Source organism: Acinetobacter gerneri DSM 14967 = CIP 107464 = MTCC 9824 (genome assembly GCF_000368565.1).
Classification (GTDB): domain Bacteria; phylum Pseudomonadota; class Gammaproteobacteria; order Pseudomonadales; family Moraxellaceae; genus Acinetobacter; species Acinetobacter gerneri.
In genome coordinates, this window is record NZ_KB849543.1 from 1 (window position 1) to 57,671 (window position 57,671).

Annotated in this window: 48 protein-coding genes, 2 tRNA genes and 3 rRNA genes (1 of these 53 running past the window's edge); 39 read left to right on the forward strand and 14 right to left on the reverse strand. The window is 39.4% G+C overall.

From position 1 onward, the window contains the following. Positions 1 to 171 precede the first annotated feature (171 nt). The 6 genes from F960_RS08400 (at position 172) to F960_RS21515 (ending at position 6,530) form a co-directional block, all read left to right on the forward strand. Positions 172 to 1,709 (forward strand): 16S ribosomal RNA (locus F960_RS08400). A gap of 60 nt (positions 1,710 to 1,769) precedes the next feature. Then, positions 1,770 to 1,846 (forward strand) — tRNA-Ile (locus F960_RS08405). 55 nt (positions 1,847 to 1,901) lie between these two features. Then, positions 1,902 to 1,977: transfer RNA gene (locus F960_RS08410), tRNA-Ala, on the forward strand. Positions 1,978 to 2,369: 392 nt separating this feature from the next. Then, positions 2,370 to 5,260: ribosomal RNA gene (locus F960_RS08415) — 23S ribosomal RNA — on the forward strand. Positions 5,261 to 5,430: 170 nt separating this feature from the next. Next, a 5S ribosomal RNA gene (gene rrf, locus F960_RS08420) occupies positions 5,431 to 5,545 on the forward strand. The 16S, 23S and 5S rRNA genes sit together here with 2 tRNA genes alongside, the layout of an rRNA operon. Positions 5,546 to 5,588: 43 nt before the next feature. Further along, positions 5,589 to 6,530 carry a DUF1444 domain-containing protein gene (locus tag F960_RS21515; protein ID WP_004862617.1) on the forward strand — a complete coding sequence of 314 codons (942 nt, stop codon included), beginning with the start codon at positions 5,589 to 5,591 and terminating at the stop codon, positions 6,528 to 6,530. Between the two features lie 136 nt (positions 6,531 to 6,666). Here the strand turns inward: F960_RS21515 and F960_RS08430 are convergent, their stop codons facing one another. The 4 genes from F960_RS08430 to F960_RS08445 all read right to left on the reverse strand — a co-directional run bounded on the left by F960_RS08430 (position 6,667) and on the right by F960_RS08445 (position 9,933). Further along, the gene (locus tag F960_RS08430) at positions 6,667 to 7,410 is read right to left on the reverse strand and encodes an amino acid ABC transporter ATP-binding protein (protein WP_004862620.1); all 744 of its coding nucleotides are present in this window, start codon (positions 7,408 to 7,410) and stop codon (positions 6,667 to 6,669) included. 13 nt (positions 7,411 to 7,423) lie between these two features. Next, on the reverse strand, positions 7,424 to 8,101 hold the full coding sequence (locus F960_RS08435) for an amino acid ABC transporter permease (RefSeq protein ID WP_004862625.1): 678 nt from the start codon (positions 8,099 to 8,101) through the stop codon (positions 7,424 to 7,426). A gap of 2 nt (positions 8,102 to 8,103) precedes the next feature. Then, positions 8,104 to 8,946: an amino acid ABC transporter permease gene (locus tag F960_RS08440; RefSeq protein WP_004862628.1), complete on the reverse strand. Its 843-nt coding sequence runs from the start codon at positions 8,944 to 8,946 to the stop codon at positions 8,104 to 8,106. Between the two features lie 87 nt (positions 8,947 to 9,033). Beyond that, positions 9,034 to 9,933: an amino acid ABC transporter substrate-binding protein gene (locus F960_RS08445; RefSeq protein ID WP_004862629.1), complete on the reverse strand. Its 900-nt coding sequence runs from the start codon at positions 9,931 to 9,933 to the stop codon at positions 9,034 to 9,036. Positions 9,934 to 10,582: 649 nt separating this feature from the next. Here F960_RS08445 and F960_RS08450 point away from each other — a divergent pair. The 7 genes from F960_RS08450 (at position 10,583) to hisC (ending at position 17,856) form a co-directional block, all read left to right on the forward strand. Then, positions 10,583 to 12,031, forward strand: coding sequence for an RNA polymerase factor sigma-54 (locus tag F960_RS08450; protein WP_004862633.1), 1,449 nt, complete (start codon positions 10,583 to 10,585; stop codon positions 12,029 to 12,031). 188 nt (positions 12,032 to 12,219) lie between these two features. Continuing rightward, on the forward strand, positions 12,220 to 12,561 hold the full coding sequence (hpf, locus tag F960_RS08455) for a ribosome hibernation-promoting factor, HPF/YfiA family (RefSeq protein WP_004862634.1): 342 nt from the start codon (positions 12,220 to 12,222) through the stop codon (positions 12,559 to 12,561). Between the two features lie 192 nt (positions 12,562 to 12,753). Further along, positions 12,754 to 13,005, forward strand: a complete 252-nt coding sequence (ibaG, locus tag F960_RS08460) for a BolA family iron metabolism protein IbaG (RefSeq protein ID WP_004862636.1) — start codon at positions 12,754 to 12,756, stop codon at positions 13,003 to 13,005. Positions 13,006 to 13,011: 6 nt separating this feature from the next. After that, positions 13,012 to 14,271, forward strand: a complete 1,260-nt coding sequence (murA, locus tag F960_RS08465) for a UDP-N-acetylglucosamine 1-carboxyvinyltransferase (protein ID WP_004862638.1) — start codon at positions 13,012 to 13,014, stop codon at positions 14,269 to 14,271. Then, positions 14,268 to 14,963, forward strand: coding sequence for an ATP phosphoribosyltransferase (gene hisG, locus F960_RS08470; protein ID WP_004862643.1), 696 nt, complete (start codon positions 14,268 to 14,270; stop codon positions 14,961 to 14,963). Before murA ends, hisG begins: the two co-directional genes overlap by 4 nt. A 183-nt stretch (positions 14,964 to 15,146) precedes the next feature. Further along, positions 15,147 to 16,448, forward strand: coding sequence for a histidinol dehydrogenase (gene hisD, locus F960_RS08475; RefSeq protein WP_169333011.1), 1,302 nt, complete (start codon positions 15,147 to 15,149; stop codon positions 16,446 to 16,448). A gap of 316 nt (positions 16,449 to 16,764) precedes the next feature. Next, positions 16,765 to 17,856, forward strand: a complete 1,092-nt coding sequence (hisC, locus tag F960_RS08480; protein WP_004862648.1) for a histidinol-phosphate transaminase — start codon at positions 16,765 to 16,767, stop codon at positions 17,854 to 17,856. A 109-nt stretch (positions 17,857 to 17,965) separates the two neighbouring features. Here hisC and F960_RS08485 read toward each other — a convergent pair whose 3' ends face one another. Continuing rightward, on the reverse strand, positions 17,966 to 19,324 hold the full coding sequence (locus tag F960_RS08485) for an anthranilate synthase component I family protein (RefSeq protein WP_004862652.1): 1,359 nt from the start codon (positions 19,322 to 19,324) through the stop codon (positions 17,966 to 17,968). Positions 19,325 to 19,585: 261 nt separating this feature from the next. Between F960_RS08485 and filA the strand changes: the two genes are divergently transcribed. From filA to filF, 6 genes are all read left to right on the forward strand, one after another. Further along, positions 19,586 to 20,473: a putative pilus system protein FilA gene (filA, locus tag F960_RS08490; RefSeq protein WP_004862654.1), complete on the forward strand. Its 888-nt coding sequence runs from the start codon at positions 19,586 to 19,588 to the stop codon at positions 20,471 to 20,473. A 307-nt stretch (positions 20,474 to 20,780) separates the two neighbouring features. Next, positions 20,781 to 21,617 carry a putative pilus system C39 family peptidase FilB gene (gene filB / locus F960_RS08495; RefSeq protein WP_004862658.1) on the forward strand — a complete coding sequence of 279 codons (837 nt, stop codon included), beginning with the start codon at positions 20,781 to 20,783 and terminating at the stop codon, positions 21,615 to 21,617. A 53-nt stretch (positions 21,618 to 21,670) separates the two neighbouring features. Continuing rightward, positions 21,671 to 22,912: a putative pilus system protein FilC gene (gene filC / locus F960_RS08500; protein WP_004862660.1), complete on the forward strand. Its 1,242-nt coding sequence runs from the start codon at positions 21,671 to 21,673 to the stop codon at positions 22,910 to 22,912. A 16-nt stretch (positions 22,913 to 22,928) separates the two neighbouring features. Then, positions 22,929 to 24,593, forward strand: coding sequence for a putative pilus system OmpP1/FadL family transporter FilD (gene filD / locus F960_RS08505; protein ID WP_004862662.1), 1,665 nt, complete (start codon positions 22,929 to 22,931; stop codon positions 24,591 to 24,593). Between the two features lie 5 nt (positions 24,594 to 24,598). After that, positions 24,599 to 25,924 carry a putative pilus assembly protein FilE gene (filE, locus tag F960_RS08510; protein WP_020846612.1) on the forward strand — a complete coding sequence of 442 codons (1,326 nt, stop codon included), beginning with the start codon at positions 24,599 to 24,601 and terminating at the stop codon, positions 25,922 to 25,924. Positions 25,925 to 25,939: 15 nt separating this feature from the next. Continuing rightward, positions 25,940 to 27,829: a putative pilus system protein FilF gene (gene filF, locus F960_RS08515; protein WP_004862669.1), complete on the forward strand. Its 1,890-nt coding sequence runs from the start codon at positions 25,940 to 25,942 to the stop codon at positions 27,827 to 27,829. 92 nt (positions 27,830 to 27,921) lie between these two features. Here filF and F960_RS08520 read toward each other — a convergent pair whose 3' ends face one another. Beyond that, positions 27,922 to 28,470, reverse strand: coding sequence for an NUDIX hydrolase (locus F960_RS08520; protein WP_004862675.1), 549 nt, complete (start codon positions 28,468 to 28,470; stop codon positions 27,922 to 27,924). Between the two features lie 138 nt (positions 28,471 to 28,608). Here F960_RS08520 and F960_RS08525 point away from each other — a divergent pair, with 138 nt between their 5' ends. From F960_RS08525 to F960_RS08560, 8 genes are all read left to right on the forward strand, one after another. Continuing rightward, positions 28,609 to 29,223: a CoA pyrophosphatase gene (locus F960_RS08525; RefSeq protein WP_035373074.1), complete on the forward strand. Its 615-nt coding sequence runs from the start codon at positions 28,609 to 28,611 to the stop codon at positions 29,221 to 29,223. A 15-nt stretch (positions 29,224 to 29,238) separates the two neighbouring features. Further along, positions 29,239 to 29,769 carry a gamma carbonic anhydrase family protein gene (locus F960_RS08530; RefSeq protein WP_004862681.1) on the forward strand — a complete coding sequence of 177 codons (531 nt, stop codon included), beginning with the start codon at positions 29,239 to 29,241 and terminating at the stop codon, positions 29,767 to 29,769. A gap of 419 nt (positions 29,770 to 30,188) precedes the next feature. Then, entirely contained in the window at positions 30,189 to 30,857 is a 669-nt protein-coding gene (tsaB, locus tag F960_RS08535) for a tRNA (adenosine(37)-N6)-threonylcarbamoyltransferase complex dimerization subunit type 1 TsaB (protein WP_004862685.1), read from the forward strand. Between the two features lie 12 nt (positions 30,858 to 30,869). Further along, positions 30,870 to 31,694, forward strand: coding sequence for an undecaprenyl-diphosphate phosphatase (locus F960_RS08540; RefSeq protein ID WP_004862688.1), 825 nt, complete (start codon positions 30,870 to 30,872; stop codon positions 31,692 to 31,694). Beyond that, the gene (locus tag F960_RS08545; RefSeq protein ID WP_004862691.1) at positions 31,688 to 32,497 is read left to right on the forward strand and encodes a class I SAM-dependent methyltransferase; all 810 of its coding nucleotides are present in this window, start codon (positions 31,688 to 31,690) and stop codon (positions 32,495 to 32,497) included. The genes F960_RS08540 and F960_RS08545 overlap by 7 nt, the downstream gene beginning before the upstream one ends. 133 nt (positions 32,498 to 32,630) lie before the next feature. Beyond that, complete coding sequence (locus F960_RS08550; protein WP_004862694.1) at positions 32,631 to 34,082, forward strand: C13 family peptidase; 1,452 nt, start codon at positions 32,631 to 32,633, stop codon at positions 34,080 to 34,082. A gap of 50 nt (positions 34,083 to 34,132) precedes the next feature. Beyond that, positions 34,133 to 34,972 carry an S-formylglutathione hydrolase gene (gene fghA, locus F960_RS08555; protein ID WP_004862697.1) on the forward strand — a complete coding sequence of 280 codons (840 nt, stop codon included), beginning with the start codon at positions 34,133 to 34,135 and terminating at the stop codon, positions 34,970 to 34,972. 237 nt (positions 34,973 to 35,209) lie between these two features. After that, entirely contained in the window at positions 35,210 to 35,974 is a 765-nt protein-coding gene (locus F960_RS08560) for a M48 family metallopeptidase (RefSeq protein WP_004862701.1), read from the forward strand. Between the two features lie 7 nt (positions 35,975 to 35,981). Here F960_RS08560 and F960_RS08565 read toward each other — a convergent pair whose 3' ends face one another. After that, the gene (locus tag F960_RS08565) at positions 35,982 to 36,260 is read right to left on the reverse strand and encodes a DUF2218 domain-containing protein (protein ID WP_004862704.1); all 279 of its coding nucleotides are present in this window, start codon (positions 36,258 to 36,260) and stop codon (positions 35,982 to 35,984) included. Positions 36,261 to 36,754: 494 nt separating this feature from the next. On the opposite strand from F960_RS08565, the gene rpe reads away from it, so the two are divergent. The 7 genes from rpe to F960_RS08600 all read left to right on the forward strand — a co-directional run bounded on the left by rpe (position 36,755) and on the right by F960_RS08600 (position 42,682). Further along, complete coding sequence (rpe, locus tag F960_RS08570) at positions 36,755 to 37,441, forward strand: ribulose-phosphate 3-epimerase (RefSeq protein ID WP_004862707.1); 687 nt, start codon at positions 36,755 to 36,757, stop codon at positions 37,439 to 37,441. A gap of 494 nt (positions 37,442 to 37,935) precedes the next feature. Beyond that, complete coding sequence (locus F960_RS21520) at positions 37,936 to 38,424, forward strand: hypothetical protein (protein WP_004862711.1); 489 nt, start codon at positions 37,936 to 37,938, stop codon at positions 38,422 to 38,424. A 48-nt stretch (positions 38,425 to 38,472) separates the two neighbouring features. After that, a complete protein-coding gene (locus tag F960_RS08580; RefSeq protein WP_004862714.1) occupies positions 38,473 to 40,296 on the forward strand; it encodes a copper resistance system multicopper oxidase in 1,824 nt (607 codons plus the stop codon). Beyond that, positions 40,283 to 41,164 carry a copper resistance protein B gene (locus tag F960_RS08585; protein ID WP_004862719.1) on the forward strand — a complete coding sequence of 294 codons (882 nt, stop codon included), beginning with the start codon at positions 40,283 to 40,285 and terminating at the stop codon, positions 41,162 to 41,164. Before F960_RS08580 ends, F960_RS08585 begins: the two co-directional genes overlap by 14 nt. A gap of 260 nt (positions 41,165 to 41,424) precedes the next feature. Further along, positions 41,425 to 41,742, forward strand: coding sequence for a DMT family transporter (locus tag F960_RS08590; RefSeq protein ID WP_004862721.1), 318 nt, complete (start codon positions 41,425 to 41,427; stop codon positions 41,740 to 41,742). A gap of 103 nt (positions 41,743 to 41,845) precedes the next feature. Further along, on the forward strand, positions 41,846 to 42,160 hold the full coding sequence (gene sugE, locus F960_RS08595; protein ID WP_004862723.1) for a quaternary ammonium compound efflux SMR transporter SugE: 315 nt from the start codon (positions 41,846 to 41,848) through the stop codon (positions 42,158 to 42,160). 24 nt (positions 42,161 to 42,184) lie between these two features. Continuing rightward, entirely contained in the window at positions 42,185 to 42,682 is a 498-nt protein-coding gene (locus F960_RS08600; RefSeq protein WP_004862726.1) for a methylated-DNA--[protein]-cysteine S-methyltransferase, read from the forward strand. 94 nt (positions 42,683 to 42,776) lie between these two features. Here the strand turns inward: F960_RS08600 and F960_RS08605 are convergent, their stop codons facing one another. Further along, positions 42,777 to 43,871 (reverse strand): NAD(P)-dependent alcohol dehydrogenase, encoded by a 1,095-nt coding sequence (locus tag F960_RS08605; protein ID WP_004862729.1) that lies wholly within the window; start codon positions 43,869 to 43,871, stop codon positions 42,777 to 42,779. A gap of 325 nt (positions 43,872 to 44,196) precedes the next feature. Between F960_RS08605 and F960_RS08610 the strand changes: the two genes are divergently transcribed. Next, positions 44,197 to 45,918 (forward strand): ubiquinone-dependent pyruvate dehydrogenase, encoded by a 1,722-nt coding sequence (locus tag F960_RS08610; RefSeq protein ID WP_004862732.1) that lies wholly within the window; start codon positions 44,197 to 44,199, stop codon positions 45,916 to 45,918. Positions 45,919 to 46,007: 89 nt separating this feature from the next. Here F960_RS08610 and F960_RS08615 read toward each other — a convergent pair whose 3' ends face one another. Further along, positions 46,008 to 46,775, reverse strand: coding sequence for a hydroxymethylpyrimidine/phosphomethylpyrimidine kinase (locus F960_RS08615; protein ID WP_004862735.1), 768 nt, complete (start codon positions 46,773 to 46,775; stop codon positions 46,008 to 46,010). A gap of 89 nt (positions 46,776 to 46,864) precedes the next feature. Between F960_RS08615 and F960_RS08620 the strand changes: the two genes are divergently transcribed. Further along, a complete protein-coding gene (locus F960_RS08620) occupies positions 46,865 to 47,509 on the forward strand; it encodes an HAD-IA family hydrolase (protein ID WP_004862738.1) in 645 nt (214 codons plus the stop codon). 143 nt (positions 47,510 to 47,652) lie between these two features. Beyond that, complete coding sequence (locus F960_RS08625; protein WP_004862739.1) at positions 47,653 to 48,756, forward strand: acyltransferase family protein; 1,104 nt, start codon at positions 47,653 to 47,655, stop codon at positions 48,754 to 48,756. 98 nt (positions 48,757 to 48,854) lie between these two features. Here F960_RS08625 and tuf read toward each other — a convergent pair whose 3' ends face one another. The 5 genes from tuf to F960_RS08650 all read right to left on the reverse strand — a co-directional run bounded on the left by tuf (position 48,855) and on the right by F960_RS08650 (position 55,210). After that, positions 48,855 to 50,045: an elongation factor Tu gene (gene tuf, locus F960_RS08630; RefSeq protein WP_004862742.1), complete on the reverse strand. Its 1,191-nt coding sequence runs from the start codon at positions 50,043 to 50,045 to the stop codon at positions 48,855 to 48,857. A gap of 91 nt (positions 50,046 to 50,136) precedes the next feature. Continuing rightward, on the reverse strand, positions 50,137 to 52,275 hold the full coding sequence (fusA, locus tag F960_RS08635) for an elongation factor G (protein WP_004862747.1): 2,139 nt from the start codon (positions 52,273 to 52,275) through the stop codon (positions 50,137 to 50,139). A gap of 191 nt (positions 52,276 to 52,466) precedes the next feature. After that, complete coding sequence (gene rpsG / locus F960_RS08640) at positions 52,467 to 52,937, reverse strand: 30S ribosomal protein S7 (protein WP_004862749.1); 471 nt, start codon at positions 52,935 to 52,937, stop codon at positions 52,467 to 52,469. Positions 52,938 to 53,101: 164 nt separating this feature from the next. Further along, positions 53,102 to 53,476 (reverse strand): 30S ribosomal protein S12, encoded by a 375-nt coding sequence (gene rpsL, locus F960_RS08645; RefSeq protein WP_000246374.1) that lies wholly within the window; start codon positions 53,474 to 53,476, stop codon positions 53,102 to 53,104. 225 nt (positions 53,477 to 53,701) lie between these two features. Next, the gene (locus F960_RS08650; RefSeq protein WP_004862753.1) at positions 53,702 to 55,210 is read right to left on the reverse strand and encodes an EcsC family protein; all 1,509 of its coding nucleotides are present in this window, start codon (positions 55,208 to 55,210) and stop codon (positions 53,702 to 53,704) included. 184 nt (positions 55,211 to 55,394) lie between these two features. Between F960_RS08650 and F960_RS08655 the strand changes: the two genes are divergently transcribed. Beyond that, positions 55,395 to 56,141 carry an IS5 family transposase gene (locus tag F960_RS08655; RefSeq protein ID WP_004855273.1) on the forward strand — a complete coding sequence of 249 codons (747 nt, stop codon included), beginning with the start codon at positions 55,395 to 55,397 and terminating at the stop codon, positions 56,139 to 56,141. A gap of 768 nt (positions 56,142 to 56,909) precedes the next feature. Next, positions 56,910 to 57,671, forward strand: partial view of a beta-ketoacyl synthase N-terminal-like domain-containing protein gene (locus F960_RS08660; RefSeq protein WP_004862755.1) — the 5' portion only. Its footprint extends 471 nt past the window's final position; 762 of the gene's 1,233 nt are visible here — the first part of the coding sequence; its start codon is at positions 56,910 to 56,912; the stop codon falls past the right edge of the window.

The window sequence follows — 57,671 nt, forward strand, 5'->3', positions numbered from 1 at the left end:
GATCATTAAGAGATTATGAAGAACAACTTGTGTGGATTTTTGCTAGTTGATCATTGAAAAAAATTATCATTGATTGATTGGTAGAAATTACTCGAAGTTTATTTGAGAAATATTTGTCAGAAAATTGATGAGCCAAGTTTAAGAGCTTTACTTATAAAGTTCGAATGATTTTAACTGAAGAGTTTGATCATGGCTCAGATTGAACGCTGGCGGCAGGCTTAACACATGCAAGTCGAGCGGGGATAGGGTGCTTGCACCTGATTCCTAGCGGCGGACGGGTGAGTAATACTTAGGAATCTGCCTATTAGTGGGGGATAACGGCTCGAAAGGGTCGCTAATACCGCATACGTCCTACGGGAGAAAGCAGGGGATCGTAAGACCTTGCGCTAATAGATGAGCCTAAGTCGGATTAGCTAGTTGGTGGGGTAAAGGCCTACCAAGGCGACGATCTGTAGCGGGTCTGAGAGGATGATCCGCCACACTGGGACTGAGACACGGCCCAGACTCCTACGGGAGGCAGCAGTGGGGAATATTGGACAATGGGGGGAACCCTGATCCAGCCATGCCGCGTGTGTGAAGAAGGCCTTATGGTTGTAAAGCACTTTAAGCGAGGAGGAGGCTCCCGTAGCTAATATCTACGGAGAGTGGACGTTACTCGCAGAATAAGCACCGGCTAACTCTGTGCCAGCAGCCGCGGTAATACAGAGGGTGCGAGCGTTAATCGGATTTACTGGGCGTAAAGCGTGCGTAGGCGGCTTTTTAAGTCGGATGTGAAATCCCCGAGCTTAACTTGGGAATTGCATTCGATACTGGGAAGCTAGAGTATGGGAGAGGATGGTAGAATTCCAGGTGTAGCGGTGAAATGCGTAGAGATCTGGAGGAATACCGATGGCGAAGGCAGCCATCTGGCCTAATACTGACGCTGAGGTACGAAAGCATGGGGAGCAAACAGGATTAGATACCCTGGTAGTCCATGCTGTAAACGATGTCTACTAGCCGTTGGGGCCTTTGAGGCTTTAGTGGCGCAGCTAACGCGATAAGTAGACCGCCTGGGGAGTACGGTCGCAAGACTAAAACTCAAATGAATTGACGGGGGCCCGCACAAGCGGTGGAGCATGTGGTTTAATTCGATGCAACGCGAAGAACCTTACCTGGCCTTGACATACTAAGAACTTTCTAGAGATAGATTGGTGCCTTCGGGAACTTAGATACAGGTGCTGCATGGCTGTCGTCAGCTCGTGTCGTGAGATGTTGGGTTAAGTCCCGCAACGAGCGCAACCCTTTTCCTTACTTGCCAGCATTTCGGATGGGAACTTTAAGGATACTGCCAGTGACAAACTGGAGGAAGGCGGGGACGACGTCAAGTCATCATGGCCCTTACGGCCAGGGCTACACACGTGCTACAATGGTCGGTACAAAGGGTTGCTACACAGCGATGTGATGCTAATCTCAAAAAGCCGATCGTAGTCCGGATTGGAGTCTGCAACTCGACTCCATGAAGTCGGAATCGCTAGTAATCGCGGATCAGAATGCCGCGGTGAATACGTTCCCGGGCCTTGTACACACCGCCCGTCACACCATGGGAGTTTGTTGCACCAGAAGTAGCTAGCCTAACTGCAAAGAAGGCGGTTACCACGGTGTGGCCGATGACTGGGGTGAAGTCGTAACAAGGTAGCCGTAGGGGAACCTGCGGCTGGATCACCTCCTTAACGAAAAGATGATTGGCTGGCAAGAATCCACAACAAGTTGTTCTTCATTGATGTATCTGAGGGTCTGTAGCTCAGTTGGTTAGAGCACACGCTTGATAAGCGTGGGGTCACAAGTTCAAGTCTTGTCAGACCCACCAAGTCTACGAAGCTGAAAAAAGCGACAGAGAAGAAGATATATCGAGATCTTAAGCTGGGGACTTAGCTTAGTTGGTAGAGCGCCTGCTTTGCACGCAGGAGGTCAGGAGTTCGACTCTCCTAGTCTCCACCACATATTTGCAACATTGACGAATATGTTAAAAAACAAGCGATTAAGTATATAGATTATAGAAATTAATGAGAGATTGGCGTATTATACGCATCTTGTTAACTTCTGTGATTTATCACAGTTTCTTGACCTGACGAAGGCAAGAGAAATCATTAACAGATTGGCAAATTTGAGTCTGAAATAAATTGTTCAAACTTGATTTTACTAGAAGGTAGCAATCAATTGTTACTGTTTGGTGAAATTGAGAACTAGCAAATTAACTGAATCAAGCGTTTTGGTATATGAATTAAATTGAAGCTGTACGGTGATTAAGTTCACAGGACAACAAGCTGTAGCAATTAAGTTTGCACGTTGACATTCACTTGTAGAATGTAAACGACTGTTTGGGGTTGTATAGTCAAGTAATTAAGTGCATGTGGTGGATGCCTTGGCAGTCAGAGGCGATGAAAGACGTAATAGCCTGCGATAAGCTTCGGGGAGGCGGCAAATATCCTATGATCCGGAGATTTCTGAATGGGGAAACCCACCTACTATAAGGTAGGTATCATAAACTGAATACATAGGTTTATGAGGCGAACGAGGGGAAGTGAAACATCTCAGTACCCTTAGGAAAAGAAATCAATTGAGATTCCCTCAGTAGCGGCGAGCGAACGGGGAAGAGCCCATTAAGTAATGTGTGTTTTAGCGGAATGCTCTGGGAAGTGCGACCGTAGAGGGTGATAGTCCCGTACACGAAAGGGCACACATTATGATGACGAGTAGGGCGAGGCACGTGAAACCTTGTCTGAATATGGGGGGACCATCCTCCAAGGCTAAATACTCCTGACTGACCGATAGTGAACCAGTACCGTGAGGGAAAGGCGAAAAGAACCCCTGTGAGGGGAGTGAAATAGATCCTGAAACCGCATGCATACAAGCAGTGGGAGCCGACTTGTTCGGTGACTGCGTACCTTTTGTATAATGGGTCAGCGACTTATATTCAGTAGCAAGGTTAACCGCATAGGGGAGCCGTAGAGAAATCGAGTCTTAATAGGGCGTATAGTTGCTGGGTATAGACCCGAAACCGGGTGATCTATCCATGAGCAGGTTGAAGGTTGGGTAACACTAACTGGAGGACCGAACCCACTGTCGTTGAAAAGCCAGGGGATGACTTGTGGATAGGGGTGAAAGGCTAATCAAACTCGGTGATAGCTGGTTCTCCCCGAAAGCTATTTAGGTAGCGCCTCGGACGAATACCATAGGGGGTAGAGCACTGTTTCGGCTAGGGGGTCATCCCGACTTACCAAACCGATGCAAACTCCGAATACCTATGAGTACTATCCGGGAGACAGACTGCGGGTGCTAACGTCCGTAGTCAAGAGGAAAACAATCCAGACCGCCAGCTAAGGCCCCAAAATCATAGTTAAGTGGGAAACGATGTGGGAAGGCATAGACAGCTAGGAGGTTGGCTTAGAAGCAGCCACCCTTTAAAGAAAGCGTAATAGCTCACTAGTCGAGTCGGCCTGCGCGGAAGATGTAACGGGGCTAAAACTATGTGCCGAAGCTGCGGATTTGACTTTAAGTCAAGTGGTAGGGGAGCGTTCTGTAAGCCGATGAAGGTGTATTGAGAAGTATGCTGGAGGTATCAGAAGTGCGAATGCTGACGTGAGTAACGACAAAACGGGTGAAAAACCCGTTCGCTGAAAGACCAAGGGTTCCAGTCCAACGTTAATCGGGGCTGGGTGAGTCGACCCCTAAGGCGAGGCCGAAAGGCGTAGTCGATGGGAAATTGGTTAATATTCCAATACTTCTGTTTAATGCGATGAGAGGACGGAGAAGGTTAAGTCAGCCTGGCGTTGGTTGTCCAGGTGGAAGGAAGTAGGCATGCATCTTAGGCAAATCCGGGGTGCTCTATGCTGAGATCTGATAGCAAGCTAGTTTACTAGCGAAGTGGCTGATACCAAGCTTCCAGGAAAAGTCTCTAAGCTTCAGTTAAACAGGAATCGTACCCTAAACCGACACAGGTGGTCAGGTCGAGTAGACCAAAGCGCTTGAGAGAACTCTGCTGAAGGAACTAGGCAAAATGGTACCGTAACTTCGGGAGAAGGTACGCTGTTGTTGGTGATAGGACTTGCTCCTTGAGCTGATGACAGCCACAGAAACCAGGCCGCTGCAACTGTTTATTAAAAACATAGCACTCTGCAAACACGAAAGTGGACGTATAGGGTGTGATGCCTGCCCGGTGCTGGAAGGTTAATTGATGTGGTTAGCGCAAGCGAAGCTATTGATCGAAGCCCCAGTAAACGGCGGCCGTAACTATAACGGTCCTAAGGTAGCGAAATTCCTTGTCGGGTAAGTTCCGACCTGCACGAATGGCATAATGATGGCGGCGCTGTCTCCAGCAGAGGCTCAGTGAAATCGAAATCGCTGTGAAGATGCAGTGTACCCGCGGCTAGACGGAAAGACCCCGTGAACCTTTACTGCAGCTTGACATTGAACTTTGACCTTACTTGTGTAGGATAGGTGGGAGGCTTTGAAGTGGTGACGCCAGTTGCCATGGAGCCATCCTTGAAATACCACCCTGGTAATGTTGAGGTTCTAACTCTGCTCCCTAATCGGGAGCGAGGACCATGTCTGGTGGGTAGTTTGACTGGGGCGGTCTCCTCCTAAAGAGTAACGGAGGAGTACGAAGGTGCGCTCAGCGTGGTCGGAAATCACGCGTAGAGTATAAAGGCAAAAGCGCGCTTAACTGCGAGACCCACAAGTCGAGCAGGTACGAAAGTAGGTCTTAGTGATCCGGTGGTTCTGTATGGAAGGGCCATCGCTCAACGGATAAAAGGTACTCTGGGGATAACAGGCTGATACCGCCCAAGAGTTCATATCGACGGCGGTGTTTGGCACCTCGATGTCGGCTCATCTCATCCTGGGGCTGAAGCAGGTCCCAAGGGTATGGCTGTTCGCCATTTAAAGAGGTACGCGAGCTGGGTTTAGAACGTCGTGAGACAGTTCGGTCCCTATCTACCGTGGGCGCTGGAAATTTGAGAGGATCTGCTCCTAGTACGAGAGGACCAGAGTGGACGAACCTCTGGTGTACCGGTTGTGACGCCAGTCGCATCGCCGGGTAGCTATGTTCGGAAGGGATAACCGCTGAAAGCATCTAAGCGGGAAGCCTACCTCAAGATAAGATTTCCCTAGGACTTTATGTCCTCTAAAGATCCGTTCGAGACTAGGACGTTGATAGGTTGGATGTGGAAGCACGGTGACGTGTGAAGCTGACCAATACTAATTGATCGTGAGGCTTGACTATACAACACCCAAACAGTTGTATGTTTCAATAAATTCAATGCAAAATGCTTGATTTAGTTAATGCTAAAACTTAAAATTCAGACTTAAACAGCCTTCTGTTAATAACTCATTTGGATAGAGAGTAAGGAAGTAGCAAGACTACGTAAAACCCGAAATCACCATAACAGTTGTGCTGGCGACAATAGCAAGAGTGAACCACCTGATCCCTTCCCGAACTCAGAAGTGAAACCTCTTCGCGCTGATGGTAGTGTGGGGTTACCCATGTGAGAGTAAGTCATCGCCAGCTCATTATTCAAAATCCCTCATCTAAATAGATGGGGGATTTTTTTATGCTTAAAAATTTATTATTATCAAAGCATACAATTAAAAGATTTAAAAAAATGAAGAAAATATTTGCTCTAAGTACTGTTCTAATTGCTATGTTTTTTTCAGTGAATACATTTGCTGAAACGATCCCATTAGATAAATTGCAATTTACACGTTATGCTGCTTCAATCGTAAAGAAAATGAAGCCAGAAAGTGTAGTAAAAATCGATGATTTATTACAACTAAGAGTAGATATTCCTCATCGTTCAGGAGATGAATTTCAATATAACTTAGATAGAATATTTTCTTTATGCCAACTACAAGAGGGTGATTGTTCAGATGAACTGAATCGTTTCATAGGAAATTTATTGGATTTATACGATCAACAAAATGAAAAAGTAGATCAAAAGTCAATACGGCTCATTATTCGTTCAAAAGAATATTTAGATGGCGCAGTACAAGCATTACAAGTTAAAGACCAAGCCTCTGATTTAACTAAATCTAAGATTAAAAGTTATCCCTTTGTGGATGGTCTTGTTGTACTTGTTGTCATGGATACACCTAGTGCAATGCGAATCCTGACTCAAAATGATATTAAAGAATTAAAAAAGAATGATAAAGAGATATATCGATTGGGTTTAGAGAATATTAAAAAAGAGCAAGCACCGTTAGCTGAAGTGATTGATATTAATTTGGTCGATAGTTTAGGGTATATAACGGGAAGTGTTTATGACCCGAGTCGAGTCTTATTTCACGATGAATGGAAAATTTTGGCACAAGCACATCAGGGGAAGTTGATTGTAGCCATGCCAACGACAGATCTATTATTTTATATTGATGATGATTCTAAACAAGCGATAGAGGCTCTAAAGAAAATCGTTGCTGATACTATAATGAATTCACATAACCCTTTAACCGATAAGTTATTAAAATGGAATGAGAAGGGTTGGGCGGTGATTGAATAGTGTATGTTGAGTTGCAAAATGTATTTGAGAGATAAAAATAACCAATAGAAAATCTTTGATTTGCTCAAAGACTAGATTTAAATTTACCTGCTGCAGATGTATAAAAAACCCCGACTTTGATCGGGGTGATTTATTTTTAAACAACCATGGCAATTTTTTCTAAGAAATATTTGGTTCTTTCATGTCGAGCATCAAGATTTTCAAAAAATTCTTGAGTGCTGCAATCTTCTAAAATTTTTCCTTGATCCATGAAAATCACACGATTGGATACTTTTTTTGCAAAGCCCATTTCATGTGTTACACACATCATGGTCATGCCTTCTTTTGCTAGTGTCCCCATGACTTCCAACACTTCACCGACCATTTCTGGATCGAGGGCAGAAGTCGGTTCGTCAAATAGCATACAGACGGGGTCCATACATAGTCCGCGAGCGATCGCAACACGTTGCTGTTGTCCACCAGAAAGCTGACCGGGAAATTTATCTTTGTGCGCTGCCAATCCTACACGATCAAGATATTGTAAGGCTTTCTTTTTAGCTTCCTCTTTTGAGCGTTTAAGAACTTTAATTTGACCGATCATTAAATTGTCCAAAACAGTCATATGTGGGAAAAGTTCGAAATGTTGAAAAACCATTCCCACACGAGATCTAAACTTGGCAAGATCTGTTTTCGGATCTTTTAATGTCGTTCCATCTACAATGATATTGCCTTCTTGAAATGGTTCTAAAGCATTAACGGTTTTGATTAGTGTTGATTTTCCTGAACCTGAAGGTCCGCAAACCACGACAACTTCACCTTTTTCAATCGAAGTTGTGCAATCAGTTAAAACCTGAAAATCTCCATACCATTTTGAGATATGTTGTATTTCTATCATTGGCATCTTGATTCTCCCGTTAACGAATTATGGCTATTTTTTGATGTAAACGTTTGACCAGTCGCGAAAGGGCAAAAGAAATCACGAAATATACGACTGCGACAACTAAATAAAATGTTGCTTTGGTTTCAGCACCATAAGTATTTGCAAGAGTATTGGCATTACCCAAGAAGTCCGGAGCACTAATCACGTAAACTAATGATACATCCTGGAAAAGTACGATAGATTGGGTTAATAACACTGGTAACATATTGCGAAATGCTTGTGGCAAAACCACATTGGACATGGTCTGACCGTAAGTAAATCCAAGTGCATAACCTGCATTTACTTGTCCTTTTGAAACTGATTGAATCCCAGAACGGACAATCTCAGAGAAAAATGCAGCTTCAAAAATGGCAAATGTCACGACACTTGAAAAAAGTGGACCATAATAGGTGTCTGATTGAAATTGGAAAAACTTAGGCAACAAAAAGTAAAAAATGAAAATCACCTGAATCAACGGTACGCCACGGAAAAAATCCACGTAAAATTTGGCAAAACTACTCAAAGCTTTATTGCTAGATAAGCGCATCATTGCCAAAGGTGTACCAAGTAAGATACCGCCTATGACCGATAAAATAGTCACAGTCACAGTAAACTTAAAACCTTGAGCTAAGGTGGTCATCACATTCGGATCATTTAGAACACTAAAATCCATGATTATTTACCTCCTGAGCCAAGACCTGGGACGGTCATACGTTTTTCGATCCACGCCATAAACAGTTTGATGGTATAGGTGATGATCAAATAAACAGGGGTCGACAAAATCAAAATGACGATATCTTGTGAGGTTTCTTCACGCATTGTTTTGGTATAAGCAAAGAAATTCAGTACGCTGAGGGCATAGAGCACAGCAGAGTTTTTAAATACGTTCATTGCTTCAGAGGTGAGCGTCGGCCAAACAATACGATACGCTACAGGTAAAATGACATAGCGGTAACTTTGGCTTTGGGTAAAACCGATCGCATAAGCTGCATTTTTTTGACCTTGTGAAACGGTATTGATTCCAGCACGAATTTGTTCAGCGATACGTGCTGCGGTATATAAACCGAGTGCAAATACCCCGATTGCGGCAGGATTGTCATTCAAAATATTTTGCCACCATCCACCGTGAACCATTTCACCGCTACCCGTACTTAGGCTCAGTGGTAATAATTCTGGGAAGACAAAAGCCCAGAAAAATAGTTGCACAATCAATGGAATATTTCGAAATAACTCGACATAACATGTGCCTATAAAAGATAGAGGCTTGTTGGGTAATGTCCGCAAAATCCCAATCAATGAGCCGAGTACAAATGCCACGACAAAGGCAGCAAGTGAAGTCCAAACCATCGTCCAGACACCGTGACCTAGCAGTTGTAACCAAGTGGGTGCTTCTGCTATAGGAGAATAACTTTCACCTCCAATGGCTTTACAAACGGATTCAGCCCATGCGGCTTTATCCATGCCATATTCATTGGAAGCAAGACAAAATGATGTCCAGTTAAGTGAGCCAACTGACATGTGTGCTCCTTTTATTATCTGTTTTTTATAAAAATGCTGATCAAGAAATTGCTTTCTTGATCAGCTAATCATTTATTTTATAAAGAATTAATTGATACCAGCATCAGTTGGATGTGCTTTAAGTTTCAAGTATGAAGAACTCATAGGCATATTCATGTTGACATTTTTTGGCGGAATTGGAGATTGGAACCATTTTTTATAAAGGGCAGCCATTTGTCCGTTTTTCCACATGCCAGTGACAACTTTATCGGCAATTGCCTTATAAGCTGCATCACCTTTTGGAAGCATAATGCCATAAGGTTCAGAAGATAAAACAGGACCTACGATTTTGAAGTCTTTAGGATTTGAGGATTTCGCAATCAAACCAGCCAAAATATTGTCATCCATTACAAAGGCAGCAGCACGACCAGATGCCATCATTGCAAATGAATCAGAATGGTCTTTACCATAAACGTTATTTACATTTACTTTTTGACCACGTTCACCCATTTTGATGTATTTATCAGAAGTTGTGCCTTGAGTTGTCACCACAGCTTTACCATTTAGATCGGCAATGCTTTTAATTGGTGCACTGGCTTTGGTTGCCATGCGTACTTCTGTCGCATAATAATTGGTAGAGAAGCTCACTTGTTGTTGACGTTGGACGGAGTTAGTTGTTGTACCGCATTCCATATCAATATTGCCCGCAAGCATTTCTGGAATACGTGTTGAAGACGTGACAGCTTTGTATTCGACCTTAAGATTTGGCATTTTGAGGTCTTTTTTCAATTGGCTTGCAAAGGCGTTGCAGATATCTACAGCATATCCCATCGGTTTTCCGCCGACTACATAAGAGATTGGATCTGAAGATTCGCGATAGCCGATAATGACTTTACCTGTTTGTTTAATTTTCGCCAAAGTATCTGCTGCTTGAACTTGTGAAAAAGCCCCGCCAACCATTAACATACCTAATGCTGTGCTTAATACCTTGCTAGAAAATTTTTTCATTTTGCATTCTCCATTGATGTTTATATTGAACATTTTTGTGCTTGTACTGAGTTAAGCATTTAACATGCCAAAGTTTTTGTATAGAAATATGATCCTTCATATTTCTTTATTACATTATTTTTATACCTTCGATTCCAATAAGTAAAGGATAAAAATGATATATTTTAGTCTAATACAATGTGATAAAGTTCACATATTTAACTGGGCTATTCTATTTCACTGAAATATAAAATCTAGTCTTGATGATATTTTTTTTGGCTTATAAATGATCAAAAAGTATTTATAATTTTGATGTTGGATTTTTTAATACGTTTAAGTATTTTGAATTTAAGCAGATCGAATTTTATTTTTTGGCATCTTACATATTGAAATTTATATATAAATAAAAAATTGAAGTGAGATGTTTTATTTTCGATAAATATTTATAAAAGTTTGTTTTTTATAAAATGAGTGTGATACATAAAGTCATTCTTAGATATATATCGATTATTTAATCATATAATTTAGAAATAACCGCAAAGAAAAAATATGTGAAAAAAATTTCAATTTCGCTATTCAGTCATAATGTGCTGTGTTATAACAATGAAATAGGCACAATTTTTGCTTACCCAAGTTTTTCATTATTTAGTTTGTACGGGTGGACGGGGTTATGAAGTTATCGGTTGGATTGAAAGTTGCAAATACGTTGTCTTTGACACCACAACTGCAACAAGCCATTCGTTTGCTTCAATTGTCGAGCTTAGAACTTGAACAAGAAATTCAAGAACAGCTTGAAACCAATCCATTGCTGGAAAAAGTAGAAGAAGATACAGCAAGCAGTCTAGAGAAAACAGATTCTGAACAAGATACCAAAGATCTGACCAATTCATTAAATGCAGATCATTTACCTGATGATCTTCCTGTAGACACAGATTGGGATGATGTTTATACACACCAATCTACTGCGCTCGAACGTCCCGAATTTGAAGAGCGTGAAGATAACCGTCAAGGTCAAACCGGCTTAAAAGAGCATGTACTTGAACAAGTCAATTTATTGCATTTTTCTCCAGTGGATAAATTGATTGCTTATTGCATCGTTGATGCTTTGGATGAAAAGGGATTTTTAGACGCTTCGATTACTGAGATTATAGAGTCTGTTCAGCATTTACTGGCTGAATTGGACTATGAAATTGAGGTCGAGCAAGAAGAAGTTTTGGTGGTATTGAAACATATTCAACGTTTGGAACCACTTGGAACAGGTGCTCGTAATTTGGCTGAATGCTTATTTATTCAGTTAGATGCTTTGCCAGAAAATACCTCTTATCGTCATGAAGCGTTGTTGCTGTTAAAACATTATGAATTGTTGGTATCCAATGATCTAAATAAATTGATTAAACAAACGGGTTTAACGACAGATCAACTCAAATCATCCATTGAACTATTGAAAACTTTGAAACCTTATCCGGGGCTTGAGTTCGAAGAAAAAGATGCGGATTATCAGATTCCAGATGTTGTTGTTTCCAAGAAAAATGACACATGGCATGTGCAGCTTAACCCAGATGTCATGCCAAAACTGCGGATCAATTCTTTTTATTCAAATATGATTCGTCGTGCTGATTCAAGTGATGAAAATCAATACTTACGTAACCAAATGCTTGAGGCGAAAAACTTTATTAAAAGTGTTGATGAGCGACATAAAACCTTGTTGAAAGTTGCAAGTTGTATCGTGAAATATCAGCGTGAGTTTTTGGAAATAGGACCAGAAGGGATGAAGCCTTTGGTCTTGCGTGATGTTGCTGAAGAAGTTGAATTGCATGAGTCTACAGTATCCCGTGTGACCACCAATAAATACTTACTCACCCCTCGTGGTTTATTTGAATTGAAATATTTCTTTTCAAGTCATGTTGGCACGACATCAGGTGGCGAAGCTTCTTCAACAGCGATTCGCGCGATGATCAAAAAACTGATTTCTGCTGAAAATCCGCGTAAGCCATTGTCTGATAATGTCATTGCAAATATGCTCAAAGAAGATGGTATAGATGTGGCAAGAAGGACGGTCGCAAAATATCGTGAATCGTTACATATTCCTTCATCTTCTGAACGAAAAGTCTTGATCTAAGCTCAAAAATCTGACTATTCTAGAGATTCATTATTGCAAAATAATGAATCTTTTTTTGTTTTAGAAGATGGGTAAGTCAAAATGATGGATTGATATTTTTCTATAAAATTCTTTTATGATGAAAGCATTATCATGAAGTATTTTTGACTTTACTGTTCAATTTCCTTACATGGGAGAGGGATAGCACTATGCAAATAACAATTCGTGGGCATCATTTAAGTATCACCCCTGCAATAGAAGAAACCATCCGTAGTAAATTTGCACAAATGACTAAACATCTGGATCAGGTGAATAGTATGCAAGTCAAACTAAGCAAAGATCATCAAATTGATAAAATATCTAAAAAAGGTAGTTCAAATCACATTGCAGAAGCGATTGTGCGTTTGCCGGGGATAGAGCTTTTTGCTCAGGCCACTGCTGACGATATGTATACTTCAATTACCAAGCTTACTGAAAAAATAAAAAAACAATTGCACAGACATCGTAAAATGCAGTTATCTTATCAACCTGTGATGGTGGATTTGATATAACTTTTTGATTATTCATTGTTTAATTTTTTAAATTGGATTTTAAAAATTTTATTTTAAGTTGAATTTTTAAAGAGGTTTTCACGAACCTCTTTTTTTACAGTAAAAGTGAATCTAAAGGGTGAATTATATTGCTGACTTATAGTAAAATATTTGGTTTTTACACTGTCGATCCTATGAATAGAGGTCTATGCAATGAATAGTGAGCAGCTCACCGAAATTTTAAAAGCGGCTTTTCCTGATGCTGAAGTCGTTGTGAGTGGACAAGCAGGCAAATTTGACCTCAGAATCGTAGACGATCAGTTTGAAGGTAAAAGAACAGTTGCACGTCAACAATCAGTATATGCTCCATTAAACACTTATATTGCTAGTGGTGAAGTTCACGCTGTCACCATCCGCGCAATGACAAAAGAAGAATGGCGTAAAGCAAGCCTGTTCGGAGCTTAATATTTAATGGATAAATTTTTAATTCAAGGTGGCGTTAAACTTGAGGGCGAAGTACGCATTTCAGGTGCTAAAAACGCAGCACTTCCTTTACTTGCCGCTATGATTTTGGCGGATTCGCCGATTACTTTAACCAATGTACCTAACTTAAAAGATGTAAATACATTGGTGAAGCTGATCGCGGGTTTGGGCGTAAAAATTAGTTATGAAGGTGAAACGGTCGTTGCCGACACTTCAACTTTGGACAATCAGTTTGCACCATACGAATTGGTAAAAACCATGCGTGCCTCTATTTTGGTACTTGGTCCATTGCTTGCTCGCTATGGTAGTGCCAAAGTATCTTTACCGGGTGGTTGTGCGATTGGTTCTCGTCCTGTCGATCAACATTTAAAAGCACTCGAAGCTTTAGGGGCTGAGATTGAAGTTGAAGCAGGTTATGTGCATGCCAAAGTAGATGGTCGCTTAAAAGGTGGCGAAGTCGTTTTTGACATGGTGACTGTTGGTGGTACTGAAAATATTTTAACCGCTGCTGTTCTAGCAGACGGTGTAACCACGATTCGTAATGCTGCGCGTGAGCCAGAGATCACAGATCTTGCACAAATGTTGATTAAAATGGGTGCAAAAATCGAAGGTCTAGATACCGATACTTTAGTGGTTACAGGTGTTGAAAGCTTACATGGCTGTGAATATGCCGTTGTAGCTGATCGTATCGAAACAGGTTCTTATCTTGCTGCTGCTGCGATTACGGGCGGACGAGTAAAAACAACGCACACCGATCCAAATTTACTCGAATCAGTTTTGGATAAATTTGAAGAAATGGGTGCAGAAGTTACTCGTGGAGATGACTGGATCGAACTCGATATGATGGGTAAACGTCCAAAAGCTGTTAGCTTCCAAACGTTGCCACATCCAGAATTTCCAACGGATATGCAAGCACAGCTTATGGCCGTCAATGCTATTGGTCGTGGTTTTGCAACAATTTCAGAAACGATTTTTGAAAACCGTTTTATGCATGTACCTGAATTGTCACGTATGGGCGCAAATATTCAGGTCGAAGGCAATGATGCAATCGTAACAGGTGTTGAAAAACTTTCAGCTGCGCCTGTGATGGCAACAGATTTACGCGCTTCATTCTCTTTGGTTTTAGCAGCACTTGCAGCCGAAGGTGAAACATTGATTGACCGTATTTACCATATTGACCGCGGTTATGAAAATATCGAAGCAAAATTACAAGGTCTTGGTGCGCAAATTAAGCGAGTAAGTGAATGAATGACTTAAGAAACGATGATCCTAATTTTAACGTAATGGGTAATTTTGATCATGGTTTAACTTTGGCATTAAGTAAGGGACGTATTTTAAAAGAAACCTTACCACTTTTGGAAACAGCTGGAATTAACTTACTTGAAGATCCAGATAAATCTCGTAAGTTAATTTTTCCAACAACACATAAACATGTACGTATTTTGATTTTACGTGCTTCTGATGTACCCACTTATGTTGAAAATGGTGCAGCAGATATCGGTGTTGCTGGTAAAGATGTGTTGATGGAGCATGGCGCGCAAAACGTTTATGAGCCTCTAGATTTGAAAATTGCCAACTGTAAATTGATGACAGCGGGTAAAGTGGGTATGGTTCGTCCTAAAGGGCGTTTAAAAATTGCCACTAAATATGTCAATTTAACCCGCCAATATTATGCAAGCTTGGGCGAGCAAGTTGATGTCATCAAACTTTATGGTTCGATGGAACTTGCACCGCTTGTTGGTTTGGGTGATTACATTGTCGATGTGGTCGATACAGGCAATACTTTACGTGCCAATGGTCTAGAGCCTTTGGAAGAAATTTGCAAAGTGTCTTCACGTTTGATCGTCAACAAAGCCAGCTATAAGCGTAAACAAGAGCTACTTAATCCGATTCTTGCGCAGCTTGAAAAAGCAGTCAATGAACGAGAAGCAAATAAATAATTCATTGTAGTTTTTATGATGTTTTTTAAAATACCGTCGATTTATCGGCGGTTTTTTGTTTCAGAAGAAAAAACCTATCTCATCAAAAGTATTTTCCCATCATATTCCTTATTTTCATGATGAATCCTTACCCACAAAGCATTTGAAACAAGGTAAACTAAAGATTCCCTTTCTATAATCTTTGTGGGTAAATTGATGCGACGTTTATCGACTCAAGAGCAAAATTTTAAGCAAGTCTTTGCTGATTTGTTGGCTTTTGAAACAGTGAGTGATCCTGAACTTTTAAAAACAGTAGACCAAATTATTGCAGATGTACGCCAACATGGTGATGCACATGTACTTAAACTCACTCAACAATTCGATCGACATCCAGCGCATCAATTTTCAGATTTAGAATTGTCACAAGAGCAGCTCAAAGCAGCGTTTGAAGGTTTAACTTCTGAAGTGCGTGATGCTTTGGAAATGGCAGCAAACCGGATTCGTACTTTCCACCAAGCCCAAAAACAAGAGGGCTGGACTTATGTGGATGAGCTCGGCAATACATTGGGTCAAAAAGTAACACCACTTGATCGTGTTGGGATCTATGTTCCGGGCGGTTTGGCTTCTTATCCATCTTCAGTTTTGATGAATGCTGTGCCTGCTCATGTTGCGGGTGTTGCTGAAATTATCATGGTTGTGCCTGCGCCAAATGGCGAATTGAATCCATTGGTACTCGCAGCTGCATATTTGGCAGGTGTACATCGTGTGTTTACCATTGGTGGTGCGCAAGCAGTGGCTGCACTGGCTTATGGTACGACAACGATTCCACAGGTTGATAAAATCACTGGGCCGGGTAACCGTTTCGTTGCTGCGGCAAAACGTGCGGTATTTGGTCAAGTTGGTATTGATATGATCGCAGGACCATCTGAGATTTTGGTCTATGCTGAAGGTCAGAATAATGCTAAATGGTTAGCCATGGATGTATTGTCACAAGCGGAACACGATACAGTTGCACAAGCGATTTTTATTACACCTGATGAACAGCTTTTAAATGAAGTAGAACAAGCCATCGAAGAGCATTTGGCTGCTTTACCGAAAGCGGATATCGCACGTACTTCGATTGCCAATCGTGGTGCATTGGTCTTGGTTAAAGATCGCCAAGAAGCAATTGACTTGATCAATCAAGTTGCTCCTGAACATTTAGAGTTATGCTTAGATGATGCACAAGCAATGTCTGAACACATTCGCCATGCGGGTGCGATCTTTATGGGACGCTATACACCAGAAGCGATTGGTGATTATTGTGCGGGTCCAAACCACGTACTGCCGACTTCAGGAACAGCGCGTTTTTCATCACCTTTAGGTGTTTATGATTTTCAAAAGCGTTCAAGTTTGATCATGTGTTCTGAACAAGGGGTGAAACCTTTGGCAAAAACAGCGGATATCTTGGCGCAACAGGAAAATCTGGATGCCCACGCACGTTCTGCACGTTACCGTTATAACTAAGTTAAAGCCCTGATTGATTTGAAAATGAATGTTTCACTTTTTGTGGAATAGGTGAGGAGAGGGGAATAACTCTTTTCCTCCAGTCAGACTATATCGTATCTCATGAATGGAACGAGGAAGCATGTCTAGACTAATCAACATTCATTTAATCATTTTAAAGGAACAAACCCTCTCCTTGTACATGTGATAAGAGAATGTGGGAGAGGGAAAATTAATTTTTTACTAAAGTTAAAATTAGGGAAAACAAAACTATCTGCTCCCTAAACCCTCTGATAAAAGCAGGGAGTTTTAGTAAATAAAATGAGATATGAAAATAATGTCAAATATTACAACTGAACAAATGCGATTTTGGAGTCCTGCGGTACGTGAGTTAGAACCTTATGTGCCAGGCGAACAACCCAAAATCCAAAACTTGATTAAGTTAAATACCAACGAAAATCCATTTCCGCCATCACCAAAAGTGGTCGCAGCTGTACAAGCTGTGCTTGAACATTCGGCAGATGCTTTACGTTTATATCCAGATCCTGATGCAAGTGCATTAAAACAAGCAATTGCAAAACAACAAGGCGTTGAAATCAATCAAGTCTTTGTTGGCAATGGTTCTGACGAAGTTTTGGCACATATTTACAAAGCATTTTTCCTACACGATGAAGCGGTGCTATATCCAGATATTAGCTATAGTTTTTATCCTGTATATAGCCAGTTTTTTGCAGCTAAAACCAAAGTTATTCCAGTCAATGATAACTTTGAAATCGATGTAGCTGATTATAAGCAGCCAAATGGCGGCGTGATTATCGCTAATCCAAACGCTCCAACCAGTATTGCGTTGCCACTCGATAAAATTGAAGAAATATTGCAAGCCAATCCTGATCGAGTGGTCGTGATTGATGAGGCTTATGTTGATTTTGGTGCAGAGTCTGCGGTGTCTTTGGTGAATAAATACGACAATTTAGTTGTGTGTCAAACCACTTCAAAATCACGCTCTTTGGCGGGCTTACGTGTTGGTTTTGCTATTGCTCAAGCGCATTTAATCGCTGCACTTGAGGCAGTGAAAAATAGTTTTAACTCATATCCAATTGATCGTTTCGCAATAGCAGCAGCAGTGGCTTCATTTGAAGATCAAGAATATTTTGTAGAACAATGTCAAAAAGTCATCAACAATCGCGAAAAACTGGTTAAAGATTTAGAGGCTTTAGGATTTAAAGTTTTACCATCTAAAGCCAATTTTATTTTCGTGACTTTGCCAGCAAAAGATGCAGGGAAACTAGCGACAGAATTACGTGAAAAAGGCATTATTGTTCGTTACTTCAATAAAGCGCGTATTGATCAGTACTTACGTATTACGATTGGTACAGAACAAGAAAATCAGCGTCTCGTTGATACTCTCAAAAATGAAATTTTAAAATAATTTCAAAGTTTGAGTACCAATAAAAAGTCCGTGTAGAATTGCACGGACTTTTTTATTTTTGGACCATTTAGAGTTTTTACAAGAGCTCTAGAAAGTATGTTTTAGAGGTTTAATCTGATTCGGGCTTATACCAAGTATTGATTAAATCAAGCATTGCAGAGACTTTATCGAAACATTCTTGATATTCTGCATCACAATCAGAAGCAATCGTAATGCCGCCGCCAGCCCAGATTGACAGCTGTTCTTGATACTTTTGAACTGAGCGAATCAAAATATTCCAACTTCCCGTGCCATCATAATTGAAATAACCAAGTGAACCACAGTAAGCACCACGTGGAGCGCCCTCCAATTCATCAATGATTTGCATGGCACGGATTTTTGGGGCACCTGTAATTGAACCTCCAGGCAAAGCATCAATGAGTACTTTAAAAGGATTGATATCTGCTTTTAAGGTCGCCGTAATTTCACTTACCATGTGATGCACTTGATTGAAACTTTCAATTTCGAACAGTTTGGGAGTTTTGACAGAGCCTATTTCTGCATAAACACTAAGATCATTTCGCAGTAAATCGACGATCATCAAGTTCTCTGCTTGGTCTTTTTGAGAGTTTTTTAGTTTTTGTTTTGACTCTTGGTCTAGTTTTTCGTCCACATATCGAGGCATTGTGCCCTTAATCGGGCGAGTGACGAGTTGTTTTCCAGCATTGAAATCGATAAAAAGTTCAGGTGAACAGCTTAAAATTTGTAGCCCATCTATACTTAAAAAACCCGAATAGGGCGCTTCAGTTAAGTTCCATAAATCATGTGATATATCTATTAAATTTCCAGAACACTCTGCACTAAATTCCTGAGTGAGATTAATCTGATAACAGTCACCCGCTTTAATATAATTTTGAATACTGTTAAATGCTGCTTGATATTGGTGTTTATCCCATCTGGCTCTAATAGGTGCCTTGAGTCGAAATGCATTATTTACTGATATTATATTTTTATCTAAGGTTTTCTCAATTAAATCAGTAATTTTATTGTGATTTTCTTCATAACTGTATAAAAAAAGTTGATCGTTTTCAAATTTTAAAAATGTATCATATTGTCCAATATAAAGACTAGGTTGTAGTTTAACTGAACAATTAATTTGATTTTGTGCAGCATAATCATAACTTACGAATCCCATGTATCCGCCATTAAATTCATTATTATTTGAATGAAAATTCAAGTTATTAGTTTGCACAAATTCAAATATGTTTTGCCCATTATTAGGGGTATATTCGAGCTTATCATTTCTTGTAAATAATTGAATACCAGTCGAGGTATTTAAAAAATAATTTGATGGCAATATCGCAATAATGGGCTGTTTATTATTTTTTACATAAATAAAACCGTTTAAAACACTCAAACTTTTTAGGATCTGAGGAAGTTGTTTTGTCGTATATCCTAAAGATTTTTTGAAAAAAGAAGGGTTTATCATCGTAATCAAAACAATAAAATTTTTAAAAGTTTACTATAAAACGGTTTTTCAAAATGTATAATACATCACAGAAATGCCGTTTATCGGTTATTTAGCTATTTTTAATAAACTCTAGTTGAACAAAAATTAACATGAGGTTACTTTAAAAAGGCAAAACGGACTACTCAAGGATTGAAGTGTTAGCTTGTTAAAAAAACAAAAAAACAACTGATGCTGCGGAGAGTGGTTAAAAATGAAAAAAAATGCTCTTGGGAGAGACATATGAAATTATTCGCTAAACTTGCTCTAGTTTCTGCGGTAGCAATCAGCGCTAATGCAATGGCAATGGAAAAAATGGACGATTCTGCGCTAAGTGCAACGACTGGTCAGGATGGTATCAGTATCGGTCTTGGTATTTCTGCGGTTTCTATTGATCACTTATATGTTCACGATGGTGATGGTTTAGCAACTGATGCTAAAATCCCAGGTACTGCGACTACAATCATTGGCGGTACTGGTAAAGCTGGTTCTATCGATGTTCAAGGTGTTCAATTAACTGCTAATGCTGCATCTTTGTTGACTAGCCATAACCTTGCTGATATCACAATTGATACAGATGCTGGTGGTGGTAAACCATTCCTTAACGTAGTTGCTGCGGTTTCTGGTTTGAATATTGCAATTGGTAAAATCAATGTAACTGATGCAACTGCTGATGGTACAACAGGTTTTTATACAGCAGGTTCAAATTCTGCAACGATCTTAAATGGTTTGAATTTAACAACTGGTGTTACAACTGCAAACATCCAATTGGGTAACACACCACAAGGTGCGATGATCAAATTGGACGGCGTAATGCAAGGTGGTTTGACGATCAGCAATATCTCTTTACATGATGCTTCTGCAGCTGGTGGTGGTGATATCGTTCTTGGCAAAATCAAATTAAACGACACTGGTTCTGCTGACATGGCGCTTAATGCTGATGTAGCAGTAACTACTGGTGGTTTAAAAGTAACAGCTTTGAAATCTTCATCTGATATGTATATTCAATCAATCAAATTGGGTAGCGATACAGCTAAATCAATTGGTGATGTCCAAATCAGTGGTTTGAAAGTATTTAACGGTGCTGCTGGTACAACTCCAGGTGCTGTGATCACAATTACTGGTCACTAATTCAGTTTTTAAAAAAAAGCGCGTACTTTACGCGCTTTTTTTATGATTAGTGTGTTAAATCATAAAATATATTAAAACAAGCTATTGATTACTTGTGGTTTTAGCTCAATAGTGTGAAGTGTTTTGATAAAATGAGTGATAATTGTGCTTTTTTAACAAAAAAGATGACTAATTATTGTAAAAAATAAAAAAAGAGATGTATTTTTATAAAAAACGCTGTATCTTCTCTTCAAGGATGTAGAGTGTTTACTCTAAAAATAAAATTAACACAAATGGCAAATGATGCCACAACTAGAATAGTTTAAACATGATAGAGATTACTTTAGGCTCGGCATTGATATACTATTTTGCCAGTCACGCCTTAGAAACCAAAAAAAAACCAGCGGATACTGTCTATTATTCTGAAGTTCTTGACTCTCGAACTGATTCCTTTGCACGTTATCACCGTGAAGAGGTAAGGATCAAACCTGCTTTGGAAAATCAATTCAGAGGAATCGTTAGACAGGCATATGACTATAGTTGTGGTTCTGCTGCTTTAACCACGGTCCTTAACGGATATGTGGGGACAAATTTAACAGAACAACAAACCATGGAAGGCCTACTACGCTTTGGTGAGTATAACCGTATTGTAGAGCGCCGTAGTTTTTCACTTTTAGACATGAAACGTTTTGTCACTGCACTGGGCTATGAAAGTGGCGGATACAAGGGCGAATTTTCAGATCTAGTCAAACAGCAACAGCCTGCGATTGTACCGATTTCTTATGCTGGCTTTAAGCATTTTGTTGTTTATAAAGCCTATAAAGATGGGCGTGTTTACGTGGCTGATCCAGCCCTTGGTAATATTAGTTTTGATCAAGAGCGCTTTAAGCAAATCTGGGAAAATAATACTTTATTTTTGATCAATGTACCGACTGAACAACGTAAAGATATGTTGGCATTACAAGATGCGGATATGCGTCATGTCGATGATGCCACAATCAATAGGTACGCCTTGGTTGATGCACAATTTATCAACCCGGATCAAATGAATAAATTTGCAGATAAAGCGTCGACGATGAGACGGGTCATTGACCAAGATACCAACTCATCGACCTATGGTCAGCCAATTACAAACTTCATGCGTCTCTATTATAAAAGTAAGTAAAAATTGGATTTAAAAAATAAATATTCAAAAGCTTGGGAATTGGTAGGAATAAAATGAATAAACAATGGATGACTCGAACTTTACTGGCGATTAGTATCCAAATGATTCTGGGTACAGCATATGCAGAAAGTACGGATACTGCGACTGACTCATCAGCATATAAAAGTGCTGATGATGCACCAGTACAAGTCGATGGAAATACTGCATCTTCGGATCAAACAGATACAGTCACAGCTGAAGCACAACCGACAGCAACTGCTGAGACAGCGGTAGCAAGTGCTCCTGCTACAGCTCAACCTGCAAAAATTGATACGGAAACCACACCATCTTTAGTCCCTCAAGAAGGTAAGCATGCTGCTCAAGCATTGCAACAAAAAGAGGGTGATGCAACGCAAGAAACCAACTTACAAGAAGTCTTTACCTCAAATGAACGTCAATATTCATTGATTAAAAAAGGTGAAATTTCAACATTTTATGATTTAGATTATTCATATAATAGCGATACTCAAATCAATGCTGCAATGAATAGTGGTACTTTATACCAGCTCCGTGTAGATCAGGATGCAGCACATACGCTCACCAATACATTTACAGTGCAATATGGTTTGCTCGATAACTTAACCGTTACTGCCGCTGTTCCTTTTGTTGCGAAAACGGATAGCCAAAAAGATACCAATACCGCAGGTTTAGGTGATATCTCTTTTGGTGTGCGCTGGGAGCCATTCCCATTAAAAGCAGGACGTTTACCGTTAATTTTATTTGGTAGTGCATCAACTAAAACGGGTGACAGTCCTTACGAAATCAATCCTGAAAAAGATCTTTCTACAGGGAAAGGATATTATTCTGTAGGTGTGGGGGCAAGTACTCGTAAATATATTGACCCTGTGGTTTTATTTGCTTCGGTTTCTGCAAACTATGGTTTTAATGAATCTGGTTTAAACCAAATCCGTGGTGGTGGTACGAATGGTTCGCGTATTTTAGATGAATTTGAACCAGGGATGACGGGTGGCTTTTCTTTCGGTTTTGCCTATTCATTTAACTATGATGTTTCTCTGACGATGTCTTATCAACAGTCATTTAATATGAATACGTCATTTAAATATACATCAGGCGAATACTACGATGTGCCAACACAAAGTAGCTCAATGTTTTCATTGGCTTTAGGTGTACGTGTTTCTCCAGATACGATTGTCAATGGAACACTTGGTTTTGGTTTGACACAAGATTCACCAGATGTAACGCTTGGTTTGTCATTCCCACTTGATATCATTGGATTAGCAAAGAAAAAGAAATAACTAATGGGAGAAAGGTATGAAATATTTACCATTACGCCCATTAGTCAGTGCACTTATTCTGACGGGCGCTTCATCGCAGGCATTTGCGGTACTTGGTTTAAACTTATCAGTTGATATTCGGTCATTGACCATGGGGAATGCAGTAACTGCAGACCCTCCGGGTATCAGTGCAGTTCACTTTAACCCTGCTGGTTTGACCAAATTGAAAGGTCTACAAACCGATGTGCAGGGGATTGTGGCAAATTTTGATATTCAAAGAGAATTTTCTGCTCCAGCAGGTTATAACGTATTTGGTTATTCTGACGATCCACTTATCTGTAATGATGCACCAGACAATCCTTCAAACTTATGTACAAGTTATAAAGATAAGGTCAATGGTGATGTGGAATATGCCAGCTTATTTGTACCATTTCTCAATAAAACAGTCGATTTAGGGAAAGGTTGGCCAGTACTTGCACCAACAGGTGGGGTTTCTTATAACCCACCAGGTTCTAAATTTACTTATGCAACAGCCGCTTATGCGCCATTGGTCGCAGGTTTTGGTGCTGAAAATGGCAATGCTGGTAACTATATGGGACAGCAGTTGGCGATTGAAAGGATTACCTATCTTTCACCTTCGATTGCTTATGAAGTCAATGATCAGCTCTCGATTGGTGCTTCAATCGGGATGTCTTATCAAGCAATGGCGCTCAAAACAGATCTACGCTTCCCCAATGAAATGATCGGGGTGTTGCGTATGATCAATGAAAATGTTTGTACGCCGTTTAAAGGTAATTCTAACGCGATTACTGATTTGATTTTATTTGGTATTTGTAATGTCGATGAAGGCATGAATCCATTTGGTCAGTTTGGTAAATTAGAAGTTCAAATGACGCAAAGTCTCAGCCCAAGTTTTAACTTAGGTTTGATGTGGGAACCGACGGATGAGTTTGGTTTTGGTCTGGTCTATCAAAGCCCTGCAAAAATGCGTTTGCGCGGTAAATATATGATTAATAATGCCAACGCACCACGCCAATTGATCAGTGGTTTAAACTCATCTGCGACTGGACAGATTTTAGCTGCAATTTTAGACTTCCCTTCTTATATTCCGCCGACTGAGTCGGGGTTGGTATCGATGAACCTTGAATATCCAGAACATATTCAAGCGGGTATTAAATATAAAATCTTACCTGATTTACAAGTTAATGTAGATTTAGGTTGGACTGACTATAAAGCATGGAATAGTTTTACTTTCGAATTTGACCGACCAATTTCAGCACTAAAAATCGCAAAACTATTATCCAACAATGTCACCAATAATTCTTTAACACTTCCTTTAGGTTTCCAATCGCCGTGGAACTGGGGGATTGGTTTGGAATATTCAGCGACAGATCGTTTGAAGTTACGTGCAGGTTATGAGCCACGTACCAGTTCTATTCCAGATGATAAACGTAATACCATGATTCCGATTAACAATGCGCAATTGTTTGGTCTGGGCATCGGCTATCGTTTTGATGAAGATACAGATATTGACTTATCGCTTGGTTTTTTACGTAGCCGCGATAATATTCCAGCAAATACAAGTACACTCTCAAACTACACAGGGATTGATAACTTACTATTAAACCCATATGCCGGTTTAAACGTAAAAACCAATACCAAAGTAACGATTTTGGGTTTGAACTATAGAACTAGATGGTAAGAAAATTGGAAATAAAAACAGCAATCAAAAGGATTCCGTCAGTTTTAATTTTATCAGGTGTTGCCCAGTTTTCACTTGCGGGTGGCTTTTATACGATTATTGGACCTGATGGATTTCCTATGGTTGTGCCGCAGGGAATTCATGAGAAGAAGCCTGCAAAAAAAACGCAAAGTGATCAAGTTAAAACACAAAAAGTAGCTGAACCACAAAAGCAAATAGACCCAGTGGCACAGCCAAGCAATGCTGTGCCAAAAGCTGTTGCTCCCCCAAAAGCAGAAGCGACAACGACTTTACTTCCTCCTCCGGCAGCAAAACCTCCAAAAAATGAAGCTCCGATGCCGATAAGTGTGCCAAAAGTGGCTATCGTGTCAGAAAAAGCAAAGAATCCAAGCAAAAATTTACCTGAAAAAGCACAGCAAGCGGTTAAAAAACAAACTTCTGTAGCACAGGATTTACCTGAAAATACCTTAAATCAATTACAAACGGTTCAGCCAAGCAATTCGATTCAAAAGCCAGCACAAAATACAGCACCAGTTGCAAAACCAACTGTGCAAAATCAGGCTCCGAGTACAGCGCCTGCGCTACAGACTCAGCAGAAAACAACTGTTCAGGATGACAATAGTCCGAAAAATGATGGAAATTTTTCAAAAATTGATGGTGTTGAGTACGTCAATAACGAGTTTTTGGAAAATAGAGAATTTAATCTCGAAGGACGTAAACGTTTCTATATCACACCTGACTCTAATGTTATGGGAACAGGGCATGTGGAAACGGTTGAACGTCAAAAAGGGATTACCAAAGCTGTACTACAAAAATTTATGAATCCAGATGCTGAACAAGCGCCTTTAGCCATTGCACTTGCGAGTACTTATTATCGTTTGCCTAAAGAACAAGTGGTTGAAAGTTTAGATCAAAGTTGTTTTAGCGGTAAAAAATTTAAAAAGCCAAAAGAATTGAGCCAGAAAAATAGTCAACTCGGTATCTGGCCAGTTCCTCCAATTAAAGAACGTTTTGTTTATGAAATCGTCAAAATAAATCCGGATGTTGAAAATATACAATTTACGTCGTATGCAACAACATCAAAGAACCCTACATTTTATTGGCCACTTGCAGTATTTCTCGACCAAAACGGTTGCGTGGTTGAAGGGGTAAGTGGTTTTAAAAATGAAGAAACTGCTGAAACTACGAAGCAACATGCAGCTTTGGCTGGGATATTAAAAAAACCAGCACAAGCCCAGTATTTATTTTTGACACCATTATCTGAAGCTGTAGATGTTGAGGGTAAGCAGCTCACCAATCAGGGACAAATTAAATTAGGCGCTTTACGCTAAGTCAGGATTTTAAATATGAAAAATAAAATATTACTCCCATTTGCTTTAACAGGACTTGTCACAGCGCTCAGTGCTTGTGGTGGTGGTTCCCACATTAATGAAGATCCATATAAAGGAGTAACTGCAACAACAAGTGGCTGTAGTTCATCATTAGTTACTGACAGCTGTATGATGTTTTCCTTAGATTTCCCTGCTGATGGTGTCAACTTTGACTGTAGTAGTGATAAAAGTAATCATTTTGCAACTGAAAAAAATGGCAACCTTTTTACAGGCGGATGTAAAGTTGGAGATACCGTTAGCTTTTATATCCAAGGGACAAAAACCAGCCGTAAAATTAATCTCGGTAGCGTCGATCTCTCTAAAATTAGACCGCTCAAAAGCAGTACTGATCCCGTTTATATTAGCTTAAAAGATATCGCAGAAGGTTTAACTGGGAAGTCCATGACTGTGATGGATACGAGTGATGAATCATTTAAAGTTATGGTTGCACTGACCCGAATTTTACAATCAGTTGCTGTTTCAGAAGGTAACCAAGCTGGAGCGATTCAAGAGATTGATTTGACTACTGATTTTAAAAATACTTTATCTACCGTGACAGCTGATGTAGACAAAGCCAATTATCTAGATGGTAGCTATATTTCACTGTTACAACCTTGGGTTGATATGAATGCTGTAGATGATCAAACAGCACAAACGCTTGCCAAGCAACTGATTAACCAAGCAAATGCAGGAACCTATAGTGCGAGTCCAATAGGCTTCGGTAACATCTTAAATGAATTCTCGGGTTTCTTTGCCTATAGCCAGTTAAGCAATCGATATGCACTTGCAGATATGTTGCTACTCTCGACACGGTCAGGACAAAGTATTGGTTATACGACTGAATGGGTTGGTTCACCAAAAATTTCTGCAAATCAAACGTCTAATGCTAATGTTCGTACTTTATTATTGACTCAAGTTACACCAAGCAAGATGAATGCAAATATGCAATCAGCCTTGATCAATCCTCTGACCAATTCGATTAGTAAAGCATTTTTATTTAATTCTGCTAATGCTGATGAAAGTGGGAAAACGATTTCTCTGAATCAAGGTATTTTGTATAACAACAATAAAGTTGCAGGTAGTCAAAAGACCTATGAAGCGATTACTAAAAATACAAGTGCTGCACCAGCAAATGCAATAGGGCGTTGGAGCCAAACGATTGGTGGTGAAGTTTTTAATGGCACGATCGATATTGAAAAAACTTATCCTGTAACCTATTTGGATCAAAGTGTTTTTAAAACGATCAATAGTGTTGCCAAAGGTCAGGAATATATCTTCCCACTTTATGCAACTTTAACTTTTGAATTTGATAATAAAGTCAGTGGTGCTACAACCATTCCTGCAACCAAACTAAGTATCGTGATTGATGAAAATGGGGATATTCGTACAAACCTTGGAGCAAATGGTAGTTTGACCTCAGATGAATGTCCAACGCTTGACAGCAACACCTATAAAGATAGCAATAATGTACAGCAATATTTGATTGGGACGACTGGGACGACCAATTACTCAACGAGTGATAAATCCATCACTGCACGTATGATTTTATCAAATCCAGTTTTTGGTGTATTGGATGGCTTAACTGCTGGGGCAAATTCTACAGCATTGTCTGGTATTCGTTTTAATTTACAAAATTTATTGCAAAATCATACTACTGCTGATGGTATCAATGTAACCAGTTGGTATGGTGATGCTGTTGCTAACGCAGTGTGGACAAACGGTTTTGCTGGTTGGCAAGCCACTTACAATTCTGTAGAAGCCAATGCGGCAACACTTGAACAGAAAAATATTGCGCAACGACAATCAGGTACAATCCGATCTTTTGTTGAATTACCTTCATGCTATAAGATTAAAACCAAGATCTAAATCGATCAGATCAAAAAACCATCCTACTGGATGGTTTTTTGTTTGGATAAAGCATTATGAAAATAAATAAAAAATGTGAACAGAATTGTAAATCAACCTGTTTTATCTAAACGAGTACCGAGTGTTTCTAGATGTATTTCAAATTGATTGCTTTGTCGATCTTTAAAATAGTGCTGCAAGGTACGTTCTACACTAGGGAAAGCCAATTCAGTCCATGGAATATCTTTTTCTTCAAATAAACGACACTCAATCGTTTCTTCGCCTGCACCAAATTTTCCATCGATCAATTCAGCTTTAAACAGTGAATAAATTTGACCAATACGTGGAATGTCATAAACACAGTAAAGTTGTTCAATTTTGAGTTCAGCTTCAGCTTCTTCACGGGTTTCACGTGCAGCACCTTCAGCCATCGTTTCATGCAATTCCATATATCCTGCTGGCAAAGTCCATAAGCCGTAACGAGGTTCTATGGCACGACGACACAGCAAAACTTTATTTTGCCAAATCGCAAGAGCACCGCAAATGACTTTGGGATTGACGTAATGAATCGTTCCGCAGTTATTACACACCTGACGGACTTTATGGTCGCCTAAAGGAATTTTATCAACGGTTGGTTGTCCGCAATGTGTACAGAAACTCATATTTATCATTTTAAAAAAGGATGACTCAGCATAACTTAATTTTTAAACTTTCGCATCATTTATAGCCTTATGCTAAAAAATTCATATATGATGGAACAAGAACAAAAAGACAGGCGAGATAAGTATTCGATGAGGAATATTAAGGATCATTCATTAACATTAACCCTCCAACAAAGGTTGCGTTTTGCTCAGCATATAGAACCTGCTCAGGCAGCGGTTTTGATTGCCATTACAGATGAAAATGATCCTAAAGTCGTTTTGACCCGTCGTTCCTTATATTTAAATAATCATGCTGGAGAAGTTTCATTTCCAGGTGGTAAAAGAGATCCTGAAGATACCAGTAATATCGCCGTGGCACTGCGTGAAGCATGGGAAGAAACTGCTTTAAATCCATTTGATGTCAAATTGCTTGGCGATTTGCCGATGGAAAAAGCAAAAAGTGGTATTTCTGTGAAACCCGTTGTGGGGCTGATTCCTCCGCATGTAGAACTGATCGCACAGCCTAGCGAAATTGATCGAATTTTTTATGCACCTTTAAGGCATTTGATGGATGCAAAACCCATTCCTTATGAAGTGAGAATGGCGCACCAATCTATTTATTTTCCAAGTATGCGGGTTGAAAATGAGATCGTGTGGGGCTTAACTGCACGAATTTTAATATCATTATTTCATTATGGTTTGGACTATCGTAAAGAGTGGCCTTTTGTACTCAATTCGCCTAGTTTTCACGCGCACACTCAAAAAATTAAATAAAAAGGACTGATTTTCATGTTGTACAAATATAAAGAATTTTCACCTATTGCAACGCATACGCCATGGGATGGTTGGGTTGCGGACAATGCAACAGTCATCGGACAAGTTGAACTCGGTAAACAGGTCAGCGTTTGGTTCGGTGCAGTGATTCGTGCGGATAATGCCAAAATTCGTTTGGGTGATTTGACCAATGTGCAAGAAAATGCGGTCTTGCATACTGATGCTGGTATCGAGATGAATATTGGTAGTTATGTCACGATTGGACATCAAGCGATGCTACATGGTTGTACGATTGGTGATAATACTTTGATCGGAATCAATTCTGTTATTTTAAACAATGCTGTGATTGGTAAAAACTGCATTATCGGGGCAAATGCGTTGATTCCTGAAGGAAAAGTGATTCCCGACAATTCTGTGGTGATGGGTTCACCCGGCAAAGTTGTCAAAACACTAGATGCCGATGCAGAAATACGTTTGAAAATGAGTGCGATGCATTATGCTGAACATTTTAAAAATTTTATTCATTTAGAAAAATTTGAATTTTAATAACTGATGTTACGCACTTTAAAAGAAAGATGTCTTTTTAAGACTATTCTAAAGCTTGCTTGACGGAGTCTTACATCAAGAGTTTGGATTTAGGGATTAGCCTTCCGCTGGACCTACTTTTCTTAGGGGAAAAGTAGGCAAAACCACTGTCATCCGCAAAACTCGCCCACTTGCGTCAAATCTTTCAATACATCACAGAAACATTAATTAGTATATTTAGTCCTACCTCAAACAGTTGCGGATGACGTTTTCGCGTATATACATATCATTGATAAACGAAATATGATCCGATCCATACCTATTGCGTAACATCAGTTAATAATCAAGATCTTCATTCGAGCGATACATAGAACTACTCGCGCTATCGCAATGACTGGAGTATTATAGTCGGCATTTTAAAGTTATCGTTAAGGTTGTGCATGAAATTGCTGGCATTGGAAACTGCCAACGAGCAGTGTTCTGTTTGTATCGTTGATGAAAAACAAACACTTTTTTTTGAGCGTGATATGCGCGCAAAAGCACAAACGCAGACGATTTTGCCGATGATTGAGCAGGGTCTAAACAGTACACAGCTTGAGACTTCTGGGTTGACTGCGATTGCGTTTAGTCGTGGACCGGGATCTTTTAGTGGTGTGCGTATCAATGCTGCTGTGACTCAGGCATTGGCATGGTCAAATGATCTGCCAGTGGTTCCTGTTTCTACTTTGCAAGCATTGGCACAAGCTGCTTATCGTGAAGCAGGTTTGGCGCAAGTTACAGCTGTGCTTGATGCACGTATGCATGAAGTGTATATGGCAAGTTTTCAGCTTGATGAAAATCAAATCATGCAAGCGCTTGATGAAGAAAAATTATTAAGTTATGACGCAGCTGCCGAATATCAAAAATTTACATTAATTGGTTCAGGATCAGCTTTAATACATGCTGACGCTGTTCAATATCAGCAGATTTCTGCAACAGCAGAAGACATTGCAACGATCGCAAGACAAAATGTCGTAAAACAAGAATGGGTAAGTGCTGAATTGGCATTACCTGTTTATTTAAGAGACAACGCTTGGAAAAAAATTCCAGAACAAGGCAAAGCAATTTAATTAGGGTAACACATGGATCTTTTACTGCTCCTCAAAGCAGCAATTATGGGTATCGTTGAAGGGGTAACTGAGTTTTTACCTATTTCAAGTACTGGTCATTTGATTTTGGCTTCAGAACTCATGAATTTCTGGACCAAAGAAAAAAGCGATTTATTTGTCGTTGCAATCCAAATGGGCGCAATTGCTGCGGTCATCTATGAGTATTGGTCTAAACTTTGGGGCGCAGCTACAGGTTTATTTTCAGGTGAGCCTAAAGGTCGTCATCTGGGTGTGAGCTTGATTTTAGCTTCGATTCCAATTGTACTGGTCGGACTGACTTTTGGTGAGAAAGTTAAAGAGCTTTTGTTTAATGATGTGACTGTCGCCATTGGTTTAATTATCGGCGGTATCATCATTTGGTGGGTAGAAAAGCACCCACCTAAAGTCAATGCTGAAGAAGTCGAAAACATTTCACTGAAAGAAGCGATTTATATTGGTTTAATCCAAGTGCTTTCTTTAATTCCGGGAACATCACGCTCAGGTGCAACCATTATCGGTGCAATGTGCTTAGGTGTTTCACGTAAAGCAGCAACTGAGTTTTCATTCTTCCTTGGTATTCCTGTGATTATCGGTGCAGGCTTGCTCGATTTGGCAAAAAGCTATCATGTTTACCAAACAGGTGAAGACTGGACTGTATTCTTTGTTGGTCTGATTGTTTCATTTGTTTCAGCACTGATTTTGATTCGTGTTTTGGTGGCTTATGTTGCAAAACGTGATTTCATGGTTTTTGCTTGGTACCGCATCGTTTCGGGTCTGATTATTTTATTATTTGCGCTGACAGGTTGGAAATTATGGTAAGCGAAATTCGCTTATATACTGAAACTGCAAATTTAGAGAAAGCACAGCAATACCAAGCTGTGCTTTCTTTACGTGGGGTAGAGGTTTTTGTTGAAGTTGTCGAAAAGTTGGCAGCACGTTTTTTTCGCTTAAATCCCGAAATGGCGCTGTGCGTTGATGAAAATGGTTTGTGGCTATGTGCCAATGGCATGAAAATGCAACCCGATTGGCAAGCAGAAATTCCACGGTTAAAACGTGCCAGTCTAAAGTCTGAAATGATTGCACGTGCCTGCAATTTGGCAGAAAAACCGAATTTACTCGATGCGACAGCAGGACTTGGGCATGATAGTTTGCTCATGGCACATTTGGGGGCAAATGTGACTTTGGTTGAACGTCATCCGATTTTATTTACTTTGTTGGAAGATGCACATCAACAAGCAGAAAAAGATCCATTTTTAGCGAAAGTGGTTGCTCGTATTGAATTGGTATTTGCAGACTCGGCTGAATATTTACAGCAGCAAATCGCATTGGATCATCGCTTTGATGTGATATATCTCGATCCTATGTTTCCAGACAGAGATCAAAATCAGCAGGCTAAAAAGAAACAAGCACAAGTGAAAAAACAAATGCAGCTTTTGCACTTACTTTTACCTGAAGATGGTGATATGGATTTGGGCGATTACCTGTTAGATTTTGCGGTAAAAATAGCGGATCGAGTCATCGTAAAACGACCAAGATTGGCTGTGTTTTTGGCAGAACAAACCCCGAATCATCAATGGCAAGGTGATGCTTGTCGATTTGATGCTTATTTCACCAAAGCATAGTTTCTAGGTGATTTGGTAAGTGATGCTGTATTAGACAAAAATTTAATATATAGTTCAATTTAGCATTGATAAAATATCACTCAAGCATAAACTAGGGGATGCTGCACCAAGCTCACCTGCATAAAAGATTCTTATGATAGACCTAAAACCTTCGATAAATTTTTGGCATGATTTTAAAAGTAACCAACTTGCGGGTTTGTGGTTATTTTTAGGTTCTCGTAAATCGCTTCAAATCGTTCGACCATCTATTTTACAGCTCATTTTTTGGGGTATTTTAGGCGGTTCTGCCAATACTTTATTTAGTTGGTTGGTTGCAGGGGATGCAGGGGTCTTCAATAAACAAGGACTGGTCAGTTATGCCTTGTGGCCTTTTATTGCTTTGATTGTTGGGATCTTTTTGTCTCAGCGAACCAATAATGCACGTTTAATGTTAGTACCTGCATTATTGTGGTTAGTCCTCGATACACATATCGCATTATTACAAAGTTTTATCCAATATTTGGGTACGCTCGATTATTTGCCTGATTTTAGTTATGACTATTTACCCATTATTTTTATGGTGTTATTTGTCTGGCAAAGTCTGGCTGTCGTATGGGTTTTTTCACGTGAATTGAAGTGGCCTTGGTGGGAACGTGGTCTGATCATGTTGGCGACCTTATTTACTTTGATTGTTTGGCAAATGTCAGTCAAAGATCAGCCCATTTGGAAAGTACAAGAGACTCCACCGAGCATTTCAGAGCAAGCTTTTTATGCTCAAAGCCAATTGTTAAATAAAGCACTGGAGCAGATTCAATTTGGAGAATTTGCACAAACGCATTGGTATTTTTTAGGTGTTGGTGGGGCAAGTTATCAAGACGTATTTAAGTCAGAAGTTGAGCGTATCAAAGAGCAATTCGATACTCGATTTGGTACATTTGGTCGTTCGATTGAATTGATTAACAATCCTGATACTTTAACTCAAGTACCAATTGCTTCAAAAACCAGTATTGATGCGGCATTGCACCGTATCGGTCAGCAAATGAATAAAGAAAGTGACGTTTTATTTATTTATATGACTTCACATGGTTTAGCGAATCAATTTGAGCTGGAAAATGCCCCGATTGATCTAGATGATGTTGATCCAAAATGGTTAAGGGAGTCTTTGGATAAATCAGGAATTCGTTGGAAAGTGATCGTCATTTCAGCGTGTTATTCAGGAAGTTTTGTTCCTGCTTTACAATCACCTGATACATTGATTATCACAGCATCAGCCGCTGATCGAACTTCTTTTGGTTGTTCAAATGAAGCGGATTACACCTATTTTGGGCGAGCTTTCTTTGATCAAGCCATGCGCGATCAGACGTCGTTAAAATCGGCATTTGGTCAAGCATCTGAAACAGTTGCAAAATGGGAAAGCGCACAAGGTTTTGAGCCATCAGAACCGCAGTGGGTGATCGGTAAAAATATGGAAATGATGTTGCCACAGCTTGAGCAAAAATTATTTCCTGCCGCACACGGTCAACAAAGTACCACACCACCTGCAAATAGTAATCCTGCAGCGATTCAGCCAATCAGTCACCAAGGTGAACCCGTTACTGCACGCTAAAATAGCGCCCCAGTTTTATGAGGACTGCGAACAAAGACATGGAGAAAGGGATGGAATTGATTCAAAACAATAAGTGCTTTGACGGTGAACAACGTGTTTATCAAATTCAATCCACAAGTTTAAATGTTGCCAGCAAATTTAGCATTTATTTACCACCACAAGCTTTGGCAGGTGAAGCCTGTTCTGCATTGTTTTATTTGGCAGGATTGACCTGTACAGAAGAAACATTTGTGATCAAAGCCCATGCACAGCGTTTGGCTGCACAGTTAGGTCTGATTTTAATTGCACCTGATACTTCGCCACGAGGGGAGCATGTAGCCAAAGCCGATCATTGGGACTTGGGGCAAGGAGCTGGGTTTTATATCAATGCAAGCCAAGCGCCGTGGGCTGAGCATTACCAAATGCAAAGTTATATTGCAGATGAGCTGTATGCTTTAGTGGTTTCAGAGTTTCCTGTGTTAAAAGATTCAATCGGAATATTTGGACACAGTATGGGCGGACATGGTGCTTTAACTTTGGCTTGGAAATATCCTGAAAAATTTAAATCAGTTTCTGCTTTTGCACCTATTTGTGCACCGAGTGAATGCCCGTGGGGTGAAAAAGCATTTTCAAACTATCTTGGCGCTGATCGAGAAGAATGGAAACAACACGATGCATTACAGTTGTTGAAAAGCAAAGGTGCATTATTTAAAGAAGTATTGATTGATCAAGGTGCTGCTGACCAGTTTTATAGTCAACTCAATCCAGAAAAATATCAGCAAGCTTGTATCGAAGTGGGACAAAAACTGACACTTAGACAACATGCTGGCTATGATCATGGCTATTTCTTTATTCAAAGTTTTATCGATGATCATTTACAGTTTCATGCGATTCAACTGGATCATCAATAAGTAGCAATACTCGTTCTAAAAGTCTTATTTTTGGATACAGCACAATATGTGCTCTATTCAAAGGTATTTTAAAATAATCAACCTTTGATAAAGCTCAAAAAACTAGCAAAAAAGTTTTGTTTTTTGAGCTTTTTTTACATAATATAGTGCAGCTTTTTAAGTTTTATCTTTTAAATTCAATTTTATAAATTATATACAAATCAACAAACGTGAACTAAAGAATAAGATGGAAATGCCATGCAAATATCTGCGCGAAGCTTAGTTCTCAAAATCATCATTTGTATTATCTTGATCATGCTATTGATTGGGGCATTGTTAAAATGGGGTGTGCCTGCAGCCGCAGAGAAAGTGGCCGCACAATTACCTGAAAATAGCATTGCTGAACTCGGCAATCAAAGCCAAAACTATGTTTTTACATTGACTGAAAAAAGTCATTTACCCATCCAACAACAACAACAAATCCGCAACGATTATCTCAATATGTTTGCGGGACAGCATCCTGCAACGTTAATTTTTCGACAAGGCGATCGTATCGGTGCAAATGCTTTGGCTCTGCCCAATAACACGATTATTGTGACTGATGAACTGATTGAAATGGCACATAGTGATCAGGAGATCTTAGGTGTGCTGGCGCATGAGCAAGGTCATTTGGTGAAGCGACATAGCTTACAGCAAGCCTTATCGCACTTGGGATTGGGAGTGATTTATATTGCGCTGACAGGCAAACATACAGATGCACTCAATGACCTACCTGTACAGTTTTTAGGTGCAAGTTATTCACGGCAGTTTGAACAAGAAGCCGATTTGTATGCCCTAAATATGATGCAAAAAAATCATTTACAAACATCACATTATGCAAATTTTTTACAGCGTATGAGTGATGAAAATAATGAAACTAAACAACTGAATACTCAGCCTGATTTTCTATCATCACATCCTACAACTGAAAAAAGGATTCAAATGGTTCGAGATTTTGAGGCTGAACAGAGCATCCCTAAATAAAAATATCTTAATGGGGAGCTGACCATGTCACCTCAAATTGTTGCTGTGCCATACGATCTAGATGATCAATAATCACTTTTTGTAAATGTTGATAATCTTCTTTTTCAGTAACCAAGACGACTTCTAAATGATCGGGGTGAATATGCATTTCGACAGTTGCTTCAGGCATAAAGATCGACATTAACTGATCACTTTCACTGACTTCAAATTTGTGTTTCCAGTGATTGAGTAAACGTTTGGCAATCCGCTGCGCTTCTTGGGTGTTAATAGACGTATTAGTTTTCATTCTCATTTACCTAAAAATAATATCGAATTTAACAAAAGATTGGCTTTGTCGCTAGTCCTAAAACAGAGCTTTTCGCCTAGATAATTTTCTACTCGATACTTAGGGGCTGCTGACACTTCATAACTGAATTGCGTTGTTGACTAAAATTAAGCAGACAAGGCACGAAATGCAGAGAATGGCGAGACCATTTTCAAGTTTCGCAACGAAGCCTGGGATAATTTTAGCTACAACCCTGAGCAAGAACAAAGCACTGCTTTGTTTGCAGCGCAAGGCGAAGCGAAAGGACGAGAGTGTTTTTTGATGTTATTTCGTTGTAGCTTGATCATTTAGATGACTAAATTTCTCAACCTACGCCCCATATCACCTAAAAAACACTCATCGTCGCAACCAATTTGAAATGTCAACAGACCCTAGACAATGGGAATGGAGGCAAGTTTGTTGGGCTTATTTTTGTTATAATACTGGCTCATCTAAAATATCTGCTAGGTTGATCTATGTCCAAGCCCTATCTTATCGCGCCTTCGATTCTTTCCGCTGACTTTGCCCGTTTAGGCGAAGAAGTTGACAATGTTTTAGAAGCTGGCGCTGATGTTGTCCATTTTGATGTGATGGATAACCACTATGTTCCAAATTTAACTTTTGGTGCGGGTGTATGTAAGGCTTTAAAAAAATATGGTATCAAAGCGCCTATTGATGTGCATTTAATGGTTTCACCTGTAGACCGTTTGATTGGTGATTTTTTAGAAGCGGGTGCGGATATTATCACTTTCCATCCAGAAGCTTCTGATCATATTGATCGTTCATTGCAATTGATTAAAGCGGGTGGTGCTAAGGCGGGTTTGGTCTTTAACCCAGCGACACCATTGCATTATCTTGATTATGTCTTGGACAAAGTTGATCAAGTATTATTGATGAGTGTGAACCCCGGTTTTGGTGGTCAAAAATTTATTCCGATGACTTTGGACAAATTACGCCAAGCTCGCAAAATCATTGATGCAAGTGGACGTGATATTCGCTTAGAAGTGGATGGTGGCGTAGGACCTGCAAATATTCGTGAGATTGCAGAAGCGGGTGCGGATATGTTTGTTGCGGGTTCAGCAATTTTTGGTAAGCCTGACTATAAAGCAGTGATCACTGAAATGCGTTCAGAACTTGCTAAAGTAGGCAGTGTAGAAATCTGAATTTAAAAATTATTAAGGTCTGTTGATATTTCAAAATGCTGACGGCATTTTCTGTATTTGATGCGTTGTTTATGCATGGGACTAGCAGGCAATTCGACAAAGAAATGTCATCAGACCCTCAATGATAAAAATAAATGAAATATCCATAAATTTTATAAGGGTTTGTGGATAACTTTGAAGATAACTCTATGGATAACTGTGTTGATAACCATATTGATAAGTTGGGTATAGAATATTCAAATAGGATTCAATTGCTTATTCTTAGCTCTAAAATTGTGTGAAATATAATCAAATTTTCAAAAAAACTGATTAAATGCACATAAAAAATACTGATCATTTTTCATTCTGTGTTTAATTATTGCTTGGCTGATTTTTAAACACATTGTAATTTCATGTAACTAAAACAGCCAAAATACAGCATCCATTTGTACTCATACAAAAATTTGGCTATGCTAAAAAAGATTATATTCTGTTTTTTGCATTTGAGAATTCAAATGAATTTTATACAAACACTCAGCAAACGTATTTGCTTAGTTCTCCTCATGGCATTTGCCATCGTGTGGAGCGGTGTTTCTATTGCCTCAAATTCATTAATGCATATCCAAATGAGTCAAGCTCTACAGCAGCAGATGCCAGAGCATGATGTTCAAATGGCTTCAAATCATGATCAGCATCAGCTTGATAATGAAAAAACAGCCCAGCTTGAATACTTATCCTCTTGTCATGATCAGAAAATGGATATGCCTCAGCAGAGTAAAATGAGCTGTCATGATTCACAAATCACGCAAAATCAGACCACCCAAACGCATTGTAGTGAATGTAGCATGTTGCTGTGTCAAAGCATGCTGGCTTGGGTTGCTCCAAATGAGTTTGCTATCCAAGATCCTCAACTGTCTGTGACATCAAAATCTTTGCCATTACATTATCAAGCGCAACATTTGGCAGGTTTTTGGCAAGAAATCTTACGTCCTCCCAAAGCTTAACTTTTTAAATTTTCATTGAATTTTATCAATATTTAAAAAGGTTAAGTTATGTCTACTCGATTGATACAGTCCCTGTTTGTGGGAGCCTGTTTATTATCTTCAAATTTAGTTTTTGCTAAAGTCACCGAATATCATCTCAATATTGCTGAAAATACGGTCAATATTACAGGGAAACCTGTAAAGAGAATTACGGTTAATGGTCAATTTCCAGCGCCGCTTTTAGAGTTTGAAGAAGGCGATGATGCTGTAATTTATGTGCATAATAATCTAAAAAATCAAGATTCTTCGGTGCATTGGCATGGATTATTATTGCCCGGCATCATGGACGGCGTGCCGGGATTTAATGGGTTTAATGGAATTAAACCTCAGCAAGATTTTGTCTATCGTTTTAAAGTCCGCCAAAGTGGCACCTATTGGTATCATGCGCATAGCAAAGGTCAGGAACAAGATGGCTTGTATGGTGCATTGGTGATTTATCCTAAGGATAAAAAGCCCATCGTTGCCACTGAAAAAACTGATCGAGATTATGTCGTGATGCTTTCAGATTTTCATGAATCTTCAAGCGATCAAATTATGAAAAATCTAAAAAAAGATGCTGAATATTACCAAAATAAACGTGAAACGATCGGCGATGTATTTACACAAATCAAAAATCAAGGCTTAAAATCCACATGGCAAGATCGTCGCATGTGGAATCATATGCGCATGCTGAAAACGGATTTATCCGATGTATCGGGTTATACATTTTTAGTCAATGGTAAAACACCAGAACAAAACTGGCTTGGCAATTTTAAAGCAGGGGAAAAAATTCGTTTACGGTTTATCAATGCTTCAGCAATGTCATTTTTTGATGTCAGAATTCCAAATTTAAAAATGACAGTGGTCAGTGCAGATGGCCAAGCTGTACAACCTGTGCCAGTAGATGAGTTTCGGATCGGTACAGCGGAAACTTATGATGTGATCGTTGAACCGAAACAAGAAAATTATCAGATACAAGCTGAATCCATTGATCGGACAGGCTTTGCACTGGCAACTTTGCATCAGGAAAATACACCAATAGCCAAATTTCCAGAACCTCAAGCTCGTCCTCGTGCGTTATTAACGATGCAGGATATGGGGATGGATCATGCTTCTCATCAAGATATGCAAATGAATCCTTCAACTGCTCCAATGTCGAATCAGCCAAGCATGGCGACAGCTGATCATGATCACATGATGATGACTGAACAGCATCATCAGTCGATGTCTATGCCAGATCACATGGATAAACAAGAAGATCCTGAGACAAAAACAAAGCTGCAGTCAAACAAGGAAAATACTGCGAAGACAGTGCAAGGTTGGGCAAATGCTGCAACGCCTACAGGTGATAAGGCACTGACATATCAAGATTTGAAATCGTTAAAACCGCAACAAGATACACGTGAACCTTCAAGTGAATTGGTCATCAATCTTGGTGGAACAATGGAGCGTTATATTTGGACGATAAATGGTAAAAAGTTCACTGAAGCTGAGCCACTTAAAGTGAAATACGGAGAACGTATCCGTTTGAAATTTGTCAATAACAGCATGATGGCTCATCCGATGCATTTACATGGCATGTTTATGCAGCTTGAAAATGGGCAACCCAGCGAATATATGCCAAATAAACACACCATAGTCGTGCCGCCGGGAAAAACGGTTACAGCTTTATTGACCGCTGATGAGCTTGGAGAGTGGGCGATCCATTGTCATTTGCTCTATCACATGAGCGCAGGAATGATGAACAAATTGATTGTGGCAAATGTTGCAAATGGAAATCTATCAACAGCACCAATTTCACAACAAGCAACGCCAGACTCAACCGAAAAAGGAGCAGAACATGCGCATCACTAATCTTTTTTCATTGTCAGTAATGGCTTCAAGTTTGTTTGTATTTTCAGGTCAGGCGAATGCTGAAAATACCCATGAAATGATGTCGATGCATGAAGAACATCAGCATCATTTACAAACACAGCAATCAAGTGATACTTCACAAGAAAATGAAAGTGAACAATCCATTCATAATCAAGATGTTCATCCACAACATGCTCATGATGCAGCACATATGAAAGAGCATGGAGGACAAGTTTATCAGTCAACCAGCATTGAAAATAAATGGATGCTCGATGATGATGGTAAAGGGACCTTAAAATCAAAAGTGAAAACTTGGATTGGGACGGATGAAAATAAATTATTTTTAACAGCGCATTTAGAAAAAGCCGAGTCTAGCGCTGAACATTATGATATTTCAGCATTATATAGCCGAAATATAGCCGAATTTTGGGATCTCCAAGCGGGTGCGCGTTATCGTCATGATCAACATCGCCGTGAGGATAAGCAACAAGTTGATGCACAGTTTGGCGTACACGGTCTATCGCCTTATTTTTTTGAAACAGAGGCCTATGTTTATTTTGGTAAAGATGATCAAGTGGCACTGAGTTTAGAGCTGGAGCGTGATTTTCTCATTACCCAAAAATGGATCATGCAACCTTATGTAGAAGCTGAAATTGTGATCAATGATGATTCTAAGTATGCCAAAAAAACAGGGCTTTCTAGTGCAGAAATGGGCTTGAAAACACGTTATGAGATCAATAAAAATGTCATGCCATTTATTGATATTGCTTATGCTTATGATAAAGGAAATCAAGCGACAGCATGGCAGTCTGCAACAAAGTCAGATAGTGGATTGCGTTATGGTGGTGGGATAACGTTTAAATTCTAGTCTGTTAATTTTATCGGAAAAGCTTTTTTCACTTGAGAGAGGCTTTTAAATCGCATGGGGTATTTTATGCATAAATTTATCGAAAAATCATGTAAATGGTAAAATGATAAATTGGTCAATTTTTGTAAAAAATACTCCAAGTTATTCATATTTTAGTTATAATCAATTTTCACTTCGGAGGAACGACCTCCATCGATACATTCGTTATCGACAAAATCGTCAGGACGGCCTGACTCTATATTTAAATGGAGCAGGGTATCATGGCCTGGATTATCTTAATTTTCGCTGGTATTTTTGAAATTGTTTGGGCATATTCGATGAAAATGTCTGAAGGATTTACCAAACTTACGCCTAGTGCTATCACTATTTTCTTTATGATTCTCAGCTTTGGTTTATTGGCTTATGCCATGAAAACATTGCCTTTGGGAACAGCTTATACAATTTGGACGGGAATCGGCGCAATCGGTTCGTTCTTGGTCGGTATTTTTATTTTAGGTGAGCCTGCGACAGCAATGCGAATGTTGGCAGCGGTTCTGATCATCTCTGGCCTAGTTCTAATGAAATTTTCTGCATCTTAAAATAGATCATGATTCATGTTTTTATGCAAAGCTCTCGCCTACGCGGGAGCTTTATTTTTTGTTGAGTTTTAGAATTATTCACTATTAAATTGAGGAGAGCGAAATGGCTTGGATATTATTGGTTATCGCTGGGCTTTTTGAAGTGGTTTGGGCATACTCGATGAAAGTTTCGGAAGGTTTTAGCCGTCTTGGACCGAGTATTTTGACTATTGTTTTTATGATTGCGAGTTTTTCTTTACTCTCTTATGTCATGAAAACATTGCCTTTGGGAACCGCTTATACTGTTTGGACGGGTATAGGTGCTGTGGGTTCATTTTTAGTCGGGATTTTGATTCTTGGTGAGCCAGCTTCAGCAATGCGAATGTTAGCGGCGGTTTTAATTATTTCAGGCTTAGTTTTGATGAAGTTATCTTCTTGATCTTAAAATCAAATGGAGAAATGTATGCAGCTGTATTTTATGGAAATACCTTCTCCTGTGGGTGTGTTGAAGTTGGTTGCACATGACAGCGCGCTTGTTGCCGTACTTTGGGAAAATGAAAATCCAAAACGTGTTCGTGTGGCGGCATTAATTGAAAATAAACATCATCCAATTTTACTGCAAACTGAGAAACAATTAGTTCAATATTTTCAAAGAAAAAGAACACAATTTGATCTACCTTTAGATTTTGAAGGCACTGATTTTCAGCAAAAAGTTTGGCAAGCTTTACTGCGTATCCCTTATGGTGAAACAAGAAGTTATAAAGATATTGCGATTGAAATTGGTCATGAAAAAGCAGTCAGAGCCGTAGGCGCGGCAAATGGAAAAAATCCGATTTCAATTATTGCGCCGTGCCATAGGGTACTTGGAAATAATGGAAAATTGACAGGGTTTGCGGGTGGTTTGGACAATAAAGCGATTTTATTAAGATTGGAAAGTTTACAGGACGAACTCTTATTGTAGATGCTGATGATATAAAAATAGCATGCATGAGCCGTTTAAGATATATAAAAAAGGAGGAAAATTCCCCCTTTTATTTATATGAATTAGATCATGCTTAAATAGCCGCTATACGTAAAATAGGTTTGATCACTTCACCTGTTTTAGAGGCTTCAAATGCTTCATTGATTTGTTCAAAGTCAAAAAACTTCACCAATTTATCGAAGGGAAATAAGCCTTTTTTATAATAATTGACCAATTGGGGAATAAAGATCTTGGCAACTGCATCACCTTCGATGACGCCCATCATGGTTTTTCCTTCTGCCATCAGATCATTGAATACATCAATTTCCATCGGTGGGGTAATACCGACAATTGCACAGCTACCCAAAGGTCTTAAAGCTTGCAATGATTGACGTACAACTACTGGAACACCTGTCGTTTCAACAGCATATTCAGATCCGCCTTGTGTGATTTGTTTAATCTCGTTAACAACATCGACTTTTGCACCATTTAGAATATGGGTCGCACCCAATTCTTTAGCAAGTTCTAAACGGTTTTCATGGACATCAACCGCTATAATATTTAGGCATCCAGTAATTTTTGCTGCCATAACCGCACTTAAACCAACTGCACCAGCACCATAAATCACGATGGACGTACCAAAAGAGGGTTTTAAGCGATTGAGTACCGTACCTGCTCCAGTTTGAATCCCACAACCTAAAGGACCTAAGAGTGCTAGATCGACATCTTTGTCGACTTTTACCACATTATTTTGATGAGCAACGGCATAGTTCGCGAAAGAAGATTGTCCAAAAAAGGTTGAAAGTGGTTGTTCTTGTTGGTGTAGGCGATGGGTATGATCCGCACAACACCCTCCAAAGTTAAGATCGTTAAATGTAGAGCAGGAGGTCGGGTGTCCTGTCAGGCACATGTCACATTGTCCACAATATGAAAATGATAAAACGACATGATCACCGATATCGATACCCTGAACATTTTTACCCACTTTTTCTACAATCCCAGCACCCTCATGTCCAAGAATTGCAGGTAATGGGGCAATGGCTTGATCGCGAGCAACGGCATCTGTATGACATACTCCAGTCGCTATGATTTTGACTAAAACCTCATTTGATTTTGGTGCGTCTAAAACAACATCTTCAATACTAAATGCCTGTCCTTGAGCATGAGTTATTGCGGCTTTAATCTGCATAATTTACTCCATATATTTCTTATGTCTTTATTTTATACATGAACTTTATTTAAAAATCTTAGCTTTATACTCATATTTTGATAAAAATAAAGCTATATGATTTATGTGTAATTGTGATTTATCTTATTATTCTTAATATAAGCGAAAATATAAAACTTATTTAAAACTCATAAAGCATACAAAATATGACATTCAGTAGCTAAAACTCAGATTAAAAATCACTCAAAATAATGTCTAAAAGTGAGATTGATAACGTGAATTTTAGTCTCAATAGCTTTTCAATAAAAACTCATGATAAATAAATTCAGTAGAGCGAGTTAGTCAAATGGCTGGAAAAAAAGTTTCAGATATTATGGTTGAAGTGCTTGAAAAAGCAGGCGTAAAAAACTGTTATGGCATCGTTGGCGATACCCTAAATCATTTTACAGATTCAATTTCAAAAAGTTCCATTGATTGGGTGCATGTGCGTCATGAAGAGGTTGGTGGATTTGCTGCAGGTGCTGATGCACTGATGAGTGGTGATTTAACAGCATGTGCAGGTTCTTGTGGTCCTGGTAGTTTGCATTTTATTAACGGTTTATTTGAATCACACCGTAACCGTGCTCCTGTAGTTTTAATTGCCAGTCAATTGGCTACGGATCAAGCAGGTTATGTTGATTTTCCTCAATATGTTGATTTTAAAAGTGTATATAAGTCGTGTTCGGTTTACTGTGAAGAAATCACTGATGCGAACAATGCACGTCATGTGATGACTTTAGCTTGCCAAGCTGCCATAAATAAACGTGGGGTTGCTGTGGTTATTATGCCGACGAATATTAGTCAGCAAAATTCTGATGATGCTTTGCCATTTGAAGTCTTTCATCCACAACCTGAATTTATTCCAAATCGCCAAGAACTCAATAGCATCAAAGAGCTATTAAATAATTCACAAAAAATTGCGATCTATGCTGGTGCAGGTTGTGAACATGCCCATGATCAAGTTGTGGCTTTAGCAAAGCGTTTAAAAGCGCCCGTAGCACATACTTCTCGTGCCAAAGATTTTATCGAATATGACAATCCGTATAACATGGGCATGAGTGGGATGCTGGGTAACAAAGCTGGTTTACATGCTTTGATGAACTGCGAAACTTTAGTGCTGTTGGGTGCCGACTTTGCTTGGGCGCAGTATTACCCTAAAAATGCAAAAATTATTCAGATAGATGTTGAAGCTTTGCACTTAGGTCGTCGTCATCCTATAGATATCGGTGTTGTTGGGCATGTTGCACCAACGATTCAGGCTTTGTTGCCACTTTTAGATGAAAATACAGATGACGCTTATCTGGATGAATGTTTAGAAGTTAAAAAACAAAGTGATGAAATTCGTCATAAAGAAGAAAGAGTCGGAAAAGATGGTCTTATCCATCCGCAATATCTTGTTTCTCTCCTCAATAAATATGCGGATAGTGACGCTGTTTTAACTGGGGATGGTGGCTCAGCGATGGTGTGGATTTTACGTCACTTTGATACCAATGGTCAGCGTCGTACATTAACCAGCTTATTGCATGGAACGATGGCAAATGCTATGCCACAGGCTTTAGGTATACAAAAAGCTTTTCCAAATCGGCAGGTGATTGCACTATGTGGTGATGGTGGTTTGGCGATGTTATTGGGAGATTTATTAACAACGATTCAAGAGAAATTGCCAATTAAAATCGTTGTACTCAATAATAGTTCCCTAAATTTTGTTGAAATAGAACAAAAGGTTGAGGGATTATTGGATAATTATACCGATCTACTTAACCCTGATTTTGGAAAAATCGCAGAAGTGATTGGTTTATATGGTCATACGCAAAAAACAGGTGAGGGCTTAGAAGCGGCTGTAGAGAGGTTCCTCAATCACGAAGGTCCTGCATTGCTAAATGTACATACCAATCCTATGGAATTGGTGATGCCACCAGATCCAAATTTTAGTCAAGTAAAATCAACCTCAATGTACGCCATCAAGGCACTGCTTGCTGGTCGAGTGGATGATGTGAAAGATTTGGTGGTCAATAATTTTTTAAAATAATATGAAAATTCAACAAGCCTATTGATAGATAGGCTTGTTGTATAAATTTTAACTTTGAATGGATTTATTGTTGTAATTTACTCTAAAACTTAAAAGCGTTTTGGCATTTTTTGACCATTTTCAACTGGGGTTTCAGCGTTTTTCAGTACACCAAAGAGCCATGTTTCAGCATGCTGCACAGCTTGCTTCAGCTCATCACCTTGTGCCAATCGTCCCGCGATATAACTCGCCAATGAACAGCCCGAACCATGATATTCGCCTTCTAAACGTGGGCAGCGTGATTCAGCAATCAGTTCACCATTCACATAAAGTGCATTACGAATATACTCAGGCGTATCTTCATGCCCACCTTTCACTAAAATTGCTTTTGCACCCATTTTAAAGAGTTTCTGTGTTGCAATTTCTAAGTCTTCTTCAGCAGCTAAAGCTCTCAATTCCACAGTATTTGGCGTGATGATGGTCGCCATTGGAATCAGTTCTACAAATGCTTTAACTAAGGTTTCTTGATTGCCCAATGAGCCACCACTATTGGCAACCAATACAGGGTCGAGCACATATTGATAATCTGAATGTTCACGTAAAAATTGAGCCAAAGCAGCAATATTATCCGTAGTACCTAACATGCCAGATTTGACACATTTGATCGGTAGATCATTTACAACAGCATTTGCTTGAGCCAACAAAAGTTCTTTAGAAGTGGCTTCAAAACCAAAAACTTGTTGCGAGTTTTGTACAGTGAGTGCGGTACATGCGATCGCAGCATGCGCGCCACTTTGACCAATGGCCTCAATATCGGCTTGCAATCCAGCACCACCAGAAGGATCTAAACCAGAAAAACAAAGTACGGTCGGGCGCACGTCACTATCCTTATTCGATAAAATTTGCGTTAGTATAGGCAACTTTAGCTAAACTCTCGATAGTAATTTCTTTAAAGAAGGAACAACAGGTGATAAAAAATATCTTGATCGATCTTGATGGGACATTAACCGATCCAAAAGTAGGTATTACGACCTGTGTACGTTATGGCTTGGAGAAAATTGGACATCCTATTGCGACTGATCTTGATTTGGATTGGGTGATTGGTCCGCCACTTAAAGCTTCACTTGCCAAATTGCTCAATGTATCCGTCGAAAATGATTTAGCAGAGCAGGCGATATTGGGTTATCGTGAGCGCTTTAGCACGATTGGCTTGTTTGAAAATGATGTTTTTCCAGATGTAGCGGATACATTGGCAAAAATGCAACAAGCGGGTTTTAAATTGTTTTTAGCAACTGCTAAACCAATTGTTTATGCTGAGCAGATTTTAGAACATTTTGATTTATTGAAATATTTTAGTAAAGCTTATGGCAGTGAACTTGATGGAACAAGGACCAACAAAGCTGAATTGATTCACTATATTTTGCAGCAAGAAAATTTACAAGCAGCAGAATGCATCATGATCGGTGATCGTGAGCATGATATTTTAGGTGCTCGAAAAAATGGGATCGAAACGATCGCTGTTGAATATGGCTATGGTACTGATGTGGAATTGACCATGGCACAGCCTTTGCATCGGATTGCAAAGTTTCCAGATGTGCTTTTGTATTTATAAGTTTTTTGTTCAGAAAAAGTAAAATTAAAATCAATTCAATGTGAAAGTGATTATGATCATTTTCACATTGTTTTTAACAGAACAGTAAGTAAAACAGTTTTATACAGAAAGTTTAAATAAAAAATAGCCAATGGAATGTGAAGGTGCGCAACGATAAGCTCGATATATTACGTGGAATTTCAGTTTTTTTAGTCTTATTACATCATTTTAATATTCCATATAAATTACACGATAGCTTTTTTTCAATGCAAATTTTTGGTGAAAATATTGCCAATTTAATTGCTAGAAATGGTAACTATGGCGTGACCATGTTCTTTGTAATCTCTGGGTTTTTGATTACTTCACATACTCTCAATCGCGATGGGGCACTTGCGAAAGTACATCTCGGGCATTTTTATATTCGAAGGATTGCCCGTATTATCCCTTGTCTTCTCTTACTGATTACATTCGTTAGCATGCTTGGCGCTATGGGGTTAAAACCATTTATAAATCAAACTCCTAATGATATAGAAGTTTCCTATGGACTAACTATTTTTGCTGCACTTACGTTCTGGATGAATATCCTGATTATCAAGTTTGGTTGGGTTAACTATGCACTTGGGGTACTTTGGTCATTATCTGTAGAAGAAATATTTTATTTATTTTTCCCTTTACTTTGCATCAGTTTACGCTCAAAGAAGCTTTTTATTGTATTTTTATTGGCGGTGATTGCTTATGCACCTTATTTTAGATCTTTGCATTATTTAGATGAAAATGGTGCATATTTATATCATTATTTTTCAAGTTTTGATGGGATTGCGATCGGTTGTATATTGGCATTGATCGCCCGAAAGTATTCATGTCCGATTCATTTGAAAAAGAGCATGATATTGATCTGTTCTGCGTTGATGATCGCACTTTATCTCTATCAACCGATCAAGTTGGTCAGCACTTGGAGTATTTCGATATTTGCATTATTGACTGCTGGGTTAATCTTTTGCTTTTTGCAGAATGGTCAAACTCCTGTGCGAAATCATTTTGGTCGTGTAGTGGTATGGATCGGGCAACGTAGTTATGAAATGTATCTTTTTCACCTTATCGTGTTAGGTTTAATCAAAGTATTTTATCTGCCAAAACAAACACTCGCTGATCAAAAAGTCTGGCTATTGGTGGTGTTTTTATTGGGAACTTTTCTTATCAGTTATCTGATCGAAAAATATTATTCTACACCTCTTAATCGTGCGATCCGTCGTCGATTTATAAAGTAGAACCTTGTTTAGATAGTGAAATAAGATAACTTGATGTTTCTAATATTTTAAGCCAAAAAAAAACGCCCCGAAAGGAGCGTTTTTTTATACATAAGTGATTATGCAGTTACTTTCGCAACAACACCAGCACCTACTGTACGACCACCTTCACGGATTGCAAAGCGTAAGCCTGCATCCATTGCGATTGGGTGGATCAATTCTACTGACATTTCTACGTTGTCACCAGGCATAACCATTTCAACGCCTTCTTTAAGAGCGATCGCGCCAGTTACGTCAGTTGTACGGAAGTAGAACTGTGGACGGTAACCGTTAAGGAATGGAGTATGACGACCACCTTCTTCTTTAGAAAGAACGTATACTTCTGCGTCAAATTTAGTATGTGGTTTGATTGTACCTGGTTTAGCAAGTACTTGACCACGTTGAACGTCTTCACGTTTAGTACCACGAAGAAGAACACCACAGTTCTCGCCCGCACGACCTTCGTCAAGAAGTTTACGGAACATTTCTACGCCAGTTACAGTTGTTTTAACTGTATCTTTAATACCAACGATTTCAACTTCTTCGCCAACTTTAACGATACCTGATTCAACACGGCCAGTTACAACTGTACCACGACCAGAGATAGAGAATACGTCTTCGATTGGCATCAAGAATGCTTTATCGATAGCACGTTCTGGTTCAGGGATATAAGAGTCAAGCGCTTCAACAAGAGCAAGAACTGCAGATTCGCCATACTGACCAGCATCGCCATTAAGCGCAGCAAGAGCAGAACCACGGATAACTGGAGTGTCATCGCCTGGGAAGTCATAAGTAGAAAGAAGTTCACGAACTTCCATTTCTACTAATTCAAGTAATTCTTCGTCATCAACAAGGTCACATTTGTTTAAGAAAACAAGAATGTAAGGTACACCTACTTGGCGAGAAAGAAGGATGTGTTCACGAGTTTGTGGCATTGGACCATCAGTCGCAGCACATACAAGGATCGCACCGTCCATTTGAGCAGCACCAGTGATCATGTTTTTAACATAATCGGCGTGTCCTGGGCAGTCTACGTGAGCGTAGTGACGAGTTGGAGAATCGTATTCTACGTGTGAAGTATTAATTGTAATACCACGTGCTTTTTCTTCTGGTGCAGAGTCGATTGCTGCGTAATCTTTAGCTTCACCGCCGTAAGTTTTTGCACAGATCGTTGCAATAGCAGCAGTAAGAGTTGTTTTACCATGGTCAACGTGACCGATTGTGCCCACGTTTACGTGTGGCTTATTACGTTCAAACTTAGCCTTAGCCATTTGATTTTCCTTTTTGAACTGCTCATGAGGTTCGCTCATGAGCAACTTGGTTATTAACTAAAAATTAGTTTGGCTTATAGTAATCTAAAGATTACTCGTCGTCACCTTTTTTACCGCCAGATTGGAACTTAGCGATAATGCCTTCAGCCACGTTACGTGGAGTTTCAGCGTATTTAGCAAATTCCATTGAGTATGTCGCACGACCTTGAGACATAGAACGCATTTGAGTTGCGTAACCAAACATCTCAGCAAGTGGAACTTCAGCACGAATTGCTTTAGTACCGCCAGGTAAGTCATCCATACCTTGAACCATACCACGACGACGGTTTAAGTCACCCATGATATCGCCCATGTAGTCTTCTGGAGTTTCTACTTCAACTTTCATGATTGGTTCAAGAAGAACAGGATCTGCTTTCATGAAACCGTCACGGAATGCGTAAGAACCAGCCATTTTGAACGATAATTCGTCAGAATCGACATCGTGGTAAGAACCGTCGAATAATGTCGCTTTGATACCCACAACAGGGTAACCAGCCAAGACACCATTCTTCATACGTTCTTGAATACCTTTGTCAACTGCGCCGAAGAATTCTTTAGGTACAACACCACCTACAACTTCTTCAACGAATTCGTATTCTTTACCAGCTTCTTCAACATCTAAAGGTTCTAAACGAACATATACATGACCGAATTTACCTTTACCACCAGTTTGACGTACGAATTTACCTTCTTGTTCAACTGATTTTTTGATCGTTTCACGATAAGCAACCATTGGTTTACCAATGTTCGCTTCAACGTTGAACTCACGTTTCATACGGTCAACAAGGATGTCAAGGTGAAGTTCACCCATACCAGAGATAATTGTTTGACCTGATTCTTCATCTGTGCGTACACGGAATGAAGGATCTTCTTTAGCCAAACGACCTAAAGCGATTGACATTTTTTCTTGGTCAGCTTTAGTTTTTGGTTCAACAGCCAAAGAAATTACTGGCTCTGGGAATTCCATACGTTCAAGAGTGATGACATTTTTCTCATCACAAAGTGTATCACCAGTCGTTACGTCTTTAAGACCTACACACGCAGCGATATCACCCGCACGGATTTCTTCAACATCTTGACGATCGTTTGCGTGCATTTGCACGATACGACCAATACGTTCACGTTTAGATTTAACTGGGTTATAAACAGAGTCACCTTGTTTAAGTACACCAGAATAAACACGTACGAAAGTCAAGTTACCTACGAATTTGTCATTCATGATTTTGAATGCCAACGCAGAGAACGGAGCTTCGTCTGAAGATTCACGGCTGCCTTCAGTTTCGTCTTTGTCGTCAAGGATACCTTTGATCGCTTCAACGTCATTTGGAGCTGGCAAGAAGTCAATTACAGCATCCAACATACGTTGAACACCTTTGTTCTTGAACGCAGAACCACAAAGCATTGGTTGAATTTCACAAGCCAATGTTTGAGTACGAATACCTTTGATGATGTCTTCTTTAGAAAGATCACCTTCTTCGAGGTATTTGTCCATAAGTTCTTCTGAAGCTTCAGCAGCTGCTTCAACAAGGTTAGTACGCCATTCTTCAGCAGTAGCTTGAAGATCAGCTGGGATTTCACCGTAAGTGAATTCCATACCTTGAGAAGCTTCGTCCCAGATGATTGACTTCATTTCGATTAAGTCAACAACACCTGTAAACGTATCTTCAGCACCAACTGGAATCACAACTGGTACAGGATGTGCACCAAGACGAGTTCTCATTTGTTCAACAACACGGAAGAAGTTTGCACCAGTACGGTCCATCTTGTTCACGAATGCTAAACGAGGCACTTTATATTTGTTAGCTTGACGCCATACAGTTTCTGACTGAGGTTGTACACCACCTACAGCACAGTAAACCATGCACGCACCATCAAGAACACGCATAGAACGTTCAACTTCAACTGTGAAGTCTACGTGTCCCGGTGTGTCAATTACGTTGATGCGGTGTTCTGGGAACTGCTTAGCCATACCTGACCAGAAACAAGTAGTAGCAGCTGAAGTGATTGTAATACCACGTTCTTGCTCTTGTTCCATCCAGTCCATTGTTGCTGCACCATCATGTACTTCACCAATTTTGTGAGATACACCTGTGTAGAACAAGATACGTTCAGAAGTTGTAGTTTTACCAGCGTCAATGTGTGCAGAGATACCAATGTTACGGTAACGAGAAATTGGGGTTTTACGAGCCATGATTTCTTGCATTCCTAAATTTTATTTGTTTAAAACAGGACGCATCAAAAATAATTTTTGATGCGTACGGATACTCAGTACGGAAGTGGACGACTTAAATTCCCGCAAATCCCCCACTAGGGTAAAATGCGATGTTAAATCGAGCTGCTGTACGCATGAGTATTCTCCTGATAAGGGACTGTTTTAGCCGCTTAGAAGCGGTAGTGAGAGAAGGCTTTGTTGGCTTCAGCCATACGGTGCACATCTTCACGTTTTTTGATCGCTGAACCTTTGCCTTCAGCTGCATCAAGCAACTCGCCAGCAAGACGTAAAGCCATAGTTTTTTCAGAACGCTTAGCAGCAGCATCTACTAACCAACGCATAGCTAGGGCAGTACGACGGGATGGGCGCACTTCCATAGGTACTTGATAAGTAGCACCACCAACACGGCGTGCTTTTACTTCGACCATAGGACGAACTTTTTCAAGCGTAGCTTCAAAAAATTCTACTGGGTCTACTTTGTTTTTTTCTTGAACGCGGTCTAAAGCACCGTAAACGATACTTTCAGCAATAGATTTTTTACCATCTTGCATTACGTGGTTCATGAATTTAGCGATTGTTTGGCTACTGAATTTAGGATCCGGAAGGATCTCACGAGCAGCGACTACGCGACGTCTTGGCATTTTAAACTACCTATAAATATGACACTTCAGGTTAATCCAGCAGTAGCACAAAGTGTCGTGTGCTTTCGCTGGCCTTACTACACGTCGCTTGAATTTCACAAATTTAAATGCAGAAATCAGACAAGCGAGACGATAAAGGATTGCGGTTCTATATCCTTAAGAAATTATTTCTTAGGACGTTTAGCACCGTATTTAGAACGTGATTGGTTACGATCTTTAACACCAGCACAGTCTAAAGAACCACGAACGGTATGGTAACGTACACCTGGTAAGTCTTTAACACGACCACCACGGATAAGAACAACACTGTGCTCTTGTAAGTTATGGCCTTCACCACCGATATAGCTAGAAACTTCAAAACCTGAAGTTAAGCGAACACGGCAAACTTTACGCATTGCTGAGTTAGGTTTTTTAGGTGTAGTTGTATAAACACGTGTACAAACACCACGACGTTGTGGACAAGCCTTCAACGCAGGAACTTTAGATTTTTCAACCAAAGTTGTGCGACCCTTACGGATCAGCTGATTTGTTGTTGCCATATGGCAATTCTCCCGTTAATAAAAAGCCTCAAAAAAATACCACTTTTTGAGGGCATGCAATTGTAAGCTAAGATGCAAAAATGGTCAACATTCAACGAACTGTCAAATATTGACCATCTATGATCTTGCCTACAATTCCATCGCAAAATAATACGCTTAGATTATGACAAATTAATTTGTTTAAATTGTAAGGCTTTATAATCCTTGCAAACTAAATCACAAAGCTTATTGATCGGCATTTGGCGTCGGTTTTTCTTCATCTTTGTTTGCTTCAAGCTTTTTTACTGCAGTTTTTTTTGTTGCAAGTTTAGGTGGAGCAAGTTGTGTTTCATTTACACTAGGTGATTTTGCAGTATTTGCTGTTTGAGTCGATGTTTGAGCTTTATTTGCAGTGGTTTTTGCCGAGCTAGGTGTAGTTGAAGTTGATTTTGTTCGACGAGGCGTTGCTTTTTTAGTCGTTTGAGCAGGCTTAGTAGCCTTTCCTGTATCCGTAGCGGCAACTTTTGCAGAATCAGCAACAGGTTTTGCTGTTGGTTCAGCAACTGCAACGGCTTCAGCTGGGGCAGTGTTTATCGGTGTAGGTGCAACATCTTGTACTTTTTGAGCAGAAGCAAGGTTTTCAGTTGCGGTAGTTTGTGCTGCTGTTTCTACTTTTGTTTCTAATGGCTCGGCATTTGTTGCCAATAATAATGCAGATGAACCTTGTTTTTGGAAATGTTCATAAGCATCTACGATATCTAGTTTTTCATCTGGGTGATTATTTAAATATTCACGTGCATTTGAAAATACTTTTTGAGCTTTAAATGTCGCATCATTTAAAAGTTTTAAACTAAAATATGCGCCAATCCCGGCACCTGCAAGCGGGATTAGTTTTGAAACAATTGAAAGCTGCGGCAGGCTATTGAGCCAGCTCCATTTAAATGTTCCATCGTCATTGCCAATCCATTTTTTTAGCAATTCAGTATCGTTGTCAGAACCGAGAAGTTTTTGTAATTGATTTACATCGTGTGTTTCGAGCAAACCAGCAACAGCGCGAACAGCAACCAATAATGTTTGTTTTTCGGCAACAGTTCCGATATCAATTTGTTTAAAAACAAATTCAACGACTTCTTGTTCCTCAAAGGTTTTCAGTTCGAAACCATAGGCACGACCCGTTTGATAAATACTATGTAAGGCGAGGGCAATCGAGGTTGGTACATCGATGGCTGCACCTATGACGCCTGAGACACCTGTAAGTGCGCCTTGAACAACGGCATAGCGTTTATTTTGATTTTCAAAGGCTTGGCTAATTCGTGCAGAACGTTCAGGATTGTTCGCGAGTTCATTTAAGTCTTTTGCGCCAACTTCTTTTAGGATGGCTTCTACTGAGCTGAGATTTGAAACAAAATCATTTAATTTTTCAAAAAAATAATCAGATAATTTGTCATTTAATTCTGGGGAAATAAAAGAGGCAACATTATTGATTTTTCCATAATGTTTACCCAGCAATTGACGTGAAACAAGCGGGATGTGATCACGCATCATGGCTTGTGGATTATCATATTTTTGTTTATTGCTGAGCTGTTCTTTGGCTTGACCCTGAATAATCTGGTCTTGATTTGGTTTTTGCGTCATTTTTGAAACAGAACCTGGCGCAACGTGATTGAGCATACTAAAACCTGTAGAGCCCAATTTTTTTGCGACACCAAAAGCATTTGAAATCAATCCACCACGTTTATTATTTGAATCAGACATATTGCGCTCACCCATTTATATTTTTAGCAAGATAGTAGGCATTGTGACATTTTCTGCTTACTTTAATCTGTTTTGATTCGTTAAAGAAGTTAAATTGCCAAACATTAGGGTCTGTTGACATTTGTTGCCTAAAAAAATAGCGAGATAGTAAAATTAAATCGCCAAACCCAATTTTACCCCCGCTATGCCTCGTACAATGCTGAATGATCAACACTGGTCTAAGTTACTTTCTATTTTCCGTCACTTTAATATTTATCTCAAACTAAATTTAAGAAATTTTATCGAAGCTATTCTATTTCGTATCAGAACAGGTTGTCCTTGGAGAGATTTACCTCAAGAATTTGGTAAGCCAAACTCTATCTTTAAGAAATACAATCGTTGGTCTAAAAATGATAAGTTTATGAATATTTTTAAATTATTTAGTAAACATGCTGATAAAGAATGGATATTTATTGATGGTAGCCACGTACGGGCACACCAGCATTCTTCAGGTATTAATAATCAAGATATTTCCAAAAGTATCGGTGGTAATAGTTCAAAAATACATTTAGCAGTTGATTCTAATGGTAATCCCATTGAGTTTATTATTTCAGATGGAACTTCCCATGATATTAAGATAGCCCCTGATCTGGTATCAAAATTAGATTTAACTGAATCAGAAATATTATGTGCTGATAAAGGTTATGACTCAGACAACTTCAGGACTCAAATTGAGCAAACAAAAACTAAGTCAAATATTCCTAGAAAATCAAACACTAAGTCTAACAATGATCATATGGATTGGCATATCTATAAAATCAGGCACTTAGTTGAGAATTCATTCTGTAGGTTAAAACAATTTAGAGGAATTTCAACTCGATATGACAAGCTAAAGCGTAATTATCAAAGTGCTGTCGCTCTTGCTTGTATATTTATTTGGTTACCATTGTAGGTTAAGTTCCATACTGCAAATGTCAACACACCCTAGACTTCTTTCATATATTAAAAAATGATCAGGTATCTGGCTGAAAAGTATCACACGGTCACATTTGCCGTGAAAATTTAATTTACTTTGCGTAGACAACCTTCCTTACTTTGTTTTCGGACAAATGAGAAATATATTTCGCAAGAAAACCATTTGTCGAACAAATGGGCATACATCCTGAGCAATTTTTAAAGCACTGCTTTAAAAAATGCGGAACTCCCTTGTTCGACGAACGGCATCCTGCCTAAATTGCAAATTTCATTAGATTTTGAGGCAAAATGATTAGAGTATAAATTTGAGTAAAATATGACTTATGCCTGAACTCTATTCTGCCTGATATTTACAGATTAATTTCAATCAAATAGATCACGAGATTTGTATATTGTAGTGAAATTAAATCTCACAATTTTAAAATTTAATATGTAAACAGACTCTCATTATTTAAGAAATATTCTGCTAAGTTTAAGTTTGATTTAAGAGATCTTGAATGAAATCAGACTAAACTAAAATGTCTTGATGGACGGTTTTGCCTAATTGGCGATAAAATGTTGGGCAGGCTGTAGATTATAATTTTTGCATTAAAGATAAGTAAGACAATGCTTTTTAGGCGTTTTAAGTGAGTTCTATAGCTATTTTTAGCTGGTCTTAGAATCAATATCTTTCGCCATTGCGAATGAAAACTAAAAACGTTTAAATGACTGCATTATATCCCTATTTATAAATAAAGGACTTTGCATGAACCGTCGTGTTGTTATTACGGGTATGGGCATCAACTCGTGTATTGGTAACTCCTTAGCAGACGTAACACATTCTTTGCAAAATGGTATTTCTGGTACGCGTCACAATCCAGTCTATGAAGAATTAAACTTCAAAAGTCATGTAAGTGCAGCAGCAGACCAAGATTTTGACAACATTGACCGTAAACTGAAACGTTTTATGGGTGTTTGTGCAATGTATGCCTACAATGCCGCTGTTGCAGCAGTAGAACATGCTGGTTTAACACCAGAACAACTGGGTGGCAATCCGCGTTACGGTATTGCTGGCGGTTCAGGTGGTAACTCAACGGCTTCTGTTACTGAAATGGTTAAATTGCTCGAAGAAAAAGGCGCTCGCAAAATCGGTCCGTTCTTTGTTCCTCGTAATATGAGTAATACCATTACTGCAAACGTAGGTGTGGCTTTTAAATTACAAGGTGTTGCGCATTCGATCACAAGTGCTTGTGCAACTTCTGCTGATGCGATTGGTTATGCTTATAACTTGATCCAATTGGGCAAACAAGATTTGATGCTTGCTGGTGGTGGTGAAGAAGATCACTGGTCACAAAGCTTGCTATTTGATGCGATGGGTGCGCTTTGTTCAAAATACAACGATACGCCAGAAAAAGCTTCACGTCCTTATTCTGCTGACCGTGATGGTTTTGTCATCGCTGGTGGTGGTGGTTTCGTGGTACTTGAGTCTTTAGAACATGCTCAAGCACGTGGCGCAAATATCTTGGCT

Bases quoted from the DNA above. Each gene is read 5' to 3' on its own strand.
- filD (WP_004862662.1), top strand. From the start codon at position 22,929: ATGAAATATTTACCATTACGCCCATTAGTCAGTGCACTTATTCTGACG.
- F960_RS08445 (WP_004862629.1), bottom strand. From the start codon at position 9,933: ATGAAAAAATTTTCTAGCAAGGTATTAAGCACAGCATTAGGTATGTTA.
- F960_RS08605 (WP_004862729.1), bottom strand. From the start codon at position 43,871: ATGCAGATTAAAGCCGCAATAACTCATGCTCAAGGACAGGCATTTAGT.
- tsaB (WP_004862685.1), top strand. From the start codon at position 30,189: ATGAAATTGCTGGCATTGGAAACTGCCAACGAGCAGTGTTCTGTTTGT.
- filF (WP_004862669.1), top strand. From the start codon at position 25,940: ATGAAAAATAAAATATTACTCCCATTTGCTTTAACAGGACTTGTCACA.
- F960_RS08450 (WP_004862633.1), top strand. From the start codon at position 10,583: ATGAAGTTATCGGTTGGATTGAAAGTTGCAAATACGTTGTCTTTGACA.
- F960_RS08580 (WP_004862714.1), top strand. From the start codon at position 38,473: ATGTCTACTCGATTGATACAGTCCCTGTTTGTGGGAGCCTGTTTATTA.
- F960_RS08430 (WP_004862620.1), bottom strand. From the start codon at position 7,410: ATGCCAATGATAGAAATACAACATATCTCAAAATGGTATGGAGATTTT.
- F960_RS08435 (WP_004862625.1), bottom strand. From the start codon at position 8,101: ATGGATTTTAGTGTTCTAAATGATCCGAATGTGATGACCACCTTAGCT.
- filB (WP_004862658.1), top strand. From the start codon at position 20,781: ATGATAGAGATTACTTTAGGCTCGGCATTGATATACTATTTTGCCAGT.
- F960_RS08590 (WP_004862721.1), top strand. From the start codon at position 41,425: ATGGCCTGGATTATCTTAATTTTCGCTGGTATTTTTGAAATTGTTTGG.
- filA (WP_004862654.1), top strand. From the start codon at position 19,586: ATGAAATTATTCGCTAAACTTGCTCTAGTTTCTGCGGTAGCAATCAGC.
- F960_RS08485 (WP_004862652.1), bottom strand. From the start codon at position 19,324: ATGATAAACCCTTCTTTTTTCAAAAAATCTTTAGGATATACGACAAAA.
- rpsG (WP_004862749.1), bottom strand. From the start codon at position 52,937: ATGCCAAGACGTCGCGTAGTCGCTGCTCGTGAGATCCTTCCGGATCCT.
- fusA (WP_004862747.1), bottom strand. From the start codon at position 52,275: ATGGCTCGTAAAACCCCAATTTCTCGTTACCGTAACATTGGTATCTCT.
- F960_RS08550 (WP_004862694.1), top strand. From the start codon at position 32,631: ATGATAGACCTAAAACCTTCGATAAATTTTTGGCATGATTTTAAAAGT.
- F960_RS08545 (WP_004862691.1), top strand. From the start codon at position 31,688: ATGGTAAGCGAAATTCGCTTATATACTGAAACTGCAAATTTAGAGAAA.
- F960_RS08440 (WP_004862628.1), bottom strand. From the start codon at position 8,946: ATGTCAGTTGGCTCACTTAACTGGACATCATTTTGTCTTGCTTCCAAT.
- F960_RS21520 (WP_004862711.1), top strand. From the start codon at position 37,936: ATGAATTTTATACAAACACTCAGCAAACGTATTTGCTTAGTTCTCCTC.
- F960_RS08565 (WP_004862704.1), bottom strand. From the start codon at position 36,260: ATGAAAACTAATACGTCTATTAACACCCAAGAAGCGCAGCGGATTGCC.
- rpsL (WP_000246374.1), bottom strand. From the start codon at position 53,476: ATGGCAACAACAAATCAGCTGATCCGTAAGGGTCGCACAACTTTGGTT.
- F960_RS08520 (WP_004862675.1), bottom strand. From the start codon at position 28,470: ATGAGTTTCTGTACACATTGCGGACAACCAACCGTTGATAAAATTCCT.
- F960_RS08655 (WP_004855273.1), top strand. From the start codon at position 55,395: ATGCCTCGTACAATGCTGAATGATCAACACTGGTCTAAGTTACTTTCT.
- fghA (WP_004862697.1), top strand. From the start codon at position 34,133: ATGGAATTGATTCAAAACAATAAGTGCTTTGACGGTGAACAACGTGTT.
- hisC (WP_004862648.1), top strand. From the start codon at position 16,765: ATGTCAAATATTACAACTGAACAAATGCGATTTTGGAGTCCTGCGGTA.
- tuf (WP_004862742.1), bottom strand. From the start codon at position 50,045: ATGGCTAAGGCTAAGTTTGAACGTAATAAGCCACACGTAAACGTGGGC.
- F960_RS21515 (WP_004862617.1), top strand. From the start codon at position 5,589: ATGCTTAAAAATTTATTATTATCAAAGCATACAATTAAAAGATTTAAA.
- hisG (WP_004862643.1), top strand. From the start codon at position 14,268: ATGAATGACTTAAGAAACGATGATCCTAATTTTAACGTAATGGGTAAT.
- F960_RS08530 (WP_004862681.1), top strand. From the start codon at position 29,239: ATGTTGTACAAATATAAAGAATTTTCACCTATTGCAACGCATACGCCA.
- ibaG (WP_004862636.1), top strand. From the start codon at position 12,754: ATGAATAGTGAGCAGCTCACCGAAATTTTAAAAGCGGCTTTTCCTGAT.
- hpf (WP_004862634.1), top strand. From the start codon at position 12,220: ATGCAAATAACAATTCGTGGGCATCATTTAAGTATCACCCCTGCAATA.
- F960_RS08560 (WP_004862701.1), top strand. From the start codon at position 35,210: ATGCAAATATCTGCGCGAAGCTTAGTTCTCAAAATCATCATTTGTATT.
- F960_RS08600 (WP_004862726.1), top strand. From the start codon at position 42,185: ATGCAGCTGTATTTTATGGAAATACCTTCTCCTGTGGGTGTGTTGAAG.
- F960_RS08650 (WP_004862753.1), bottom strand. From the start codon at position 55,210: ATGTCTGATTCAAATAATAAACGTGGTGGATTGATTTCAAATGCTTTT.
- F960_RS08610 (WP_004862732.1), top strand. From the start codon at position 44,197: ATGGCTGGAAAAAAAGTTTCAGATATTATGGTTGAAGTGCTTGAAAAA.
- F960_RS08540 (WP_004862688.1), top strand. From the start codon at position 30,870: ATGGATCTTTTACTGCTCCTCAAAGCAGCAATTATGGGTATCGTTGAA.
- rpe (WP_004862707.1), top strand. From the start codon at position 36,755: ATGTCCAAGCCCTATCTTATCGCGCCTTCGATTCTTTCCGCTGACTTT.
- filC (WP_004862660.1), top strand. From the start codon at position 21,671: ATGAATAAACAATGGATGACTCGAACTTTACTGGCGATTAGTATCCAA.
- F960_RS08585 (WP_004862719.1), top strand. From the start codon at position 40,283: ATGCGCATCACTAATCTTTTTTCATTGTCAGTAATGGCTTCAAGTTTG.
- murA (WP_004862638.1), top strand. From the start codon at position 13,012: ATGGATAAATTTTTAATTCAAGGTGGCGTTAAACTTGAGGGCGAAGTA.
- sugE (WP_004862723.1), top strand. From the start codon at position 41,846: ATGGCTTGGATATTATTGGTTATCGCTGGGCTTTTTGAAGTGGTTTGG.